The organism is Secundilactobacillus pentosiphilus (assembly GCF_002217985.1).
GTDB lineage: Bacteria > Bacillota > Bacilli > Lactobacillales > Lactobacillaceae > Secundilactobacillus > Secundilactobacillus pentosiphilus.
Genome location: NZ_BCMI01000004.1, coordinates 57,672 through 115,342 on the forward strand (window position 1 = coordinate 57,672; position 57,671 = coordinate 115,342).

The 57,671-nt window shown below is 45.3% G+C and carries 43 protein-coding genes, 1 riboswitch and 1 other annotated feature (1 of these 45 only partly in view); of the genes, 31 read left to right on the top strand and 12 right to left on the bottom strand.

Features of this window, described 5'->3' with window-relative positions; all coding sequences use genetic code 11:
- Positions 1-148: 148 nt before the first annotated feature.
- A complete protein-coding gene (locus CES81_RS02930) occupies positions 149-532 on the bottom strand; it encodes a hypothetical protein (protein ID WP_089120609.1) in 384 nt (127 codons plus the stop codon).
- Between the two features lie 125 nt (positions 533-657).
- Between CES81_RS02930 and CES81_RS02935 the strand changes: the two genes are divergently transcribed.
- The 7 genes from CES81_RS02935 to CES81_RS02965 all read left to right on the top strand — a co-directional run bounded on the left by CES81_RS02935 (position 658) and on the right by CES81_RS02965 (position 9,517).
- On the top strand, positions 658-1,341 hold the full coding sequence (locus CES81_RS02935; protein WP_089120610.1) for a VIT1/CCC1 transporter family protein: 684 nt from the start codon (positions 658-660) through the stop codon (positions 1,339-1,341).
- Positions 1,342-1,352: 11 nt separating this feature from the next.
- The gene (locus tag CES81_RS02940) at positions 1,353-2,060 is read left to right on the top strand and encodes a VIT1/CCC1 transporter family protein (RefSeq protein ID WP_089088622.1); all 708 of its coding nucleotides are present in this window, start codon (positions 1,353-1,355) and stop codon (positions 2,058-2,060) included.
- Between the two features lie 289 nt (positions 2,061-2,349).
- Positions 2,350-3,792, top strand: a complete 1,443-nt coding sequence (gene wsfD, locus CES81_RS02945) for a glycan biosynthesis hexose transferase WsfD (protein ID WP_089120611.1) — start codon at positions 2,350-2,352, stop codon at positions 3,790-3,792.
- Positions 3,782-5,401 (top strand): hypothetical protein, encoded by a 1,620-nt coding sequence (locus CES81_RS02950; protein ID WP_089120612.1) that lies wholly within the window; start codon positions 3,782-3,784, stop codon positions 5,399-5,401. The genes wsfD and CES81_RS02950 overlap by 11 nt, the downstream gene beginning before the upstream one ends.
- Positions 5,391-6,635: a glycosyltransferase family 2 protein gene (locus tag CES81_RS02955; protein ID WP_439951272.1), complete on the top strand. Its 1,245-nt coding sequence runs from the start codon at positions 5,391-5,393 to the stop codon at positions 6,633-6,635. The genes CES81_RS02950 and CES81_RS02955 overlap by 11 nt, the downstream gene beginning before the upstream one ends.
- Positions 6,583-8,673 (top strand): cellulose biosynthesis cyclic di-GMP-binding regulatory protein BcsB, encoded by a 2,091-nt coding sequence (locus CES81_RS02960; protein WP_180949702.1) that lies wholly within the window; start codon positions 6,583-6,585, stop codon positions 8,671-8,673. Before CES81_RS02955 ends, CES81_RS02960 begins: the two co-directional genes overlap by 53 nt.
- On the top strand, positions 8,663-9,517 hold the full coding sequence (locus CES81_RS02965; protein WP_089120615.1) for a diguanylate cyclase domain-containing protein: 855 nt from the start codon (positions 8,663-8,665) through the stop codon (positions 9,515-9,517). The genes CES81_RS02960 and CES81_RS02965 overlap by 11 nt, the downstream gene beginning before the upstream one ends.
- A gap of 68 nt (positions 9,518-9,585) precedes the next feature.
- On the opposite strand, the gene CES81_RS02970 is transcribed toward CES81_RS02965, so the two are convergent.
- Positions 9,586-10,992: an FAD-dependent oxidoreductase gene (locus CES81_RS02970; RefSeq protein ID WP_089120616.1), complete on the bottom strand. Its 1,407-nt coding sequence runs from the start codon at positions 10,990-10,992 to the stop codon at positions 9,586-9,588.
- Positions 10,993-11,117: 125 nt separating this feature from the next.
- Here CES81_RS02970 and CES81_RS02975 point away from each other — a divergent pair, with 125 nt between their 5' ends.
- Complete coding sequence (locus tag CES81_RS02975; protein WP_089120617.1) at positions 11,118-11,783, top strand: EAL domain-containing protein; 666 nt, start codon at positions 11,118-11,120, stop codon at positions 11,781-11,783.
- Positions 11,784-12,008: 225 nt separating this feature from the next.
- Positions 12,009-14,447 (top strand): collagen-binding domain-containing protein, encoded by a 2,439-nt coding sequence (locus CES81_RS02980; RefSeq protein WP_089120618.1) that lies wholly within the window; start codon positions 12,009-12,011, stop codon positions 14,445-14,447.
- A 143-nt stretch (positions 14,448-14,590) separates the two neighbouring features.
- Here the strand turns inward: CES81_RS02980 and CES81_RS02985 are convergent, their stop codons facing one another.
- Positions 14,591-15,949, bottom strand: a complete 1,359-nt coding sequence (locus CES81_RS02985) for an amino acid permease (RefSeq protein ID WP_089088613.1) — start codon at positions 15,947-15,949, stop codon at positions 14,591-14,593.
- A gap of 327 nt (positions 15,950-16,276) precedes the next feature.
- Here CES81_RS02985 and CES81_RS02990 point away from each other — a divergent pair, with 327 nt between their 5' ends.
- Together CES81_RS02990 and CES81_RS02995 are read left to right on the top strand one after the other, a co-directional pair.
- Positions 16,277-17,218 carry a magnesium transporter CorA family protein gene (locus tag CES81_RS02990; protein WP_180949703.1) on the top strand — a complete coding sequence of 314 codons (942 nt, stop codon included), beginning with the start codon at positions 16,277-16,279 and terminating at the stop codon, positions 17,216-17,218.
- 373 nt (positions 17,219-17,591) lie between these two features.
- Positions 17,592-18,590: a ketopantoate reductase family protein gene (locus CES81_RS02995; RefSeq protein ID WP_089120620.1), complete on the top strand. Its 999-nt coding sequence runs from the start codon at positions 17,592-17,594 to the stop codon at positions 18,588-18,590.
- On the opposite strand, the gene CES81_RS03000 is transcribed toward CES81_RS02995, so the two are convergent.
- The gene (locus CES81_RS03000) at positions 18,578-19,420 is read right to left on the bottom strand and encodes a prephenate dehydratase (RefSeq protein ID WP_089120621.1); all 843 of its coding nucleotides are present in this window, start codon (positions 19,418-19,420) and stop codon (positions 18,578-18,580) included. The two genes, CES81_RS02995 and CES81_RS03000, sit on opposite strands and share 13 nt — an antisense overlap.
- A gap of 134 nt (positions 19,421-19,554) precedes the next feature.
- Here CES81_RS03000 and CES81_RS03005 point away from each other — a divergent pair, with 134 nt between their 5' ends.
- On the top strand, positions 19,555-19,929 hold the full coding sequence (locus CES81_RS03005) for an iron-sulfur cluster biosynthesis family protein (RefSeq protein WP_089120622.1): 375 nt from the start codon (positions 19,555-19,557) through the stop codon (positions 19,927-19,929).
- Positions 19,930-20,069: 140 nt separating this feature from the next.
- Here the strand turns inward: CES81_RS03005 and CES81_RS03010 are convergent, their stop codons facing one another.
- Positions 20,070-20,813 (bottom strand): amino acid ABC transporter ATP-binding protein, encoded by a 744-nt coding sequence (locus CES81_RS03010; protein WP_089088608.1) that lies wholly within the window; start codon positions 20,811-20,813, stop codon positions 20,070-20,072.
- A complete protein-coding gene (locus CES81_RS03015) occupies positions 20,810-22,249 on the bottom strand; it encodes an amino acid ABC transporter substrate-binding protein/permease (RefSeq protein WP_089120623.1) in 1,440 nt (479 codons plus the stop codon). Before CES81_RS03015 ends, CES81_RS03010 begins: the two co-directional genes overlap by 4 nt.
- 508 nt (positions 22,250-22,757) lie before the next feature.
- Here CES81_RS03015 and CES81_RS03020 point away from each other — a divergent pair.
- Entirely contained in the window at positions 22,758-23,927 is a 1,170-nt protein-coding gene (locus tag CES81_RS03020; RefSeq protein WP_089120624.1) for a pyridoxal phosphate-dependent aminotransferase, read from the top strand.
- Positions 23,928-24,182: 255 nt separating this feature from the next.
- Here the strand turns inward: CES81_RS03020 and CES81_RS03025 are convergent, their stop codons facing one another.
- Entirely contained in the window at positions 24,183-24,998 is an 816-nt protein-coding gene (locus CES81_RS03025; protein ID WP_089120625.1) for a 2-keto-4-pentenoate hydratase, read from the bottom strand.
- A gap of 838 nt (positions 24,999-25,836) precedes the next feature.
- On the opposite strand from CES81_RS03025, the gene CES81_RS03030 reads away from it, so the two are divergent.
- The 4 genes from CES81_RS03030 to CES81_RS03045 all read left to right on the top strand — a co-directional run bounded on the left by CES81_RS03030 (position 25,837) and on the right by CES81_RS03045 (position 30,642).
- Complete coding sequence (locus CES81_RS03030; protein WP_225356334.1) at positions 25,837-27,345, top strand: C39 family peptidase; 1,509 nt, start codon at positions 25,837-25,839, stop codon at positions 27,343-27,345.
- Complete coding sequence (locus CES81_RS03035) at positions 27,338-28,288, top strand: N-acetylmuramoyl-L-alanine amidase (protein ID WP_089120626.1); 951 nt, start codon at positions 27,338-27,340, stop codon at positions 28,286-28,288. The genes CES81_RS03030 and CES81_RS03035 overlap by 8 nt, the downstream gene beginning before the upstream one ends.
- Before the next feature lie 319 nt (positions 28,289-28,607).
- Positions 28,608-30,026, top strand: coding sequence for an arginine-ornithine antiporter (arcD, locus tag CES81_RS03040; RefSeq protein WP_089120627.1), 1,419 nt, complete (start codon positions 28,608-28,610; stop codon positions 30,024-30,026).
- A 154-nt stretch (positions 30,027-30,180) separates the two neighbouring features.
- A complete protein-coding gene (locus CES81_RS03045; protein ID WP_089088602.1) occupies positions 30,181-30,642 on the top strand; it encodes a universal stress protein in 462 nt (153 codons plus the stop codon).
- 376 nt (positions 30,643-31,018) lie between these two features.
- Here the strand turns inward: CES81_RS03045 and CES81_RS03050 are convergent, their stop codons facing one another.
- Positions 31,019-31,867, bottom strand: coding sequence for a helix-turn-helix domain-containing protein (locus tag CES81_RS03050; protein WP_180949704.1), 849 nt, complete (start codon positions 31,865-31,867; stop codon positions 31,019-31,021).
- Between the two features lie 412 nt (positions 31,868-32,279).
- Between CES81_RS03050 and argC the strand changes: the two genes are divergently transcribed.
- Genes argC through argD form a run of 4 tightly spaced genes read left to right on the top strand, consistent with a single transcriptional unit; the run spans position 32,280 to position 36,460 of the window.
- Positions 32,280-33,317, top strand: coding sequence for an N-acetyl-gamma-glutamyl-phosphate reductase (argC, locus tag CES81_RS03055; RefSeq protein WP_089120628.1), 1,038 nt, complete (start codon positions 32,280-32,282; stop codon positions 33,315-33,317).
- Between the two features lie 31 nt (positions 33,318-33,348).
- A complete protein-coding gene (gene argJ, locus CES81_RS03060; RefSeq protein ID WP_089120629.1) occupies positions 33,349-34,557 on the top strand; it encodes a bifunctional glutamate N-acetyltransferase/amino-acid acetyltransferase ArgJ in 1,209 nt (402 codons plus the stop codon).
- A 15-nt stretch (positions 34,558-34,572) separates the two neighbouring features.
- A complete protein-coding gene (gene argB, locus CES81_RS03065) occupies positions 34,573-35,316 on the top strand; it encodes an acetylglutamate kinase (protein ID WP_439951271.1) in 744 nt (247 codons plus the stop codon).
- Position 35,317: 1 nt separating this feature from the next.
- A complete protein-coding gene (argD, locus tag CES81_RS03070; RefSeq protein ID WP_089120631.1) occupies positions 35,318-36,460 on the top strand; it encodes an acetylornithine transaminase in 1,143 nt (380 codons plus the stop codon).
- Positions 36,461-36,714: 254 nt separating this feature from the next.
- Here argD and CES81_RS03080 read toward each other — a convergent pair whose 3' ends face one another.
- The gene (locus CES81_RS03080) at positions 36,715-37,149 is read right to left on the bottom strand and encodes a pyridoxamine 5'-phosphate oxidase family protein (protein ID WP_089120633.1); all 435 of its coding nucleotides are present in this window, start codon (positions 37,147-37,149) and stop codon (positions 36,715-36,717) included.
- 145 nt (positions 37,150-37,294) lie between these two features.
- Here CES81_RS03080 and CES81_RS03085 point away from each other — a divergent pair, with 145 nt between their 5' ends.
- The 3 genes from CES81_RS03085 to CES81_RS03095 are packed head-to-tail and all read left to right on the top strand — an operon-like array spanning position 37,295 to position 39,178.
- Positions 37,295-37,615, top strand: a complete 321-nt coding sequence (locus CES81_RS03085; protein ID WP_089120634.1) for a PadR family transcriptional regulator — start codon at positions 37,295-37,297, stop codon at positions 37,613-37,615.
- Entirely contained in the window at positions 37,608-38,246 is a 639-nt protein-coding gene (locus CES81_RS03090; RefSeq protein WP_180949705.1) for a DUF1700 domain-containing protein, read from the top strand. The genes CES81_RS03085 and CES81_RS03090 overlap by 8 nt, the downstream gene beginning before the upstream one ends.
- A complete protein-coding gene (locus tag CES81_RS03095; RefSeq protein WP_089120636.1) occupies positions 38,243-39,178 on the top strand; it encodes a DUF4097 family beta strand repeat-containing protein in 936 nt (311 codons plus the stop codon). The genes CES81_RS03090 and CES81_RS03095 overlap by 4 nt, the downstream gene beginning before the upstream one ends.
- Before the next feature lie 47 nt (positions 39,179-39,225).
- On the opposite strand, the gene CES81_RS03100 is transcribed toward CES81_RS03095, so the two are convergent.
- Positions 39,226-39,663 (bottom strand): MerR family transcriptional regulator, encoded by a 438-nt coding sequence (locus tag CES81_RS03100; protein WP_225356335.1) that lies wholly within the window; start codon positions 39,661-39,663, stop codon positions 39,226-39,228.
- A gap of 219 nt (positions 39,664-39,882) precedes the next feature.
- Here CES81_RS03100 and CES81_RS03105 point away from each other — a divergent pair, with 219 nt between their 5' ends.
- The 3 genes from CES81_RS03105 (at position 39,883) to CES81_RS03115 (ending at position 49,314) form a co-directional block, all read left to right on the top strand.
- Positions 39,883-41,367: an MDR family MFS transporter gene (locus tag CES81_RS03105; RefSeq protein ID WP_089120637.1), complete on the top strand. Its 1,485-nt coding sequence runs from the start codon at positions 39,883-39,885 to the stop codon at positions 41,365-41,367.
- Positions 41,364-42,086, top strand: coding sequence for a DUF4811 domain-containing protein (locus CES81_RS03110; RefSeq protein WP_089120638.1), 723 nt, complete (start codon positions 41,364-41,366; stop codon positions 42,084-42,086). Before CES81_RS03105 ends, CES81_RS03110 begins: the two co-directional genes overlap by 4 nt.
- 331 nt (positions 42,087-42,417) lie before the next feature.
- On the top strand, positions 42,418-49,314 hold the full coding sequence (locus CES81_RS03115) for a KxYKxGKxW signal peptide domain-containing protein (protein WP_089120639.1): 6,897 nt from the start codon (positions 42,418-42,420) through the stop codon (positions 49,312-49,314).
- 206 nt (positions 49,315-49,520) lie between these two features.
- On the opposite strand, the gene CES81_RS03120 is transcribed toward CES81_RS03115, so the two are convergent.
- The gene (locus tag CES81_RS03120; protein ID WP_089120640.1) at positions 49,521-50,114 is read right to left on the bottom strand and encodes a TetR/AcrR family transcriptional regulator; all 594 of its coding nucleotides are present in this window, start codon (positions 50,112-50,114) and stop codon (positions 49,521-49,523) included.
- A 283-nt stretch (positions 50,115-50,397) separates the two neighbouring features.
- Between CES81_RS03120 and CES81_RS03125 the strand changes: the two genes are divergently transcribed.
- The 3 genes from CES81_RS03125 to CES81_RS03135 all read left to right on the top strand — a co-directional run bounded on the left by CES81_RS03125 (position 50,398) and on the right by CES81_RS03135 (position 54,932).
- Complete coding sequence (locus tag CES81_RS03125) at positions 50,398-51,879, top strand: hypothetical protein (protein ID WP_089120641.1); 1,482 nt, start codon at positions 50,398-50,400, stop codon at positions 51,877-51,879.
- Between the two features lie 145 nt (positions 51,880-52,024).
- A riboswitch (TPP riboswitch) is annotated at positions 52,025-52,116 on the top strand.
- An 84-nt stretch (positions 52,117-52,200) separates the two neighbouring features.
- Positions 52,201-53,580: an allantoinase AllB gene (gene allB, locus CES81_RS03130; RefSeq protein WP_089120642.1), complete on the top strand. Its 1,380-nt coding sequence runs from the start codon at positions 52,201-52,203 to the stop codon at positions 53,578-53,580.
- Positions 53,577-54,932 carry an NCS1 family transporter gene (locus tag CES81_RS03135; RefSeq protein ID WP_089120643.1) on the top strand — a complete coding sequence of 452 codons (1,356 nt, stop codon included), beginning with the start codon at positions 53,577-53,579 and terminating at the stop codon, positions 54,930-54,932. Before allB ends, CES81_RS03135 begins: the two co-directional genes overlap by 4 nt.
- 78 nt (positions 54,933-55,010) lie before the next feature.
- On the opposite strand, the gene CES81_RS03140 is transcribed toward CES81_RS03135, so the two are convergent.
- Positions 55,011-55,499 (bottom strand): pyridoxamine 5'-phosphate oxidase family protein, encoded by a 489-nt coding sequence (locus tag CES81_RS03140; RefSeq protein ID WP_089120644.1) that lies wholly within the window; start codon positions 55,497-55,499, stop codon positions 55,011-55,013.
- Between the two features lie 152 nt (positions 55,500-55,651).
- Positions 55,652-55,886 (top strand) — a binding site (T-box leader).
- 366 nt (positions 55,887-56,252) lie between these two features.
- On the opposite strand from CES81_RS03140, the gene metE reads away from it, so the two are divergent.
- Positions 56,253-57,671, top strand: the 5' portion of a protein-coding gene (gene metE, locus CES81_RS03145) for a 5-methyltetrahydropteroyltriglutamate--homocysteine S-methyltransferase (protein WP_089089373.1). Its footprint extends 852 nt past the window's final position; only the first 1,419 of its 2,271 coding nucleotides appear in the window; its start codon is at positions 56,253-56,255; the stop codon falls past the right edge of the window.

The following is a 57,671-nucleotide window of genomic DNA, read 5'->3' on the forward strand; positions in this document are numbered from 1 at the left end:
GAAAATTAAAAAATGAGGAAATCCAACAGGGCTATTTTAAGTATAAATGTGGAAAATTAGTGAAATAAGACTAAAAAGCGCCGGTTCTTTGAAGTTTTCAAAAAATCGGCGTTTTGACTTATATCTTATTTGCAATGTTAAAGGAATGTTACAAAAGTGCTGCCGCGGCGGTTTCATCAATTGAAATCCCGTTATACAGAAAGGCATTTCGGCTAAAAAGCACGTACTCCGGTGCATGAGTTTTTTTCCACGATTGTAGTTGGTTGATTGGAATCGGCAATGGGATAGTCGAGTGATCGCGGTTTAGATTAAGAACAAAAAATAACTGGTGCGAAGAGTAAGTGAGGTTTGCAGCCACTAAGTCTAAGTAGGCTTGTCCTATTATTGCGGCCAAACCAGTTAAAACGACCTGTTTCAACTCGTTCAGCTGCGCGCTAAACAAGGAAGACTGTGCTTGCGAGAGCGGACTGATCAAGATGGCGTCACGTGTTGCTATGTATAATTGGCGAAATTCGGCGACCTTTTCCACCATATCAACCTCCATTTTCTGTCAATATATCAAAAAAACCACAAAAGTATTTTACTTTTGCTTAAAGAGAGTTTAGAATGGTCGTTGTAGATAAGAATAATTCTAATGTAGAAAGAGGGTTGATACTCATGAAGAAGAAGCAAACTTTGGCACAACGGATCAACATTATGCGTGCTTCCGTGATGGGTGCTAACGACGGTATCTTATCAGTTGCCGGTATTGTTATTGGTGTTGCGGGTGCTACGACCAACAGCTTTGCTATCTTTATTTCTGGAATTTCAGGAATGCTGGCCGGTACGGTATCCATGGCAATGGGTGAATATGTTTCAGTCAATACGCAAAAGGATGCGCAGCGGCGAGCAATCATGAACCAGAAAGAAGCACTTGCCAATCATTATGATGATGAGTTCAACTTCGTGAAGCAAAAGTATGTCGGTGACGGCATTGATCCACAATTAGCTGAACAGGCCACTAACGAAATGATGGATCAGGATTCACTAGTCACAACGGTTCGTGAACGCTACGGGTTTGATGTTGGTGAATATACTAGTCCGTACGCCGCAGCGATTGCTTCAATGATTTCGTTTCCTATCGGCTCCATTCTACCACTATTGGCCATTACTTTGCTGCCCATTTCAATCAGAATTGTGGGGACTTTTGTGGCGGTGGTAATCGCTTTAGCCATTACTGGCTTCAGTGCAGCTACCCTAGGAAACGCCAGACGTGGTAACGGGGTCTTTAGAAACATTGTGTCCGGCATGCTGACAATGATCGTGACATTTGCAATTGGGACATTGATTGGTCATGTATAGGGGGACTCTAGATGAGTGAGATAGTTGTCAAACAAAAGAAGAAAAAATACACCCAAACGATGGAGGAAAAACTAAACACGTTGCGTGCGGGTGTGCTGGGTTCTAACGATGGTATTTTAACCGTTGTTGGGGTGCTGTTCAGTGTGGCTGTGGCAACGCCTAACCAGTTTACGATCTTTATCGCGGGTCTGTCTGATTTACTTGCCTGTGCGTTTTCAATGGCGTCTGGCGAATACGCTTCAGTTAGTACCCAAAAAGATACTGAGCAATCGACGGTTCGAACTGAACAGCGGTTGCTAGAAACCGATTATCAAAGTGAACTTCAAGCGGTTATTAACCACTATACCGACTTGGGAGTGACCGAAAAAACGGCGACAAAAATCGCCAATGAATTAATGGCTAAAAAGCCACTGGAAACAGTGGTCAACGTCAAATATGATTTAAAACTGAACCACTATATGAATCCGTGGTACGCGGCATTTTCATCGTTATTCTCAGCGTCCGCAGGCGGTGTTTTCCCGTTGCTGGCAATGACTTTGTCACCGGTTTCTATCCAGTGGCCAGTGACGATTCTTGCAGTCTGTGTTTCAGTTGGAATTACGGGTTTTCTCAGCGCTAAGCTAGGCAATGGTTTAGTTAAAACTGCCGTTATTCGTAACATTATTGTGGGGATCATTACCATGATTATTCACTACAGTGTTGGTTTACTATTGAAATAATTGATTTTCAATTTATATAAGAGTGCCGTATTTTCGCTATAGAAAATGCGACAGTCTTTTTTTTTACAGCAAAATAAAAGCCGATTTTTGTCGGTTTTTAACTTCTGTTTGATGTAAAAGTGTCGGTAAGGCTGCTATGACACGTGTCATTGATTCTTTATGTATTTGTCAGAAATGCAACATCTTTTCACTTTGTAATATTAGTGTTTTTTTATTGTACCGAAAATTCGCTTCGGGTAATATAAAAGCGGTCTATACTGATTGTGCGATTAATCTGGAGGTGCTGGGATTGAAAAAAATTAGTCAGGTAATGAAAATCAGGCCATCGATGATCACAGTGATTCTATGTGCCCTGATCGTAGGCTGGCTCATTTTTTTGAAACCCATTCATGGTTATTCGGATAACGGGGACTTTCAATCCTTAATGGCGACTAATGACTTGTACCGTACACACCAAATACCAGCTGGTTATGTGAGTCCTCATTTTGGTTTGATGCAGTATTATAATCCACTTTATTTGAAACAGATAACGGCTCAAACAGCGGTGATTCACATCGCAGTGGGATTAAACCGGTTATTTTATAGTCGCAGTGTTTTTGACATTCGTTTTCTGGGTGCTGTCTATTACGTCCTTTACCTGGGCGGCGTGGCAGTTTTGGCAAGGGGGCTTGTAGGTGGTGAAAGGCGGTTACGCCATTACTTGATGGCTGCAGCGGTGACCTTATTTGTAGCAGACTCGTCTTTTACGCTGTACTTTAATTCGTTTTACCCGCAAGCACTGACGTTTATTTTAATGCTGTACCTGGCTGGTTTTGCACTATTAATCATGCGCGGCAAAACTTTAAATAAATGGCTGACTGCAGGTCTTTTTCTCAGCGCAATCCTGTTACTGCTCGTCCATGAGTCGACTAGTTTGCTGATTTTGGGTATTTTGATAGTTAGTATTGGTATTTTCAGACTGCCGGACTGCCAGTGGCGTCATGGCTCAGCAGTCATCATCTGTTTATTACTTTTTACCTGCTGGGTTTCAGCAAATCATATAACACGGGAAGCTAGGGAAATGAACAAGTACCAGGCGATGACGCAGGGAAAATTGCTAGCAGCTGCGAAACCAGCAGAGATTGCGAAAACCAGTCATATTGATGGTCAGTTTTCCCTGATGAAGGGCGAGTCCTACTATCCAACAGCTTATACGGCATTAGCACCAGATTCCGACTACACCAGGAAAAATTTCACTCAGCAGTACAATTTGCCATGGCTGATACATGACTATCTCACCCATCCGCATCAGTTCGGTTTATTACTTGATAAAGCGGCTAAAAATACGATGGTCCTAAGGCCTAGATTAACTGGTACACAAGAAAAGAGAACCGGGAGCAAACCATTTCAGCAAACTCATTATTTTTCACTTTTTAGTTATCTGGCTGGTGCTTACTATCCTAAGACCTACGGCTTCAATTGCCTGTTAGCGGTGGCCGTTTTGATCATTTACGGTAGCGGACTGATGCGGGGATCGAAGAAGGAGCAGCAACTATTGAAAGCACATCTCTGGTTAGTTTCAGGATTATTATCAGTTGTGGTACTTGTACCGCCCGCCACGATCATGCTTTACGGTACCGCCAATTTTGTGATTCACATGCTGCCAGTTGCGGTTTGTTTATCGCTGACCGGTTTCATATTACTAAGCGATGTTGTACAGCATCAACTTTGGGGGAATTCTAATGCGACTTAAAAACAGCTTTCTCTGTTTATTAATAGTGGTGGTGATGGCCCTGGTTCTTGGAAAAACAACGGTTCAAGCAGAGACGGTTGATCAGCGGCCGGTGATGCTTGTTTATGATTCGAAAAACATCGCCAATCATGGGGATCTAAATCTGGATCGGTGCCAAAGGCTGCTCGCTAGCTTAGGGTTACCGGTTGAAACGATCCCATTGAGTCACTATCAAGCAAATACATTGAAGGATGGTCAGTATCAAGGCGTTATTACCATGGTCAACTGGGGGCAGTCTAGAAATCGCAATCAAGCATTTGAGCGAGACCGAACTGCCTTTAAGGGGATCAAGCTGCATATTGGTCCCGGACTGCAGGCGGACGAACGTCAGGGACTGGGCGGTACTTTTAAAACGTTAGTTCATCAGCAGTTAAGCGGCCATCAGGGACGTGCAGTACAACCTCTTTCGACAAATCAGCTGCTGCTCGTAAACGTTAAGCATGCGGCCAACGCACTTTCAGTTGGGTGGCTGACGAGTCAAAACCACCCTGGAACAACGTATTCGTTCGGCGTGAAGGTCGCTAACAACGGCTTTTTACCAGAGCTGAGTTCAGATGGTTTAGCCATCACTTTGGCGGGCCAATTAATCACCAAACTGTTTAAAGTTCCCACCCGATTGCAGTCCCCCCTGCTGACCATTACCGGGATCACGCCGTATACGAAAAGCCGTGATTTGTCTCGACTTATCAAGCAGCTTTCTTCGCGGGGAACCCCATTTGCATTAAGCATTACCAGTGTTGACCGCAATACTGATTTAAAGGCCTTTCATCGGTATACAGAGGTGTTAAGACTAGCGGAAAAGGCGGGGGGCCTTATCTTTTTAAGGCCGCCAATTGAAACGGGAACTCAGCGGTTAAACGAAAAGAAACTCAGGTCGGTTTTTCAAACGGAACTGACTAGCTTAGGGGCTGATCGAGTCATTCCAGCAGGCATCAGTGCGCCTGGCTACTGGAACCGCTCGGAGCGAAGACAAAAAGCCGTTTTGAGTCGGGCGTCGCACGTTATTTTGCTGCCGGATCAGTCCCAGAGACTTGAAGAACTACCAGTTGAACCAGAACCAGCGGTCACTAACAGTCATCGGTTTAAGGCAGGGTTAATCGGGATACCTTTAGCGTCATTAGATACGGTAGCCTACCGGTCAAAGATCAAGTTTGTGCAACCAACGGCGCTGCTGGTCAAAATGCCTGAAAGCCGGACAAAGGTTGATCAATTGGTCCAGCATTTGCAGGACAGCAAGCTGCAGTGGTTTGATCCGGTCCGCAACCATTTAAAAACCACGGTGAAAGTGGGGTCGGTATTGTACGGGTACCATTCGGGCCAGTACTTTCTTAACCACGAGCCGATCACTGACCTGGATGCGAGCAGAAAAGCGAGTTCAAGAAATGATGACCGAATCACACAGACATCATGGTTGAATCGTGTGATTCAGTGGCAGTCTCGAATGCTGTTATGGCTGCTCAGCTTTTTGGGGCTGATCCTAGCAATTTTATTACTTATTGGTTGGCGAGTTTATCAGCGTAAATTCATGCGTTCTGACGTGAAAAAGGGAGGAATAAACCATTTTAAATAGTCTGTTATTTATTGTCATTATCGCCATTTGGGGGATCTTAATCGTTAATTTAATCCTGACGATTGCCGGTTATTGCTACTATTTAAATTGGCAGCGGACACCAGCACCACGTTTATCAGCGGAAGTGCCATTCGTTTCAATTCTGGTACCGGCTCACAACGAAGGAAAAGTGTTGCAAAAAACGGTGTCGGCTTTGCTAGAGTTTGACTACCCGGCACAACGGTATGAATTGATCGTCATCAATGATTATTCCAGTGACAATTCGGCTGCAGTACTAACACGAATGCAGGCAGCGTATCAAGATCGAAACTTTCAGGTGATCAATACGGATGCTCAGACTGGCGGTAAGGGGAAATCAAACGCCTTAAACATTGGTTTGAAACGGGCCAAGGGAACCGTTATTTCGGTTTATGACGCCGACAACACCCCGGAGGCTGGTGCACTTCGCTACCTGGTTGCAACCCTAATACAGGACGCTGCTTTAGGTGCGGTCATTGGCAAGTTTCGGACACGGAACCGAACTGCGACCATGCTGACCCGGTTTATTAACATCGAGACGTTAGCGTATCAGTGGATGGTACAAGCTGGCCGTCAGCAGCTGCTGAAACTTTGTACGATCCCCGGGACAAATTACGTCATTCGCCGGAGTGTCTTGGATCAAATAGGCGGCTGGGATGTAAACGCCTTAGCCGAGGATACCGAGATTAGTTTCCAAGTTTATCGTCTAGGCAAACGCATTGCCTTTCAACCGTGGGCGGTGACTTGGGAGCAGGAACCGCAGACCTTAGACGTTTGGTTTCATCAACGTGCCCGGTGGGTGAAGGGCAATATTTACGTTATCTTGAAAAACGTTAATTTACTCTTTCATACTGATGCTAAGGTGATCTGGTTTGATTTGCTGTACTTGGTGAGTACTTATTTTCTGCTCATGTTCTCACTGGTCTTCTCCGATATTGTTTTTGTCTTATCTGTGGCGGACGCCGTGCATATTACGCTTCAAGAAGATAGCGGTGCCATCTGGCTGGCAGCCATTTTGATGTTTATCCTGAGCACGTTTATGGCCGTTACGACGGAAAAGGGAGAAATGACGCTTGCTAATCTGGGAATCGTTAGTTTGATGTACTTTATTTATAGTCAAATGTGGCTGGCAGTTGCAATCTATGGAATGGTGGGGTATACACGTGAACAAATTTTTCATCAACAAGCCCAGTGGTATAAAACAAAACGCTATTAGCGTCAGTTTAACTTTTCTGGCCGTTATATTTCTGCTTTTTAGCAGCGGAGAAAAAACGGCTGCTAAACAATACACGCAGCCCTTTCAAAATAACACGGTGTCGTTAGCCGGTCAGGCAGTGCAAACGAATATGTATTTTGTAAAAATGGGTTATTGGCATGTTAAGCGGGCCACGCTAAATTTGAATTTCCAAGTTTCACAGTTAACTGACCGGCAGAGTTCGGACATTACCGTAACGGTGAACGGTGTGACCTTCTATTCCTTCCGTCCGGCTAAAACTAGAGGCTTGCAGTCAAAACAGATTCGAATTCCCACTCGTTTGATCAAGTCGCAAAATAATCTGCAGGTGCAAGGACAGTTATTGAATCGCAAAACAGGGGCCACTCAAACACCCGCAAATTGGCTGACTGTGAACCAAACGAGTAACGTTAACTTTGATTACCGTATTGAAGCGCCGTCAAACCAGATCAACGCTTTTTATGCGCATATGACCGGCGCGGATACCATTGCCGAAAACCAGTCGGTGGTTGAAACACCGTTACGCGCGACGGATGCGGAATTGACAGCAAGTCTGCGGGCATTGACCGGAATGACACGGTTTGTCACGGCTGAAGACCGCGAGTTGCCGATCAAGCCCCTTAACCAGGGTCGGCACGCGGCTTTTAGGATGATGATTGCCCAATTTGATCATTTACCGCCAGACATACAAGCCAAGCTGCCAAGGCAAAAATTAACTGATCATGCCGTGATTCATGTGATCAGGAGGAAACATCAGTCCATCCTGGTGGTTACTTCTCAATCCAATAAGTTACTAAAAAAAGCGGCACAGTTTGTAGCGAACCAAGAATTGATGAGGGAAACGGATCGTCCAATAAAATGGATCAGTGTACAAACCGACACGTTTACTTCGACATTGCAGTTTCAGGGTCGTCAACCGCTGATGGAAAAAGACGAACACGTTCAGGGTCCTGGTCACCACGTCAAGACGTTCTTTGTTCAGTTACCTAATGACCACATGAATGCGGCAGGTTCAACGGTTGATTTGCGGATGCGGTACGCCAAAAACTTGAATTTTAAGCGCTCGCTGGTGACCATCAAAATTAACCATCAGGCCATTGGCAGTCAGCGTCTTAGCAGCCGTCGCGCGGATGATGATACCCTACGAGTTAAGCTACCGGCTAAGCTGCCGTTGGATAGTACGTTTACCGTTCAGGCCGACTTTGATTTGGTGCTGTCGGGAAGGGGAAGTCAGTCTTCTGATCAGAGTACTTGGGCGTCCGTACTGTCGGATTCTTACGCAATGATTCGATCAAGGCAGTCCGGAGATCTCTTGTTTGATAATTATCCGGGTGTTTTTATGAAGGATCAAGCTGTGCAGCAGTTAGCACTGGTGCGACCTAATCATCTGACGGAAAACGATTTCGCCACGATGACCAACCTGTTTGGACTGATTGGCAACTACGCCAAACAAAATACTGGCGAATTTAACGTTTATCATGATCAGCCCAGCACTGCCGTTTTAGCGCAAAGTAACGTGATGGTTTTCGGAACGCCGGCTAACACACCGTTAGTTAAAGCGTTGAATCGTGACTTGTATTTTAAATATAACCCGGATTTTACCGGGTTTAAGAGTAATGAAAAGTTAAGTTTAGAAGATCAGTATGCTAAGCGAATCGGTACGGCGCAACTGTTACGCTCGCCGTTCAACCGTTACCGCAGCCTTTTAGTTGTGACGGGAGCACACGATGATAGTGTGTACCGAGCATCAACGCAGCTGAACCGGCAAGTGAAATTGGAACAGTATTCTCACGCTGATGCCATCGTTGTGGATGAAAATAATCAGCATTATAGTTACCGTTTCAAAAAGCAAAAACTGTTGAAGAAGGCATCGCTAAAAAGTAAATTTCAGCAGTACGGCCAGTTCTGGACATATATGGGATTGGCTGTAGTCGCCATTGCCTTTTTCGGATTTGTGGCAATTTCCATTTTGTGGCATAACGGTTTACTCAAGCGGAGGGGTGATGACGATGAAAAGTAAAGATCGTGGCTGGTTAAGTTTACTTGCAGACATCGGTCTGGTGATGTTTCTCACCTTCGTCAGTTTTCTAGCGCTATTGGTGGGATTATCATCAAACTTGACGTGGAATATGATTTATTTGGCGGTTACCGTAGTGGTGATGACCGTCACGTACTTTTACGGTCTCATTCCCGGTATGCTGAGTAATCTTCTGTTTGTTTTTGGGCAAATGATTTTGGCACTATACATCAACGTTTATTTGAAGCAGAACGTCCCACTGAAAATGGCTTTTTGGCTCATATTACCAGGGCTGCTTAGCGGGGCACTGGCAATGATGATGAGTCAGCAGCAGCGGTTACAGTCAGATAATCACAAACTGCGGCGACAATTGATTGAGCAAGGCGTAGTTGATATTGAAACTAACTTGCGAAGTTTGGTCGCTTTTACAACGGATGCGCAAGTTTACATTGAAAACCATCGGCGGTTTGGGCTGCCTGTGACGATGGTGACGTTTAAAGTTCGCTATTATCGAGAAATACGGCGGCTGCTCAGTGACGCGCAGAACCAAAGTTTGCTGCGGACCATCTCTAACGTTTTAGCAGTGGTGGCAGCTGATAATCAGCTCGCTTATTTCTGGGGTTCTAAAGACCCAACTTGGGGAATGATAGGCCATTTGGATCAAAAACAGGCACAGCGGCTTGTTGAACAACTTCAACAGCATTTTACCAAGGCAATCGATAGTCATCAGGAGCTGCATCGGTTTGATATTTCCCTTACTGCGGGGATTGCTTGTTGGGATGCCACCATGAATAGTCCTTATGATTTAATGCGGCAGGGTATGCGAGAGCTTGAGTACGATGTCTAAACGGGCAGATAACGCAAAAAATCACGCTCAGAAATTAGCTGTCCTGAACGTGATTTTAAATCGGTAACTTATGCTTTTTGATCTGGATTTTCGTAGCCCGGAGCCGTAAAAAGCGGTTTAGTCCTGCCCGCTGCGGCCTCCTGGTCAACTGCCAGCTGTGCAACTTGGTTGAGATAGTTAAACGGATAATCAAAGTTGGGCTGAAACAGCATATCGACAAATGCCAAATCGTCAATCGTGTTATTATTTTGGATGGCGAGTGATACGGCATTGGCTGACTGCGTAATGTCGTGTTTACTCAGTAACTGGGCGCCTAAGACACGCCGGTTTTTCTTATCATAAACGAGTACGATGGTGAGTTTGTCGGTGGACGGCATATAGTCCGGTCGCCAAGTACCCTCGAAGGTAACGCTGGCGGCATCGATACCACGCTTTAGCGCGTGTGTCAGGGTGAGGCCGGTAGTTGCTAGTGCGTAGTCGTAAAGTTTTAGTGCAGAAGTTGCCTGTGTCCCGTTGTACGGGTGGGTATGATCAAAAATATTATGCGCTACCAGCATCCCTTGCCGAATAGCAACACTTGCTAAAGGCGTGTAAGCGGGTGTGCCGGTCGGGTTGAAGCGGACCATGCAGCAATCGCCCGCCGCGTAAATATCAGGATTGGAAGTTTGCAGAAAACGGTTTGTCAAAAATGAGCCGTGCCGTTCAGTGTCAACTTGACCTGATAAAAGCGACGTGTTAGGTGTGAAACCGGTACTGACAATTGCCATATCAGCTTTAAAATCGCCATGAGTTGTTTCTAGTGTAATTTGATCGCTGTCATCGTTTCCCGTGAACGCACTGACTTCCGTTTCTAGGTGTACGTCGACGTTGTGCTTTTGTAACTGCTGCACGGCCCAACTGGACATGTCATTATCAACGTAGTTATTTAAGACCTGTGAACGTGCTTGGAAAATACTAACGTGATGTCCGGTACCAGAAAGGGCTTCGGCAAATTCAACACCAGCATAACCGGCACCAACGATAGCAACGTTATGGTGTTCTTTGGAAGCTTTGTAAATTGCCTGAGCTTGCTGGTAGTTTTTACACAGCAGTACTTTGGTGTTATCGATACCATAGAGGGGTGGTACCATAACGGATGAACCGGTCGTCATAATTAATTTGTCGTAAGCATCGTTAAAAACTTCTCCAGTCTCCATATTGGCTACTTGAATGGTGTGCGTTGCAGCATCGACTTTAAGGACGTCGTGTTTGTCACGCACCGTAGCCCCCATATCCCTTAACTCTTGAGGCGAGGAATAGAACATATCTTCCAGCCGTTTCACCTTACCCTCTAGATAGAGTGAAATCCCACAAGATAAAAAGGAGAAGTTGTCAGTTCGCTCGTAAATTGTTAAGTCGGTGTCTGGGTGGTTTTTTAAGATTTCAGTTGCTGCAATTGTACCAGCGTGTGTGCAACCAATAATAATGACTTTCATGCTTACAAACCCTCATTTCGTGAACAAATTAATGAATACCGTCAGAATTTCAATGAATCAGTAAAAAAGTATTTTATAAATGATATAATCAGATTTGAAAAATAATTTTAAGGGAGGACGCTATCGTGTACAGGTACTTTATCCAACCACAATTGAATAAATTTACTAACTCGCTGGTTGGATACGAAATGTTAATTCGCAAGTACGGCGATAAAAAATGGCACCTCCCGCAAAACTTTGATGCAATACCAGTGGATGAACAAATCAGCTTGTTGAAAAAGACTGCACACCGGATTGGCTTAAAGGTTGGTTCCATTTCGTTTAACTTAAACCGAAGACAATTTATTGATCCGCATATGGCGGAAGCATTGATTGACGTTCAGCGCGAAATTTTCCCAGTTAAATTGATTATAGAGGTTACTGAGGAAGAAAGCGACCAACTTGTCTCCGAAGATAAGTTCCTGACGAGCACCAAACACTATGCTGAAAATGGTGTCCAAATTAGTTTGGATGACGTTGGCAGTGGTCATAACACTTATGAAAACGTCAAGTCATTGCTGCCATACGCGGATGAAATCAAGTTTGCCATGCAGAACTTTCGCAATGATAATAAGGAGTTTAAAATTGTTGAACAACTCCAATTCTGGAAAGAAATAGCAAACCGCTACCATATTAGATTAGTCGTTGAGGGAACCGAAACAGCCGAAGAGGACCAGTTGTTGGATGATCTTAATTTACCTTACCGACAAGGTTACTTTTATGGTAAACCCCATCTTGTCAAATTGGAATAGGTTACTGATTTAAATCGGTAGCAACGTTGATAAAACAGTCATTAGTGGCATTATGCTAATGACTGTTTTACGTATAAATTAAAATGATTTATTAATTTATTAATAAATTGGTAAAAACTAGTTGATTTATCAACCAAATGAATCCAGAAGTGGTATAATTACAATGTACATATTAATTGATACGCCGTAGCGCTATCAAATATAGTAAAGGAGGCCTGAAGTCATATGAAAATATCTAAGCCCATTAGTCGTATGAACCAAGGCAAAGTGTGTCCATTTGAGTATAAAAGTGAGAAATACTGGCTGTATGTAGGCCTGACCACTGTAACAATGATGACGGGATTCGTTGTTAACACGACACTTGCTAGTGCTCAAACAACATCAGCTGAACACGTTTCAACAGTGCGAACAGCCCCCAAAAGTATCACGGAGAACCCCTCAACAAGTGATGCAACTAAGGTACAGAACAGTAAAAGTGTTGCATCAGACAGTTCAAGTTCTGCGACTACGACGTCTGCTTCTCAGGATAACGCTGGTGTTAGTCAAACGAATAATCTCCAAGGGTCTTCTTCGAGTAATACGACCAGCACGATGCCTGAAAATAAAGCTGGGGCGACTGATGTTGAGGTCGAACAAGACGTGGCAACTGCTGATTCTGAAAGGGCAGCGAGTGACGCTAAAACGAGTCAACCTACTCAAACTAACACTTCCAATGAAATTAATCATGATGACTATTTAAAAAATCTGGGAGTTGATGTTGATAAACTCAATTCAAACAGCGTTTTGAAAATCGCTTCTTTATTTCACATTTTCGCTAAGCAGGCGAGTTTAAACGCTGATACCAATGGTAATTTAGCCGTTGAGATTTTGAAAAACGCTAATGATTTCGGTACTCGTGGTACTTCGGACAATTTAACTGAAGGTGATATTGATTATATTCAACAATTAGAGTCGAATTTGATCAGTAATGCCTTTAGAAATCCCACATTTAATCATGTTGTGCTTGGAAAAGGTGTTCAGGTATCCACGGATGCGAACAATAAAGTTACGATTAATGGTGTCCGAATCGATAATTTAAAGCCGGAAGAAGTTTCCCAAGATGCTAATGGAGAAACGTACATTGATTTTGATCAAGTCTTTGCAGATCTCATTAAAGAATCAACTGATTTTTCCAGTCAAACAGATTCTGACGGTGTTAAAAAAGATTTTTCAGACCAAAATCAGCGGTATGTTGATGTCACCAACGCAACTTCATCTGATGGCATCGTTTATGTCAACGTGCCGGTAAGCAATCTGAGTGCACCGCAGGCGATCACGATTAAGGGCCTAGATAAAGATAGCCCAACAATTGTGATCAATGTCACTGATATTCCTGCAGAAGGTGTCCAAAATATTTCGACCCAGGTTCGGTTAGCTTATGGTACTGATCAGAAAATCGTAAGTAATGGTGAATCACACAATGAGCCCAATCACGTTTTGTGGAACCTGGGCACAGGAAATCAAACGTTTAATTTTAATAGCGGTCAATTTCTGGGCAGCATTCTTGCACCTAACGCCACTATTAATGCAGGTGTTAATATCGATGGCAACATTGTGGCCAATACAGTTAATATCAGCGGCGGGGAATCTCACCGATGGGACCTTCAACCACGAACGGTAACGGACAATCCACAAGGCGAAGTGCCGGATGGTATCCGGGCCTACTTCAAATCAGAAGTACCGACGGACAACGTTCCGCACACGTACGTCCAAGGCGAAGTGCCGGATGGCATTCGAGCCTATTTCAAATCAGAAGTCCCAACGGGCGATGTTCCGCATACGTATGTGCAAGGCGAAGTGCCGGATGGCATTCGAGCCTATTTCAAATCAGAAGTCCCAACGGGCGATGTTCCGCATACGTATGTGCAAGGTGAAGTGCCAGATGGTATCCAAGTTTACTTCAAAGCGGGTTCACCAACCGACAGCGTTCCGCACACGTACGTCCAGGGTGAGGTACCGGATGGTATTCGAGCTTACTTCAAAGCGGGTTCACCAACCGACAGCGTTCCGCACACGTACGTACAAGGCGAAGTACCGGATGGCATTCGAGCTTACTTCAAAGCGGGTTCACCAACCGACAGCGTTCCGCACACGTACGTCCAAGGCGAAGTACCAGATGGTATCCGAGCTTACTTCAAATCAGAAGTCCCAACGGAAGACGTACCGCATACCACAATTCCAGCTGTACCGACTCAGCCAACGACACCATCAACGCCGCAGCCTGCACAGCCGACGACGCCATCAACACCCCAACCTGCACAGCCGTTACAGCCAACAACGCCTTTACAACCGGAATCAGGCAAGGTAGTGACTACCGGTACTGATGAGAATCGAGCTTCGCGGATAGTAAAAGCACACGCACAACCTAGAATTGAGAATTTAGTTTCAGAGGATGGCGAAGCTGTGCCACGGGCTGTCGTTGAACCAGAGAAGAATGCTTCAAGCGATAGTCATCTGGTTTCAAAGGGGACTGCTATTAGACAATCAAAGCCGTCTAATACTCAGGCTTACACGCCGCAATTAAGCGAAGTTTCGGAAAAGCCGGTTTCAATCATAGGTTATGCTTTACTGGTTTTGGGCAGCTTAGTGAAGTGGTTGACCTTTAGGAAAAAACGAGAAAATTAAGGAAAATCGATCAGTACTTTGATTCCCCCAAACAACGACTACTGGTTGTTTTTATCAAAGTATTCGGTTCCTCTCCGAACCCATAAAAATAACCGCTAAGATTAAAATTCAATCTTAGCGGTTATTTTTGGTTTAATGTGAGATTAAATGGGTTTAACTTTTCCATGGAACTTAACGAAGTACAAAATCGTCATGATGGCTAAGAAAATAACACCGATCAGAATAGAAATCCGGGTTTCAGGGTTAAAGAACATGAACACTAGTGTGACAAATAAGAAAGCCAGTGTTAAGTAGTTTGACCATGGCGACAGCGGCATTTTGAACGGATGGTTAACCATGGAGTCTTGATGCTGTTTTCTGAATTCAATTTGACTGATCAGAATAACGATCCAAGGAATCATCCCGGGCAAAACACTAGAACTGTAAACCATCACGAAAATGTTGCTGGCATCTTTAAAGAAGTATGGCGAAACGAAGTCTAAAACAACTCCCAAGAAGATACCCAATGAAATTGCGATTACGGAATAGAAAGGAACCCCATGCTTGTTTAACTTCAAAAAGCTCTTTGGCAGCTGGCCGTTATTAGCTAGGGTGTATGACATCCGACTGGCACTATAGATCCCAGAGTTAGAACCTGATAATGCGGCGGTGATCACAACGAAGTTAATGATTGAAGCCGCTGAAGTAATCCCGACTTTTGCGAACGTTTCAACGAAGGGTGACCCCACGTTATTCAGTTCGTTCCAAGGATAAATACTTAAAATAACAAAAATAGCACCAATATAGAAAATCAGAATTCTAAAGACGGTGGACCGGATAGCCTTCACCAAGGTATGCTGCGGGTTTTCAGCTTCACCAGCCGTGACCCCGATCAGTTCAATCCCTTGATATGAAGCTAAAACAATCGATAGCGCAAAGACAAAGCCCTTAAAGCCGCCAGTAAAGAAACCGTGAGTCCAAATATTTGAAATGCCAATTGGATGGAAGTGGTTGCCAATACCAAAAACAATCAAACCAAGACCAACGATGATCATCAAGACGATAGTGACAACCTTGATTAAAGCAAACCAAAATTCAAGTTCGCCAAACATCTTGACGGAGACTAAGTTAGCTAAACACAGGAAAGTAATGGCGACGATCCCGGGAATCCAAGCGGGTAATCCGGGCCACCAAAATTTAAAGTAACCGCCAATAGCAATCATTTCACTCATACCAACAATTACGAATTGGAAAATATTGCTCCAAGCAGTTAAGTAGCCAGCTAGGGGACTGATATATTCGGTTGCAAACTTTGAGAACGAACCAGTATCTGGATCAACGTAAAGCATTTCCCCTAAAGCCCGCATGATCAGATATAGGAACATCCCGGCAATAGCGTAAGCAATCAATACAGACGGCCCGGTCCACTTGATAGTCGATGTGGCACCCATGAACAGCCCGACGCCAATGGTTCCGCCGAGCGCAATCATTTGCATCTGACGCGCACTCAATTTTCGTTTCATAATCTCTTATCCCTTTCACATAAAATGAGACACTCCGAGAGGTCAAGTCAACTATGACAACATCAAGTAATCTCTGTATTTAATGTCATCATATCGTGGATGATGTGAGCATGTTTCATCAATGTTTATTAGTTTTATATGAGAATAATGTTACACGAAACTCCGAATAAGTGCAAATAAAATCTCGTAATATGAATATATTTACGTTCAATCAGCGTTAGTTACGGCAACTTAGTTCAGGCATGCACATATATATTCAGTCATATCAAAAGAATGAAAAGTTGTAGAATGGTAAGGAAGACTAATAAGGAGGACCAACAGCACGCTATGATTGCACAACATCAGCTATGGCAGGGACTGAACTGGCTTTCGGTCGATCAGCCAGACAGCCGCGACTTTAATCAGTTGCGAGACACCTATCAAATTAAGAAAAAATATATTGGCTATATGAGAGATATTCGTGAACGAGCCCGTTTTGATTACGATACCGAAACCGGCTGCAGTTTATTGATTTTCCGATCTGTGAATCAGGGCGAAGAGGGACTTGATAGTACTGAGTATTTAGAGACAGTGCCGTTTTGCATCATTATCAAGGGAACGAATTTGATTACGGTGACCCACCCCAGAAACACCTACATCACGAATCTGCTAAAAGACGTGATCAAAGTCACCCAGTCCCTGTCTCAGCCGGCTGATAGTCTGATGACGTTGGTCTTCAAACTCATTTTTCGATTGAACGAAGATTATCTGGATCGAATCGATGAGATGAACAAGGCGCGTGAGTCATTGGAGAGCGTCCAGAAACGGCCGAATAATAAACAGATTAAACAGCTGTCTAATTTGGATAAACGGCTGGTTTATTTAAAAACTGCGGCGAATAATAACGTGATTGCCATTCGTCAGGTACAGGTCCTGTCGGATGCCGATGATGACCCGCTGACCTTATCGACCACTGAACTGCAGCATCTCAAAGACTTGCGCGTCGAAGTGGAACAGAGCCGTGAAATGGCCAATATTGCGGCTGAAATCGTGGAGCAGGTCGTGAGTTCCTATAGTAATATCCTGGATAATAGTATTAACAACACCATGAGACTGTTAACGGTCTGGTCGCTAGCCTTGGCGATCCCGCCAATTGTTTCCGGCTTCTGGGGGATGAACATGCCTTTACCGCTAGCGAAGGCACCTTGGGGATGGCTGCTTTCCATCGTGATTTCCGTCGTACCGATCGGGTTGTTGCTGTGGTATCTGAAAAAGCATCACGATATTTAGGCAAATTAAGCTTGACGAATGAGAAAATGGGGTATATATTAAAAGCACATTAATAAATGATGAGAAAAAGCAAATGCGATGATAAGGAGAGTAGCCATTAGTGACGGCTAAGTGAGCCCCGTAAAGTGCGAAGGGGTGTTTGAGCTAACGGTGAAAGTAGCCTTTGAGCAATGGATGCGATAGTTGAGTGTTCATGGTGTATCCGCCTTACTGGATCAGCGTATCGTCCCGGGACCGTACGTGAGAGGTGTTGACCTGCAAAGGTGACACGAATTAAGGTGGTACAGCGCATAAGCGCCCTTGATCGAGTGATGAACTTGATCAAGGGCGCTTTTTTCTTATTAAATTAAATCAAAATTGGAGTGTGATTTTAATGGAATTTGCAATGATCGGTGCAGGAGCAATGGGGTTACGTTATGGGATTTTGCTGCAGGAGGCCGGTAACGACGTCACGTTTATCGATACCTGGCAGCCGCACATTGATAAGATCCGTGAACAGGGCGGCGTATACGTTTCCCGTGATCATCAGGACCGCCACCTGGTTCCCATTAAACTAGAAACGCCTGAGACGTATCAGGGTGATCCGGATATGCTGATTTTCTTCACCAAGCAAATGCAGCTCGCCGATTTTCTAAAGCGCTGTGAACACTTCTTTAACGACCGTCAATACGCCTTTACCTGCATGAACGGCATGGGGCACATTGAAAAGCTGCAGCAGTACTTTGCGGATGACAAGATCATTGCCGGGACTGCCCTGATTGCCACCGTTTTAAACGGCCCTGGCGACGTTGATTTCATGGGTAAGCGTGGCGCCGGCAAGATGAACATGGCTAACTTGACGGAGAAACCCGACGAGATGACTCATAGGCTATTTGATGAGCTTCAAAAAGCGCAGATGAACCCAACCTTGACCACTAACTTTAAAGGCACCCTGATGACAAAGGTCATTTTTAACTCAGTGATCAATACGCTGTGCACGATGTTTGAAATCCCGATGGGAGAACTGGGCAACTTTGAAAAAGCATACGACCTCGGTCGCCAGCTCATCGATGAAGCTTACGATATTTGCGAACGTGCCGGTATTACGCTGGTTTCTACCCGTGAAGAAGAAATGCATGCCTTAGACATTAATACGCGGATCGATATGCCGCTGCATTACCCCTCCATGTATCAGGATATGATCCACGACCGGCCGACTGAGGTTGATTATATTAATGGTTATATTGCTGACCTCGGCCGTGAGTATCACTATGAAGCTAAAACCCACATTTTCCTCACTAATCTCGTTCACTTAGCGGAATACCACCGGGCAAACGAAAAGCAGGCTAGAGAAGCTGAGGCAGCACACGCTAAGACGGCTCAGAGCGCGTAAATCCCAAGCGGATGAATCGTATAACTGTCAGCCATCCGCGAAAGGGTCTCAAACAAAATGGCTCTCTGCTTAAGCGTGCCGGAAATTTCGATATAAAAGGAGTAGATGCCAATCTTTTGACGGGTAGGCATCGACATGATCGTTACCAGGTTTAAATGCGTTTTAGCAAAGTAGGATAGGATCTGGTAAAGAACGCCGACTTCCTCAGTTGGCGGTGTGATAAAAAGTGCGGATTTAAATGAAACAGTTTCATCTTCAACCGGTTGTGCAGGTACCTTCAACGCAGCCGGTTGTTTTTTGAAGATGATGAACCGTGTATTGTTATCGGTTTGATCCGCAACGTTTGGCAGCTTAAACGGAAAATCTGCCACGTCGAGTTGAGACTGCGGCATGATCGCGGCATCACCAGCCTGACCATCCCGCAGTTTTTCAACGGAAATCATGTTACTGGACGTGGTTATGATCTCTGCGTTGGGGAGTTGCGCCAATAAGTTTTGGCACTGCCCTTCAGTTTTGAATTGAACGAAGATTCGCTTAATGTCATCTAAACGACTAACTTTACCAGCTAAGCCAAAGTTAACGGGGACGGTGACTTCACCGATTTCCGTAATGTCCGCAACTTGCAGTCGTTGCAGCGTTGCCAAAACAAAACCGTCCAACTGGTTTTCTATAGGCAGCAAGCCAATACCATCAGGCGTGACGGCTTCGTAAACCTGATCAAAGGTGTTGCGGTAATCGATGTCGATATTGTCAATTGGGTGTAAGGTAAGGTATTTTCGGGCAGCGGCGTCAGCAAACGTGCCGGCAGGACCGAGTACAGAAAACGTCATTTTGAAACCTCCAAGGTCTTTTGATATGAGTATAGCTTAAACTGAGCGTGAAATGAATAAAGGTTGTGTGCAATTTAATTGCGATTTGACCTCAATCGTGGCAGAATGGTAGCAACGTAAAAGGGGGAAATGATATGACCACTCTTCAAATGAGTCAAGAGGTTCAAACACGATTGCAAAACCACCTGACGAATGGTAACGAACAGCTGATTTTAGACTTTGACGATGGTGTCGGGGCCTATTCGAAAGTCGGTGTCTGCTCACTGGACGTTAGCTTCCGTTTTCTAGTAGTTGACCAACAAGCCGTTGACGCGATTTATGATGAAACGCTGGCTAGTCCGTTAGGTCCTGTCTTGATTAAAGGGTACGCGGATAATTTTGTCAACGAAGCCCCTGAACTTAATCTGAATAAGTTTGGGCTGATCACTTTAAAAACAGCTGCCGGTGTCGTTGATACTAACGTGGAGATTTTAGATCATCCAGAAACGGTTGCTGCAGCCAGAGAATAAAAGCCTGATCAAGAATCAGTAAAAGGAGTCTATTCTGATTAGGAAAATTAGGCAACTTCTTGACTAATTAATAAACGCCACCTCAATATTGAGGTGGCGTTTATTAATATTAAATTTTGGGATTCAATGAGTGGGTTAAGTTAGACGTTTAGTACTTTATCCAAGAAGCTTTGCAGCCGCGGGTCCTTCGGGTGGTTGAAGATTTCATCTGGGGTACCCTGTTCTTGAATATTGCCGTCTTCAACGAAGACAACACGGTCGGCCACTTCTTTAGCGAAGCCCATTTCGTGGGTGACAACGATCATGGTCATCCCCTGTTTTGCCAGTTGTTTCATAACTGCTAGGACATCGCCGACCATTTCGGGATCAAGTGCTGACGTTGGTTCGTCAAACAGCATGACATCCGGGTTCATGGCTAGGGCACGGGCGATGGCGACACGTTGCTGCTGCCCGCCTGAAAGCGATTGAACGGTGGCGTTATATTTAGATTCCAGACCAACCTGTGCCAGTAATTTCTTAGCTTGTGCAGCAGCTTTTTCTTTGGATGCCTTCTTTAATTCAACGGGAGCCAGCATGATGTTTTCACTGACGGATAAGTTACTGAAGAGGTTGAAGTGTTGGAAGACCATGCCAATGTTTTCACGGATCTTATTGATATTAGCTTTCGGATCTGCAATGTCCATGTCGTCAATGACAATGGAACCGCTGGTGGGCGCTTCTAACCGGTTTAGGTTGCGCAGAAAAGTACTTTTCCCAGAACCAGATGGTCCGATAACGACCACCACTTCGTTATCGTGAACTTCCAGGTTGATACCCTTTAGAACCTGGTTATCGCCGAAAGTCTTAATTAAATTGTGTACTTTTACTTTGATTTTTTCGTTCATAACCGCACTCTCCTTTGAACCCAGTTAGATAGCCACGTTAACAGGGTAATGACGATCAGGTAAATAATGGCGACGATCGTCCAAACTTTGAACCCTTCCAAGTTGCGGGCGATGATAATCTTCCCGGTTTGGGTCAGCTCAATGATCCCGATAATCGATAGGATCGAGGTATCTTTTAAGGTAATGATGAATTGGTTGATAAATGATGGAATCATGATTCGGATTCCCTGAGGAAGGATGACACGCCGCATGGCTTTGCCAAATGGCAGGCCCAAGCTGCGGGCCGCTTCCATCTGGCCATCATCGACCGCGTTGATACCGCCTTTAACAAAGGCGGCAATGTAGGCACCTTCGTTAAACATCAGGGTAATGATCCCGGCGATAAAGGCGGGGATCTTCTGGCCAGTCAGGCTCGGAATCCCAGTGTAAATGAATAGGGCGAGCACTAGCAGCGGTAAGCCACGGAAAATGTAAATTAAAGTCGTGGATAGGCCGTTGAAAAACTTGTTCGGCACGACGCCTAGCAGCCCAACAATGACCCCAAACAGGGTGGCGAAGAAAATGGCGACAACGGTCAGCCAAACTGTTTGCTTGAATCCGCTTATCAAAGCCCCCTTGTTTTGTTTGATCAGTCCCATAAAGGTTCGGTCAGAAGTGGTATCAGAACTGCCCTTTGCACCGAGATAGCGTCTGGTGATTCGGGCATATTCACCGTTAGCCTTTAAGTCGGCGAGTCCGTTATTGAACATCCGCAGGAGCTTCTTATTGTGGCCCTTTTTAACACCAAAACCATAGGGACCGTTCAAAGTTGGCTTTGTGTAGATTTTAAGTTTGGTTCCTTGCCGAACGGCGTATTTCATTACTGGAGAATCTTCAAAACAGGCAGCCGAGTTGCCGGTTAAGACATCCTGATACATATCGTTGGATTCATCAAACGTGACAATTCTGAAGCCGTACTTTTTATGAATACTTTGTGCGTATTGAGCGCCTGAAGTACCGGTTTTAACGGCAACCCGCTTACCACGCAACTGACTGAGCTTAGTGATCTTGCCGTTGGGCTTGGCTGCCATCACCACACCTGACATGAAGTAGGGCTTTGAAAAGTCGAAAGTCGCTTCACGTTCCTTGGTGATCGACATGCCGGCAATGACACCATCTGATTGGCCAGATTGAACGCTTTGCACGGCGGAGTTAAAGCTGGTTGGCTTCATATTGACTTTAAACCCCTGATCTTTTGCAATGGCATGCATTAAATCAATATCGATCCCAACATATTTGTTTTTATTGTTGGCAAACTCAAATGGCGGGAAAGTAGAATCAGTCGCTATTTGATAAGTTGCCTCCGCTTTTGCCGGTGCGGCACCTAAACCTAGTGTCACAAGCAGTGCGAACAAAGCGGCCAAACCACTTATAATCCTGATAAAGTGACGTTTCATGTTATTCCTCCTCGGTATATGTAATAAAGCCTAACATCAGTTAATGAGAATATAATAACAGTAAAATAATAGAATGTTAAGGCTATTTCAGAAAATAAATTGAAAAATCTGAAAAATAATTCATTTTTTGGAATGTTGCCGGCCAGTTAACTATTAACATAGAGCACCACATTAGCGTCTTCGTTGATAAAGCAACGTTAAAGTTCTTATGCATTATCCTTATAAATATACGTATAAAATTGATTTGGTTAGTTGAGCATTAAAATTATTATGAGGAATACTTCTCATTTTTATAATTATTATCTAATGTTAAGCCGACAAAATCTCGAAGAGCTCGCTATAATAAGTTATTATTTCTCACATGAAAGGCTAAATTACCTGGGTTAACTGTATTTGCAACCGTATCTTAATTGTGTTTTAATTAAATTCTAATGGGGCTTTGGTGCCCTTTAAGGTGTTGATCCATAACACGGATAATACATAGGTTATTTTTGAGGAGGAATTTGGTTTGAAGTTTGAAGAATCTAAAGTGTTGCAGCATTTACCAAAGCAGTTTTTCGCTAGTTTAGTAGCTAAAGTTAACGCTAAAGCAGCGTCTGGTGCAGACGTGATCAATTTAGGTCAGGGTAATCCCGACCAGCCAACGCCTGATTTTATTGTGAAGGCCATGCAGCAAGCAACCGCTGATCCAACCGACCATAAGTACTCACAGTTTCGCGGCATGCCGCGGTTAAAGCAGGCAGCCGCTGATTTCTACAAACGTGAATACGGCGTGACACTTGATCCGGAAAAGGAAGTGGCGATTCTTGGCGGGTCTAAGATTGGTCTGGTGGAGCTGCCGTTTGCGTTATTAAACCCTGGCGATACCATGTTGCTGCCGGATCCGGGTTATCCGGATTACCTTTCAGGTGTCGCTTTAGCGCAAGTTAAACTGGAGCTTATGTCACTGTCATCAGCTAACCAGTATTTACCCGACTATCAGCAGTTAGACCCGAAAGTGGTTGAACGGGCCAAGTTAATGTACCTTAACTACCCGCATAATCCGACTGGCGCGGTGGCAACACCAAAATTCTATGAGGAGACGGTTCAGTTTGCTAAAGAACATCACATTGGCGTGGTTCAGGACTTTGCTTACGGTGCCATTGGGTTTAATGGCAAACGCCCGGTCAGCTTCATGCAAACGCCTGGTGCAAAGGACGTTGGCATCGAAACTTACACCTTGTCAAAATCGTATAACATGGCCGGCTGGCGGATCGGCTTTGCCGTGGGTAATGCCGATATGATTGAAGCAATCAACTTGATTCAAGATCACCTCTTCGTGTCAGTTTTTCCCGCGATTCAGGATGCCGCGGTTGCGGCACTGAACAGTGACCAGTCATCCGTTAAATCACTGGTGGCACTGTATCAAAAGCGACGCGATGATTTTTACGCTGCTGCTCGTAAGATCGGTTGGGAACCGTATCCTTCAGGCGGGGCGTTCTACGCCTGGATGCCCGTTCCCAAGGGGTATACCAGTGAGCAATTTGCCGACGTTTTGTTAGATAAGGCGGCGGTCGCCGTTGCACCTGGTAATGGTTTTGGCAAGAGCGGCGAGGGTTACGTCAGGGTTGGCCTGCTGATTGATGAACCCAGGTTCACGGAAGCTTGTGAGCGGATTGGGAAGTTGGGGCTGTTTTGAGAGAGTGTAAGACGAGGCGTTTTGCCCCAGAATATAAGGGAAAGAAGCGGTGTTCCAGGTGGTTTTCCTGGAACACCGCTTCTTTCCCTTATATGGCAGGGGCGTGCCGAGTCGCACAGGTTTAGGCTAGCTGAAATTAACACAAAAAAATACGGTGTCTCCTGGCCGTTAGTTTAACCAGGAAGACACCGTATTAAGTGAATCTAAATTAGTTGCTAGGATTCTTCTAATATAGTAGTAGCTTTTTTCAAAATTTTAACGTTCGACGTGTAGCAGTACGGCTCCCATACCCTTGTCAAACGTGGCTTTCCAGTCACCTTCAGTCAGGGATTCAGGGAGTAGGAAGGTACCGCTTGAAACCCGCTGGCCTGCCTTTAGCGGCATACCTTGTTCGTCTAGTTTTTGGACTAGCCACTGCAGCGAGTTAAGCGGGTTGCCAAGGACTTCAGAAGCTTGGCCATCCTTTAGCTTTTTGCCGTCGTGGAAGAGTTCGCAGGAGACATTAGCGAGATCCTCCGGCTTCTCAAATAGCCGGTCCGCATCGTTTTCTTCACCGTAGACCACGTAACCGCCAACGGCTGCATCGGCCATGACCATGTATTTGGAGAGGCTTGGGAACCAGTCGCTGAACCGTGAGTCAGGGACTTCAACGGCCGGTGCCACGGTGGTTTTATGGAAAAGGTCTTCTAGTGAATCGTTGGCTGAAAGGTCTTCTTTAGCGGTGAACATCATTTCAACTTCGGCTAGTGGATCCATGACGTCACTAGCCTTAACGTTGTGCGGTGATTTAACAAAGTGGCTCTTAACTTGAGCACCGTATAGCGGGCAGTCGGATTCGAACATATCCTGGGTCTGTTTGCTGGTCAGGGATACTTTGTAGCCGCCAACGGCTTCGTTCTTATCCGCTGTTAGCTGACGCTGAACGCGGTAAGCTGCGTCTTCACTGTCTGCTAGACCGGTATAATCAGCTTCTTTAAGTGGTTTGCGTGTCTTGTATGCGGTGTAAAGATCCTGTGCTAACTTAGCTTCTTTTTCTGATAATGTTTGTTTGCTTAATACTTGTTCACTCATGGGCGAGACCTCCAAAATTATGTTTAATATGTGATCGATTGAAACTATGTGCTGAAACAATATGTGTTGATAATATGTGTGCTGACACGATATGTGATGGACCTATGTGAAACTGATAGAGTACGTTATGTGTTAAGAAAGCTAGTAAAACGTATGTGTGACCCGCCCAGGATCGGTGGGTTCAATGAGAAATTGCACTTCATTTGCGCTTGAAAATCTGATAATATGTGTAATCTGAATGTCGCTATCATCTGAGCTCTTAATGCCAACTTCCAATTGTCCTCACCACCTTTAATTTTGTATTTTAAATTCAGGGAACGAAAAAGCGTCCTTGACCGCAATCTGCTTGCGATTAAGGACGCTTTCACGTGGTACCACCTTAGTTTATAATCTCATTACTGAAATTACCTCTCACGTACGGCATAAATGCGATACGCTTGGCACGATAATGGGTGCACCCCAATGTGTTCTACTACGGTCTAGCCGGTTCGGCACACAGCTCAGAGATGATCATCGCGTCCACCCGTCATTGCCTTTCACCTGCCGGCAACTCTCTATATCCGAAGTGGAGTTGATGTTTCTCGTCAACGCTTTTCATCTGAATTTAATGATTGACATTAATCTACACCCTGTATTGGGGATTGTCAACACTAAAATGTGAAAAACATTAAAATAATTTCTAGAAGTACACGATTCTCTAATGTGTTAAAAGCAAACCTGATGAAAAGATTCACTAAAGTGATGGATGAACACATCTGGAACAGTATGGTATACTTTGGACACATTCAGAATAATTACTGTAAATAAATTAATTGACGATTAAAGCGGGGGTAAAACTGTGAAACTATCAAAATTTCTATTTGGCACTACAATTGGGTTAGCTGCCGGTTTACTAGCCCTGTACTATAAACGAGATAATACCGTTCAAGCGCCGGCCAAAAGACCGAATACGAGGGTTTTTGAGGATTTTTCTGCAATCGATTTAAGTGAGTTTACCGATCATTTAACCTTAGCAGCAGCTGATAAAACAGCTTTAGTACTGGAACAAAATGATAATGAATATGTGGGTGAAGGCAGCTTGACCACGCCGGTTTTTGACTTGCCGCAGTTTAAAAACTTAGTCGCTTCGTGGAACGCGTTAACACCCAAAAAGACTAGCGTTCAAGTAGAAGCGCGGATAAATCAGGATGGCCGCTGGTCTGCTTGGCATAGTTGGGGGCGCTGGTCAACTAAAGCCTTGAGCGCCAGTGTGAAACAGGATAAAGAAGATCCCCTTGCCGGTATTGATACGGATACGCTAACGGTTAAAGCTGGTGCGGGAACCCAGGCACAGCTGCGGGTCCATCTGTATACTGGAGACCCACAGCAGACACCAGTGCTTAAACTAGTTGCGGCTAGTGTGAAGCCGATTCACCATGATTTGATGGTGGACAAGCACGCCGTTTCGGTTGATCGCGTTATTGCGACCCCAGCGTACTCTCAGGAGATCCGTGATCCTAAACTGGCACCGGGGATTTGCAGCCCGACTACCGTCTCCATGGCAGTTAACCGGCAAAATGCCGATATTCTACCCGAAGAATTGGCATTGCATAATTTTGATAAAACTTACAATGGTTTTGGTAACTGGTCGTTTAGTATGGCTGCGGCCGGCAGCATGGGCTACCGTGCTTATATTGCCTATACCAGTCTGGATGGTCTTCGGCGGCAAATCTTAGCCGGTTATCCAGTGGGCGTGAGTGTTCAATATACCAACGATCCGGATAATGGTGAGCTGCCCTACGTTGAAAATGCAATGGGGGACACGACTGGTCATTTGTTACTCGTGACCGGTTTTACCAACTTGAACGGGGTCGACTATGTCGCGGTCAATGATTCTTACGCGGACAATAATGAAGATGCTAAACGGCTCTACCGGCTTGATCAGTTCAGCGAAGCATGGCATTCTCGAATGGCTTATATGATTGGCGGTAACTATCACGGTTATGAGCGGCTGATGCAGCCTAGCCGGGAGACGGTATCACTGATCGCAAATGATGAGCGAACCGCTTTTACGGTGCAGTTGGCAGATGAAACCATCGCGATGACGCCTGACATGATCAAGCAGACCGATACTTTTGACCAACGGACAGCGACGATTGCCTATACCTTGGACGACGGCGGTCAGTTTGAAACTACTGCTCAAAAGCATTTTGACTATGCTGATGTCGACGAAGAGGGTCGAATCAAGCTTGACTTGGCTGAAATTAAGCAAGTGCATCCTGATGCAACCACGCTGACGGTTTACGTGATCAGAATGGTGGCACCCACGCTTGTGGGTACCATTTCGTTGACAGATCATAATGACTGATTTTAAGGCTGCAATGGCAGGTAATTATACAGTTGCCGACCGGCCAAATGATGTTAGAATTCGTTATATCATTATCCATGCCACTGAGTTAAGCTATCATGATACCATTGCGCGGTTTCAAACGCCGAACCAAGTCAGTGCTCACGTTGTTATTCGCCAGCGTGATGGGTATCGGACGGCAATGGTGGCACCTCAAAACGTTGCCTGGCATGCCGGCAACTGGGACATGAACTGCCGGTCACTGGGTATTGAGCAGGAAGCTTATGTTGAGCAACCGGCTAGCTTTACCCAACCGATGCTGTACACACTAGCCGCCCAGATTCTAGAGTGGTCAACTCAGTATCATATTCCGCTAGATCGGGCTCATTTGCTGGGTCACGACAATGTGGCTGCCCCGACTCAAGCCGCTGAACCGGCGATGCATCGGGATCCTGGCTGGTATTTTGACTGGGAGGCTTTGTTTCGGCAGCTGGGGGTTGTTTCCAAGCCTAAGCTGCCGGTAAACATTGGCCACGCGGTGGAAATTACCAGGCCTTACGCGGATCTATTTCAGCGACCGACGTTTCAGAGCGGTTTGATTGGCAAACAGTCAGAGCCGCTCTCGCATCGTGTTAGCTACGGTCAGGCGTTTGTTTGTGCAGCTAAGGATGGAGACTGGATCGCCATTAATTTTAGCGGGCAGCTCGGCTGGCTCAAGGAAGACCAAGTAACCGGTGTTCAACGGCCAAGCTTAAAGGTAGCACATCAAATCGGCTTATACGGATCAACCCAACCCGGTGCACCTGCGATTGACATTTTACAACCGGGAGAACAATACGTGATCTCGGATGAACTGGCTGGCCTGCAGACTAGTGATGTATCAGGCGAGTTAACCGTCCAAAAGACCGGTGATTTATTTTGGCAGATCTGGTATGGACATCGAATTGGGTATGTGAAAAAGTGATGAATGATTAACAAACGTGCTGAAAATGACGATATGTCGTTTCTCAGCACGTTTTTGTTTGGCAGCAAGGTAAGCTGAGCGATCGAATTTGACATACAGTATATATGCAGTTTAAAATTACGAAAAGATCGAATAAAGGCTGATAGCAGGCCATTTAAACCGATTTGAGATATTTTCATAAATATAAAAATAGTAACACCGAAAAATTTTCATAGTTTCCCCATAGTTTGTTAACTTTACTCAGGTAAACTAAGATTATAAAAAAAGAGCGAATGTATATGATATACAATCAAGCGCTCCAAGAAATGAGGGAAATCCTATGGCATCGCAGTCTCACAAAATCAATGGTGTTTCACTTACTGCTTTAGTGATAACGACCGCGATTGGTTCCGGCATTTTTGCCTTGAGCAGTGATCTGGCAATTGCTGCTGCTCCGGGGGCTGCACTAATTTCCTGGGCGATCGTTGGTTTCGGTATTTTAATGTTAGCGGCCTGTTTAAATAATTTACTGAATAAGCGTTCTGATTTAGAGGGTATTTTTGCTTATGGCAAAGCGGGGTTCGGTCCCTTTGTCGGTTTCATCAGCGGCTGGGGCTACTGGATGTCGGCTTGGTTAGGCAACGTGGCTTTTGCCACCGTCTTTATGAGTACGCTAGGGTATTTTTTTCCAATTTTTCAGCGGGGGAACAGTCCGCTGTCAATTTTGGTAGCAAGCGTCATTGCCTGGTTACTGACACTGTTAGTTAACCACGGGGTGGAAAGTGCCACGTTAATGAATACCATCATTACCGTCTGTAAATTGATCCCCATCTTTACGTTTATTGTCGTGGCCATTGTGTTATTTAACGGGCATATTTTTACCACTCAATTTTGGGGTAACTTTAGGGGTATCCTGACGCTGGGTGCCATTGCACCGCAGATCAAAAGTAGTTTAATGATCATGATGTTCGTGTTTGTTGGGATCGAAGGGGCCACAATAATGGCTTCGCGGGCTAAAAGCCGTAAAATCGCGGGGCGTGCCACGCTGATCGGTGTTAGCTGCCTGCTTTTCATTTATGCGCTGGCATCGATCTTACCTTACGGGTACCTGTCTCGTGCTGAGCTGGTCCAGATGAAACAGCCCGCGATGGTCTTTATTTTTGAGAAAATGGTGGGTCAGTGGGGCGGCAGCTTTATTAGTATTGGTATTTTGGTCTCCATCTTAGGCGCCTGGCTGTCTTGGACCATGTTGCCGGCGGAAACGCTCGGGATGATGGCTGAACAGGGATTGATCCCTAAAGGTTTTGCTAAAAAGAACAAGCACGGTGCGCCGACCCTTGCCTTGATTACGACCGCTAGTATGGTGCAAGTCTTCATGATCGTTCTGGTTTTTGCGGAGAGGGCTTATGAATTTGCGTACAGTCTGTGTACGGCTTCAATTGTGGTTTGCTACGCCATTGTTGCGGCTTACCAAATCAAATACTCATGGCAAAATCGCGGCCAGAAGGGGAACCGGCTGCAGCTGCTGATCGGTGTGGCGGCCCTGATGTTCCAACTAGTAGTGATTACCTTGTCGGGTCTGCAGTACTTGTTTATCTGTTTGGTGGTTTACGTACCGGGTATTATTCTGTACGCCTTAACGTTGAAGCAAAATACCGGCCAGTATTTGAACCGGCTAGAGTGGTCAGCTTCAGTGTTAATTGTGAGTGGTGCGGTGATCACCGTGGCATTGATGATCATGGGTCGAATCAATCTGTAAGTTTAGTTCACCTGTTAACGCTAGTTAGTCCAAAATCTATAAATAATAGATAAATAGTTTGGCTATCCTAAATTTAGGCTTGTCTTCCGGCCCACGAATGTTATAGTTATTCTTGGGAAAAGGAATCAAATGTGTAATTAATTAGGAGGATTTTATGCTTACAGAAGACGATTTTGACGCAGAAGTAATGACTTACAAACGGTTGCTGTTAGCCGTGGATGATGACGATGATGAGTCGTCACGTAAGGCGTTCAACTATGCTTGCACGTTGGCTCGGACATTCGAAATACCGCTGGGTATTGTATCGGTGATGGAAACTGGTGACATGAATATTTTCCAAACGCTATCACCGGATGTGATCAAATCGCGCAGAGATGATATCTATCATGACTTGAATACTTATGTCAGCAAGGCTAAGGCGTTTGGCGTAAAAGAAGTTAAACCACTGATTGGTGAGGGTAAACCGGAACGGGTCATTTTGGAAGAAATCATTCCGGATTTCAAACCCGACCTAGTATTATTGGGTTCGCATAAGCGCCGGGGCAATTTGAGAATTGGCCACGTTGCGGGTGAAATCATGAGAGAAGCTAAGGTGTCGGTGATTATTGTAAAGTAAAGAGTGCGGAACAACGCGGTTAAAGACCGGAGTATAAGGACGCCCCACCATAAATCCCGGGTTTGGATTTATGGTGGGGCGTCCTTATACATAGGTCTTTGCGTTGAGGAGCACGTTTCGGCTAGGTAAAAGCAAAGAGGCGTCAATCCCGGGTTTGGATTTATGGGGCGCCCTTATACATAGGTCTTTGCGTTGAGGAGCACGTTTCGGCTAGGTAAAAGCAAAGAGGCATCCCGGGTTTGAATTTATGGTGGGACACTCTTATACATAGGTCTTTGCGTTGAGGAGCACGTTTCAGCTAGGTAAAAGCAACGTGCGAAAATCTCATACGAACAAAACAGCCGCGCTCCCAATAAGGGAACGCGGCTGTTTACATTCATTTAAGTTCAGTATTTTCAATTTGTTCCAATAGTTTCTGATTGTTATTCATCCGGGCAAAAGCTTTAGCATCGTTGATCATTTCCATGATAGCATCACTACTTTTACCTTCTGCAATGGCGTTTTGAGCACGGCGGAAGCAGATGCGGGCTGAATAATAAGTGACGTGATTGTTGGCACAGATCTCATAACCGTACTGTAAAAGTGAGTCACTGGTTTTATAGTCTTTAACCTGGGCAAAGTACTCCGCGGTGTAGAAGACCATATTGAGAGCCCGCCAGATTGCCTTGTTGTCGGTTAATGGTAAGGTGTGTAAACCGTCAAAGACTTTCTGGAAGAAAAATTCACTCTTTTGATTTTCGTTGTTATGACCGTAGGCAATTCCGCTGCCAGTGTAAGCCAGCTGCGTAAAAATGGTGCTGTGGGTGTCATCTAGGTCATTAAGAATTAAGTTAAAGTAGTACAAGGTATCAGCAATCGGTTTTTCCAGTAACGCTGACAAATAACCTTTAACAAAGTAATACTGCATTTGACCGTGAACGGAAAGGTTATCAAAATCAACCTGATCGAGGTCATTGTTGGCACTGTCGTACTCGCTGGTGATCAGTTTGTATTCAGCACGATCCAAGAGCTGATTAGCTTTTGATTGAGCGGGTGGATTAACCGGAAAGACATCGTCAAGAGTCAAATTTAAACGGGCACAAAGCTGCGTCAAAATGCGAATCGCAGGTGCCTTGCCAGAATTTTCAAATTTACTTAGCGTCGCTTGCGTACAGATACCATCACAGAGTTCTGCCTGTGACAATCCCATCGCCTTACGGGCTTTGATAAAACGTTCAATATTCATGATCGATCATCCCGTATCTAGTATTTGAATATATTATACCAGATATTTTATATAGCGCTAATGCCTGACTGCGACATAATCTAATTGGTTAGTGATACGCCACCATTTAAAGTGTTTAATTAACTGAAATAGCGAAGATAAAATCGAAGCTGGTCATTAATTAAAATTAAAAGAGATGTTATCAGCAAACGTTACGAATAATTTAATGAAAGAGGGCCAGTGCAAGAGCACTGACCCTTATTTTGGGTTGGAACTATTCAAAACTCAATGCATATAAGGCCTTAAAATGCTATTAATATACATAAATAAGCTTATTTTTGATAAATTCAGTAAAAAATATTGCATTTTTTGAATGATGAGCCTATAGTAGAACGCATACGAAACAAGATTAAAAATTTGTGAGGTGAAACCAATGGACGTTGCGATAGTAGGCGTTACCGGCTACAGCGGGACAGTACTTTATACGTTACTCGCTAAGCACCCGGCAATCGACCAAATTAATTTATATGGACATCAAGATGAAGGGAAAGATGGTGAGGTCCGCTATCTCGATCAATTGATTCCAGGTTTTCACGGACAGCACATCAAGATTCAAAAATTTGATCCGCAGCAAATTATGGCAAATAACACAGCAGTCTTTTTTGCAACTTCCGCTGGGGTTTCTAGTCAATTAGCTGGTGACTTTATTGATGCTGATTTTCCGGTTATCGATTTATCGGGGGATTATCGATTACCAGATCCAGCAGAGTACGAGAAGTGGTACCACAAGCCGGCAGCACCAGCTGAGCACTTGCAAAAAGCAACGTACAGCCTAGCTGATTTCTATCAGCCGGGAACGTCTTACATTGCTAACCCGGGCTGCTACGCGACGGCGACGCTGCTCGGATTAGCACCCATGGTTCAAGACGACTTGATTGATCCCGATACCATCGTGGTTGACGCGAAGTCCGGGACTTCAGGTGCGGGTAAAAAGTTGACCGGAATCACCCACTTCACGGAAGCCAGTGATAACCTCCAACTTTATGGGCTAAACACCCACAAACATATCCCAGAGATCGTGGCGCAGCTGAAAAAGTGGAACAATGTAGTCAATGCCATTCAATTCAGTACCACTTTATTACCGCTGACGACGGGTTTAATGGCCAGTATTTATGCCAAAGTTAAGCCAGGTGTTGACCAAGCGCAATTAATGGCTGCCTTCAATCAGGATTATGCCGATTCTACTTTCGTCAACGTATTGGACGGAACGACACCAGATTTGAAAGAAGTTGTTGGCACTAACAACTGCGACATTGGCGTTGTGTACAACCCCGTCACTCAAACTGTGATGGTGATCAGTGTCATCGATAATTTGATGAAGGGTGCAGCCGGTCAGGCCGTCCAAAACTTTAACCACTTGATGGGTCAGGCTGAAACGACTGGGTTACCGACATTACCAGCATTTGTATAACTGAATTGCTAAATGAGAAGGAAGAATTTGTATGATAAAAATGAATGATGTTAAATTAACAAATTTTCAGTGGCCTACGGGCTATTACAATGACGGCATCGAAGTGGGTATTGGAACGACTGATAAGTTAGATTTTGGCTACTTGGTTTCAGAAGTGCCAGCGAGCGCAGCGGGGACGTATACCACCAATAAATTTCAGGCGGCGCCAACGAAGCTGACCAAAAACACGATCAATCAAGATCACGTGCTTCAGGCAGTGGTCTTAAACAGTGCCTGTGCCAATTCGTGTACGGGTAAGCAGGGTGAAAAAAACGCGCTGACTGAACAGCAGCTGATGAGTCAAAAACTAGGGATTGATACAAACTTAGTCGGTGTTGCTTCTACGGGATTGATTGGCTCGCAGCTGCCAATGGATAAGGTGACTGACGGGATCAACCAATTAAGTCCCCACCAAGATGACAACGTGACCAAGGCGGTCCTGACGACGGATAAGAAGTCCAAACAGGCTTGTGTTCAGATCGAAATGGGCGGCAAAAAGGTAACAATCACTGGGTTTGCTAAAGGCTCGGGCATGATTCACCCTAAGATGGCCACCATGTTAGGGTTTATCACAACGGATGCTGGAATTGACGGCGAACTGCTGCAGGAAACGCTCAGTCACAACGTTGATACTACCTTTAACCAAATTACCGTTGACGGCGATACTTCAACCAATGACATGGTCGTGGTGATGGCTAACGGGATGGCCGGTGCACCCAAGCTAACCAGTACCGATGATGCTGACTTTGGCATTTTCCAAGCTGGCTTGCACCTGGTCCTTCAGGAACTGGCTAAGCAGATCGCAGCTGATGGTGAAGGCGCAACTAAGCTGGTTGAATGCAACGTCAACGGCGCGTTCAACGACCTTGAAGGCCAAGAAGTTGCCAAGGCAATCGTTGGGTCAAACCTAGTTAAGGCGGCCATCTTCGGGCAGGATCCTAACTGGGGCCGGATCATTTCAACGATTGGGATGACTAACGCCCACGTTGATATTGATCACGTTGATATTGAAGTCAACGGCATCAAGATGGTTCAAGATAGTTTAGGGTTATCCTTTGATGAGAAGGCCGCAAGTGATAGTATGGGGTCAAGTAAAATTGAGATTGACGTCAACTTGCACGTTGGATCGGCTTCAGGTCAAGCCTGGGGCTGTGATCTGACCTATAACTACGTCAAAATTAATGCCAGCTATCATACTTAAAAAGGAGCGTAAATCGTGAATCTTATCATTGTAAAAATCGGCGGCAACGCCATTTCAAAACTGAACAGCGAGTTCTTCGAACAGTTGCGTCAATGGCATCAAGCCGGTAAAAAAGTGTTATTGATTCACGGTGGCGGTCCGCAGATTTCTCAGCTGTCAGCCAAGATGCATATTCCAACGCATAAGAAAAACGGTATTCGAGTGACGGATGAACAAACCTTAGCCCTTACCAAAATGGTGCTGCTGGGAAATACCCAGCCGGCGTTATTAATGCGGTTGGCACATGAGGGTTTGGTTGCAATTGGGCTGAACGCGTCTGATCAGCAGATGCTGATTGGCACGTACGTGGATCGTGCAACGTACGGTGCCGTTGGTTGTATTACCGGTGTGAATGAACTGGCCTTATCGAAGCTCTTAAACGGTCAGATCGGTGTTTTGGCACCACTGGCACTGACACCGGATGGCGACTGGCTGAACGTTAATGCCGATACTGCGGCAGCGGACGTTGCGCGGGTGCTGAAAGCCAGCCAGCTATATTTGCTGACGGACGTTCCTGGCGTTCTAAAGGATGGCAAAGTGATCTCTGCGATGATCCCGCAGGATTTGCCGCACTTAATAGAAGAAAAGGTCATTACGGATGGGATGCAGCCAAAGCTGTCGGCGGCAGTGAGAGCGGTCCACGCTGGTGTTCAAGCGGTACGCATCACTGACCAGTTGACCCATCCAGGAACAACTTTAAAAATGGAGGCAAACGATTGAAATGAGTATGACACACGTATTTCCAACTTATGACCGGTTTGATTTTGAACCGATTTCTGGCAATGGTGTCGTTGTGACAGACGATCAAGGTCAGGACTACTTAGACTTTACCTCGGGTATCGGGGTTTGCAATTTTGGCTACCAAAACGCTAAGATTCAAAATGCCGTGAGTGTTCAGATGACCAAAATATGGCACATTTCCAACTTGTATCAAAACCACCTGCAGGAAGCAGTTGCTGAACTGTTAGTTGGCGACGAGGATAAATTAGTTTTCTTTGCCAATTCCGGAACTGAGGCTAACGAAGCGGCTCTGAAGCTGGCACGTAAAGCCACAGGCAAATCAAAGGTCTTGTCGTTTAACCACTCATTTCACGGCCGGACGTACGGTTCGATGTCTTTGACTGGCAATGACCATATTAAAGAAGGGTTTGCACCGTTAGTTCCAGACATTAGTTTTGCGGACTACAACGACGAAGCAGCTTTAGATGCCATTACGGATGACCTTGCGGCTGTTATCCTTGAAGTGATTCAGGGTGAAGGCGGCGTGATCGTGGGTGACCAAGACTGGCTGCACGCGGTTCAGGATAAGTGTCAGGCGACGCATACGCTGCTCATCGTGGATGAAGTTCAAACGGGGATCGGCCGGACGGGCTATAAATTTGCTTATCAGGGTGTCGGCTTGGATCCTGACATCGTAACGTCGGCCAAGGCTTTAGCGAATGGACTTCCGGTTGGTGCTATGATTGGGAAAGCCAACTTAGGACCGGCTTTTGGCCCAGGTTCTCACGGGTCGACCTTTGCTGGTAATCCATTAACGATGGCAGCTGCCCAAGCTGTCTTGACACAATTGACGCCAGCGTTTCTAGACGATGTTCAGGAGAAGGCTGCAGCGGTCTGGGAGCAGTTAGATCACTTTGAAGATTTAAAAGTGGTTAAGTCAGTTAGTGGTCGCGGCCTAATGATCGGGATTCACTTAACGGATGATCTGCCCGTCAACAACGTGATCAAGACGCTGCACCAGAAGGGATTGTTGACTCTTCCCGCGGTTGGTAATACGTTGCGGCTGTTACCACCACTAGTAATGAGTAAATCGGATTTATTAAGTGGTATTCAGACCATTTATCAGACGTTAGATGAAAATTAGAGCAAAAAAATGCGAGGGTGCGACACAACTCGGTAGATTCCAGAATATAATGCCAAAATGCACCATCCCAATGGTTTTTATTGGGATGGTGCATTTTGGCATTATATGGCCGGAATCTGAGTTGTGGAGCAGGCTAAGGCTATATTCCAGTATTGAACCAGCATACATTTTAAGCTGTGCTTTAGTTAAGAAATTAACTGGAATTCTTATCGATATAGACTTAAGTCACAGCCCCGTATTTTTTTTACTAGAATTTAGTTAAAGGTCAGCTTGTCGGTACCGTGACCAAAAACTTCTGCTTCTTTAAAGGTGACAGCGTAAACGTTCATGTTGTCGCGAGCCTGTTGATCAAACATTTTGAAGCTGGCGTATTTCTTATCCATTGCCTCAAAGAGTTCACTGCGACGGTCGTTGACCATCTTCGTATCAGCACCAGTGACACGGACGGTGCTGGCATCTTGTGGTGACATTGGGGTAGTTGTAAAAGAAATCTTGCCGTTGGCAGCTAGTTCCTTAACTTTGTCCGTATTCTTAGATGTTGCAAAGTACACGGTGTTTTCTGATTCATTTGGAAAATAAAGAAAGTTCACGGTCCGCACGTTTGGGGTGTGACCAGCTAGTGATTCGGTTGCTACAGCCAGGTTAGTCGCGTTCTCCAGAACGTTAGTATAGGTTTCTTTTGTGGTCATGATAATTCCTCCTAGAAGTTTGCTGTTTCTATTATAGCGCTTTCGTTAAAATCAATCAGTTTTAAATTGACAAGCTTGCGGGATTCCTGTACACTATCTTTGAAATCATATTATATGTCATATAATATTGTGGGAGGTAAACGATGTGGCCATTCAAGTGAGTTCCGAACTATTAGATGGCAGCGTGCTGGCGATCTTAGCACAGCAGGATTATTACGGTTATGCACTAACGCAGCGGGTTCAGCAAGCCATCAAAGTTTCCGAGTCGACGATGTATCCGGTTTTGCGTCGGCTGAAGAAAAACGGCTGGTTAACAACTTATGATGAACCATATCAGGGGCGTAATCGTCGTTACTATCAGATTACAGCAGACGGCAAAGAACGGTTGGCAACCATTCAAGGCGAGTGGAAAAACTTCAAGTTAGGCATTGATTCAATGTTAGGGGATGAAATCAATCATGGATAAATACATCGAGGAGTTTAAAGGTTATCTGAATCAGTTGAGTGATGCTGAGCTGGAGGAAGTTGTGAGCTTCTATTCTGAATACTTAGCGGACGGTGGCTTTGAGAGTTATGAGGCTAGCGTTGAAGAATTAGGTTCACCGCGTCAGCTGGCGCGTAAAGTATTAGCTGATTATTCAATTCGGCTATTGGATGCACCGGAAAAGGAAGGGCAGACCATGCGTAGCCGGGCAGCGCAATCGAAAACGCAGGTCAAAACGATTTGGCTGATTGTCTTAGCCATCCTATCCACACCACTGACGATCCCGTTAGCAATTGGCGTTTTGGCAACCTTGTTTGGCTTATTAGTGGGGGCCGCAGCGATTGTTTTTGCTCTCGTAGTCACGATTCTCTCCCTTGCGGTTGCTGGTATCTTTGTGTTTGGTGTTGGTGTTGGCATTATGGCGCAGTCGATGTCGACTGGCTTGGTATACGTTGGCGCTGGGTTGTGCGTGATCGGACTTTTCGTTGCCCTTATTCCAGCGTTTAAGTGGCTGATTAGTGGTGCCATTCACGTGACGTTATCGGCCAGTCGCTGGTTATACGGTAAACTAAAGTCTAAGAATCAAGCGGAAAAGGAGCGTGACCACAAATGAAAAAGACGTTTATTACGGGGATCATTATCTTGATCATTGGCGGTATCATGCTGGCTATTGGTATTGGACAGGGGGGGATCAAGTCTATCTACTGGGACAATGGCCTTAAAACCGACCAAAGCACTTCGTATTCACGGAAAATCAAAAACGTTGATACCATTAATATTGAGGGTTCCAACTACGGTCCAATTGCCATCCACCGGGGCAACGTTGCTAAAGTCGCGGTGCATGCACAAAAGAGTAATCAAATTAAAACGCATCTTTCTGGTCATGCACTCACCATTTCCGGCCACTCCAGGACCCACTTCATGTTTGGTGATTTTAGTATTGATAACGGTTCGCAAACAATCGACGTTACGGTGCCAAAGAAAACCCAAATCAAAACCATTGATAATCGTGGCGAAATGAGTTTGCACGTCACTGATTTAACCGTTAAAAACTTGAGCAGTAACGGTTATGGTAATTTGAATCTTGAAAATACGACGGTCACCAAGGAGATGAACATGCCGCATCAGAATTATGGTGATATTACAATGAATGGTGTCACTTTCGACCGCGGATTAAATATTGATTCATCGGGTGACATCACGATTCGCAATAGTCATTTTGATAAGGCTGATAGCCGCCTCCATTCAGATGATGGTGAGGTTTATCTCAGCAATAATCACTGGCAGAACCTCAGTGTCACGAGTTCCGACGGTGATTTATATCTGGAGGATCAGTCGGTGAAGGATACGTTGACGGCGAATACCGCTGACGGTGATATTACCGCTCGGATTATTCCTCGAGCTGGCATCGTCATTCACGCGAATAGTTCTGATGGTGATACCAGCATTTATGGTAAGAACCGGCATCGTTACGGTAAAGTTAAAACTAATGGGCAGTCGTTTGAGCTTAATTCTTCGGCTGGCGATGTAACAGTCACTCGTTAAACAAAAAAGGATTTTCCAGTCATCTGGAAAATCCTTTTTTGAAAACCTTAATCCTGTTCAACAATCTTAACATCCGTCCGGTCTTCCTTAACGACCAGGTAGAGGATCTCGGTCTGCTGGTCATCCACAAAGCCTAAATTAATGGCGGGGTAGCCGTCGATCTTGCTGATCCCTTGAAAACGATCGACCATTGACCGCTTCAAGAGTTCCATCGTTTCTCGGTGTGCTGCCGCCTTTTTCTCGGCGGCGCCTAGGGTGAATCCTTGTTGAATGTAATTGTTGATCATGAAAACTCGAATTAACGTCTCATATGAATATTTTCGGTTTTGACCATTCACTTTCTCACTGCTAATATAGCCCTTTTGTTCCCAGTATCTTAGTTGGCTCTGCGATACACCAGTTGCCGCAGAGACGTCGCCGATACCCAAATGCCAGTTAACTTTCTTCGAGAAAGTCGCAAACGCATCGTGTTCCTCAGTGTTCAAATTTATTCCTCTTCTCATCAAATACTTATTGTAACGGTTTTCTTTCCTATAAGAATAGGATTCGAGTTGTTATATTTAATAACGTGCCTATCCGATTTCATAATGACTAGTATATATAATCAAATAAATTTGTCAAGATAGTTGACAAATACCTTTCAAGTTATTATAGTAGTGGACAGTCGTTTAAAAAGCAAGTTATAGAAAAGAAGGTTTTAATTAGTGGGTAACGCAGTAGATACAAAGGGGAAATCCTATAACAGAGGGTTATTGATCATTATCTTACTGGTCGGTACATTCTGTACGGTCCTCAACCAAACTATTTTATCAACAGCATTTCCAACCTTAATGAACGCGTTCAACGTTTCAACGTCAACCGTTCAGTGGTTAACTACCGGCTTTATGCTGGTCAACGGGATCATGATCCCAATCAGTGCTTGGCTAAGTACACGTTTTAATACCAAGTGGCTGTACATTGTCGCAATGACGGTTTTCTTTGCTGGAACCTTCGTTGCTTATACAGCACCAACCTCTAACTTTGGTATCCTGTTAGCGGGTCGTATCCTTCAAGGCCTTGGTGTTGGTGTCACTATGCCGCTTTTGCAAACCATTATGTTGTCAGTTTTCCCACCGGAACGTCGTGGGACTGCCATGGGGCTTGCCGGAATCGTTATCGGTGTGGCACCTGCCATTGGTCCTACCCTTTCAGGATGGGTCATTGATAACTTCTCTTGGCGTGATTTATTCGGTATGACGCTGCCAATTCTTGCGCTAGTCATTATTGCCAGCTTTTTCTGGATGCATCCCGTTTTGGAGACCAAAAAGGAAGGCATCGATGTCCTTTCAGTTATCCTGTCAACGATTGGGTTCGGTAGTGTTCTCTACGGCTTCTCAACGGTCGGTGATGATGGCTGGGGCAGCACTAAAGTCATCAGTTTCTTGATCGTCGGTGCGATTGTCGTTGGTTTGTTCATCTGGCGTCAACTCAAGATGGACGATCCTTTCTTGGAAATGCGGGTTTACCGTTCCAAACCGTTCACGATTTCAGCTATTTTGAGTTCAATCTCAATGATGGCCATGGTGGGTGTTGAAATGGTGATTCCAATGTACCTGCAAATCGTTAAAGGGATGTCAGCATTCCATTCCGGATTAACCCTGTTATTTGGTGCGGTGATGATGGCCTTCATGAGTCCAATTACTGGACGAGCCGTTGACCGTTATGGTGCCAAGCGTTTGTCTATCATGGGAATGGTGCTCTTAACGTTGGGTTCAATTCCATTCATCTTCATTACTAAAAACACACCAACAGCTTACATCGTGATTCTTTATGCCGTGCGGATGTTCGGTATTTCGATGGCCATGATGCCTGCTACTACTGTTGGGATGAACGCTTTACCCGTTAACTTGATTGGCCATGGGACTGCCGTGAACAACACGCAGCGTCAAATTGCCAGTTCAGTGGGTACCGCCATTCTGATCAGTATTTTGAGTAACGTGACTAAGGATGGAATGCCAGCAAAGCACTTATTGAAGACTGATCCATTGTCATACAAGGACCACGCCATCAACGCTACTTTGAGTGGCTATCACGCTGCCTTCATCGTGGCTGCCATCTTCTGTGCCATGGCTGTGATCACCGCACTCTTCATGAAGAACCGTGGAGAAGCAAGTGATTACACTGCAAAAAACGGGGGTGAAAGCAAATGATCTTAATTTTACTAGGCGTATTTGCCGTATTAGCGTTTGTTTTCTTCATCTATATTGAAAACAACGCTGTCAGTATCACGTTAACGATTCTGTCCCTACTGGGATTAGTCGTCTCAAGTGTCTATGCCGTTAAAAACTGGCAACATCATTATGGCTTGGAACAGTACACAACAAGTACGACTAAGACAATCTATTCCGTTAGTCCTAACAAGCAAATGTCGATGATCCTTTACCAGCCAATTGGCTCGAAGAACAATCATCAAGTTTATATTTACAAGAATAGTGAAGCTGCTAAGAAGCCGGTGCATACGCAGGCTAATAGCGATACTAAAAACAAGTTGAGCAGAGTCAATGGCACAACGCAAATGACCACTACTGTCACCCGTTGGCGTTACAAGAATAACGCTGCCAAATTCTGGTTTGCTTTCACTGGTGAAAATCACAAGTTCGTTAAACGGACCAACAAGATTGAAGTCAACAAGAACTGGCTTGTCTTGTCAGTTGCCCAATCTAAGGCGCTTCAAAAACAAATGAAGAACAAGGCCTATCAAGCACAGTTGAAGCAGCAGGGTAAGGCCTTCGTGATGAAGGGCATGCAAGCTGCGATGATGAAGAACCCAACTATGTCTAAAGCTGACCAGGCAAAACTGCAGAAGCAATTGACAGCTGAGTTCCAAGCACAAGCAATGAAGAAATTAATTGCTCAGGTTCAAAAGTAATCAAAGCCTGATATATAAACTGTTTAAACGCTAATTAAACCAAAGGGACCACTCTTCCAGTGAGGAGGGTGGTCCTTTTAGTTGTCATATTTTTTGGGAACTATACCCTTTAAAAATGAATTTTCGTATGTAACCATAAACTCCTACAATAGTGGCATTCTTGCGAAATTGTTCTTATTTTTTTAAACGCCAATTGAAAAATCCTGTAATAATTCTAATTTTTGAGGCTTTTTTAGCCGGTCAGATTTGCTAATGTAAGGGTGTGCAAAGCACAACGTTGTACTTGCTTAATTTCTTTAAAGTTTTTGGAATTTATGGAGGAGGAATTATTATGGGAAGAGGTTCAAAGAATCTATCAAAGGGGAACCGGAAGTTAGCACTCATGCATGAATCTGAGTCGCTGCACTACCGGATGTATAAAGCAGGTCGAACCTGGCTTTTTGCAGGAATCGCGACCTTCTCATTAGGTGCTGTATTACTTGGCTCACAAGTGACAGCATCAGCTGCGGAGGATCCAACACAGACGACTGCACCAGCAACAACACCAGAGGCTGGTACGGGTGCAGGTCAAGCAACAGATACTAATGCAGGCGCTGCGGCACAGCAACAGCCGGCAGCAACGCAAGAGCAACCAGCTGCTGATACTAATGCAGCAAATCAAAGTAATAATATCAATGCTGCGACAGCAACAACTGATCAGCCAGGCGATATTTCAAAACCCACAACAACTACGAAACAGGTCGATCCAAAGGTTCAAGGGACTACCACTGGACAGGTAGAAGCGCCTCAAGGTACAACCCCAACTACTGATACAAATAAAGCACTTATTGACACGACTTTATTTGGCAATGGTAATACAGCTACAGGTGAGAATAGCGCAACTGCAAAACTCGGTGACACGACGAGTGCAGGTACGAAGATTGACAGTGCCAATGCCGGTCAAGATCGTGGCGCAAATAAATACTCGACAGTCGGTGGCTCTGATGCTGCACCCGATTTACAAGGTGGCGCATCAAGTTGGGCAAACATTGATGGTACTCAAAAATCAACGGTTGTAGGGGATGGAACTGCTAAGTTAAATGACGGTCTTGATATGTCATTTAACAGTGCCTACCCTAGTCAAGGCGATACCGGTCAGTTCCAAACTGATGAAACTACAACTACTACAGATCAATTAAATGACCAAAATGCCATTAGTTCAGATCCAACCAATGCAGCGACTCGATATGGTGTGTTTTATGCACAAGGTCAAAACAAAGGTCTTAGTGTTTCTGCGATTGGTAATAGCACAAACGGTGCATCGATTGGTATTCCAGCTAACCTAGCAGGCACAGTTAAAGTTGGTACTTGGATGGTGGTAGAACAAACTCCTGTTGGGATCCTTATCGAAAATGTTGATCCTGATCATCCAGAAGACATTACCAAAGGTACGCATGAACAATTCCGAATTGTCGATGCCAATTTAGGTAAATCTGATGATTATAAGCCAGGGACTATGATACCTAACTCGAAGCTTGGGGGGTATGCAGTGGTTACCACTACTTTGAATGGTGATGCTATTGCACCTATTGTCGAAGCTGTAACGCAAGCAATTAGTACACTAAGTACGGCTGCTGGTGATGTTGGTAGCGCGCTGATTTCTGGTGTAGATCAAGTAGTAACTGGTGTGTCAGGTGCTATTGGCGGAATCGCCGGAAACATTTTAGGTGGTTTGACAGGTGATGATTTAAACATTCAGGGATTCACTGATGCATACCACGCAGAGGCCAACCAAATTCAAAATGAGATTAAACAACTGAATCTTTATGGCGAAACATTAATGGAACATGGGATTGAAATGACGACACTTGAGGAAGTAAAAACTTCCACAGTAAGCTATACGGATCCCGTGACTGGAAAAACAGTTCAAACGCCTGTATATTCCGTTAATACTAATAGTGGTGTTGCAACGGCGATAGCAAATATGATCAACTCTTATATTAACGGTTGGTCTGATGGAATTAAGAAAGCTGTTCTTGGCATGCTTGCTGGGAATCAAGTATTCCACTATAACAAGGGCGTCGATGCTGATAGCACAGCACAATATGATGGTAAAACACCTATTCAAGTTCTAGAAGATGGAAATGATAGCGGGCTAGTAGCGACAGTCATTAATGCACTTAGTGGTGCAGCCAAAATGGCTGGCGACGCAATTTCTGGAGGCGTTGACAAAGCTTCAGCAGCTGCAACAAAGATTATTGGTGATGCTGTTAAAGTTGGTATTGATGGCCAGATTGGTGGTAGTGTTTCTGCTGCCTTCCCACTCACTTGGAAAGATCCAGTTCTCCAAGACAAAGATGGTAAGAATATTCTTCCAGGACAATTTGTTGGTGAAACATTCCAGACTAACGCAGTTGCTTATAACACAAGCACCGACAGCAGTACAACTGTGGCCTATCAGAATGTTGACAAATCACAATTGAGTTCACAATTAGATGCAATTGCTAACGGAACTGTTAAAAATGTTGATCCAGCAGCAGTTACAAAAGCTAAGAACTTCCTTGCGAACCCTAACGCATCACAATATGATGTTGACCAAGCTTTCAAGGCTTTAGGTGGTACCATAGAGACTACTGCTCAAACTGGAATTGGTAATGCAATTCTTAAAGACCATCAAGGGACTGAAGCAGGTCAAACATTTGATGAAATTCTTAAGGATAACTTGTCAGACTTGCTGAAGGTTGATTATAATTCTGCCGCAACTGAAGCCGACAAAGCTGCTTTTGCTGCAGCGACATCTGCGCTTAAGGATACTGACTATGTGATTGCACCTTCTGCAGATGGTGCAACTTCAACAACCTACACATTAAAAGACACCGTCGTTACTTCAATTAACGAAGCATTGGCAAAGAGCGGCAATTTGAAATTTGTTGCTCCTAAACCAGGAACTCTAACACTGTTCGATGCGAAGAATCCTGGTGGTGGAGACAATCCTGGCAACCCTGAACAAACTGGCGATTCAACCTATACCGTTGACGCCATTGATGAAGCTGGTAAAGTATTACCAGGTTCAATCCACACTGATCAAAAGGGTAATGCTGGTGATCCAATCGATGCCACTGTACTTGGTGCCACTTATAAAGATGCAAATGGTAAGACATGGTACAAGCCAGCTGCTGATTCATTAGCCAGCTACTATATTAAAGATGGTGCGACAATTCATGTTCTGTACACTGACAAAGATCCAGAAAACACCGATGGGAACGGTGGCAACGGCGGCGACAACGGTGGAAACGTAGACAACCCAACTGGCAAAGTTTCAATTGTTTACGTTGGTGATGGCCTCTGGAAAGTTGACGATGGTAATGGTCACTCATTCACCTTCGACCCAAGCAAGTTCGGCAATGGCAGTGGTCAACCAATCGTTATCAACATTGGTGGTAACACTAATACCAATACCAACAACAATGGTGGCAGTGGTTCTAACGGTACTGGCACAACTGGAAACGGTTCAACTGGTACTGATGGAACTGGTGCTAATGGTGGTACTAGCTTGATCATCTTGCCAGGTCAAAATGGTGACCAAGGCATTAAAGCTAACAAGAACCCAGATGGCTCAATCACCTTCGTCTTCCCTAACGGAGACACTCAAACTGTTCAACCAGGTGACAATGGTGACCACACCAACCCTGCAGGTGGTAACTTCAAGGTAAACTCTGATGGTACGATTACCTTCACTGATCCTTCAGGCAACAGTTTCACGGTTGATCCTAACAACAAGGGCACTGGTTCAACTCAACCAGGTTCAGTTGTTACGAACATTACTTTACCAGGTAAAGATGGTGAAGATGGTCAAAACACGCCTGACCAAACCTTCTTCGTTGAAAAGACACCAGAAGGCAATGTCATTCTTCACTTACCAGGTGGCGGCACTGCAACGCTTGCACCAGGTGAAACTATTAACTTACCTGGCGGCGGATCTGCAGTATTGAATCCAGATGGTACGATTACCTTCACTGATCCGAACGGTGGCACTTATACCATTAACCCTGATAATGGTAACAAGACGCCAAACGGTCAAATCAACATCAACCCAGGTAATGGTTCGAGCCTGCCATCTATCAATGGTGACGGTAACATTATCATCATCAACCCAGGCGATGGCACAGTTAACTACGGTACAGGTGGCAACGGTGAGGGTACTAACAACCCTAATGGCGGTTCTACCAGCACGACAACCACGACCATCAACATCCCAGGCGGCGACGGTATCAAAGCTACTAAGAACCCAGATGGCTCAATCACATTTGTCTTCCCTAATGGCGATACTCAAACTGTCCAACCAGGCGGATCAACCACACCAAATAAGGATGGTTCATTCACTGTAAATCCTGATGGTACGATTACCTTCACTGATCCAAACGGTAATAGTTATACCCTCGATCCAAACAAGGGTGGTCAAGCTACTCAACCGATCGTCATTAACATCCCAACTCCTGGCGGTGGTGCTTCAGCTACCAAGAACTCTGATGGCTCATTTACCTTCAACTTCCCTGGCGGCGGTTCAGAAACGGTCCAACCAGGCGGTTCAACTAAGCCTGCAAGCGATGGCAGCTACTTCACTGTAAATCCTGATGGTACAATTACCTTCAACGATGGCAAGGGTGGCACATTCGTCCTTGATCCAAACAGCGGCAAGGGTGCTACAACCGAACCAGGCAGCAAAGAAACCGTTGTTATCATTCCTGGTAAAGACGGACAGAACTACGTTGTCGATGTTGAAAAGACACCTGAAGGCAACACGATTATTCATTTGCCAAACGGTTCAACTATCCCTGTTAAACCAGGCGATACCGGTACATTACCAGATGGTACTAAGTACGTTGTCAACGATAACGGTACTGTCACCTTTACGACTCCAGGTGGCGATACTCAGACGATTGATCCTAACAAGGGTACTGGTAATGTCACTATCACCACTAATACTACCAACAATGGTGGCGGTACTGGTAACACTAACAACACGTCTAACGGTGGCGTTGACACTGATGGTGACGGTCTTCCAGATAGTACGGAAACTGTTTTAGGCATTAACCCAGAGAACAAGGATACTGATGGCGACGGCGATACAGATCTGCAAGAACTGCTGAACAGCACCGACCCTAAGGATCCTAACTCAAACCTGAACTCATTAGAGAACGGTGGTAAGGGTGGCAACACTGGTAACGGTGGTTCGACCACGACAACCACGATTACAACCATCTCGAATGTTCCAGGCCAAGGCGGCGATGTCAAAGTTATTAAGAACCCAGATGGCTCAATCACATTTGTCTTCCCTAACGGCGGCACTCAAACCGTTCAACCTGGTGGTTCAACCACGCCTGATGCTAACGGTGGCTCATTCACTGTCAACCCAGACGGTACGATTACCTTTAACGATGGTAAAGGTGGTCAGTACACCATTGATCCAAACAAGGGCGGTGCAGCTACTCAACCAATCGTGATCAACATCCCAACTCCAGATGGCGGTGCTTCAGCTACCAAGAACCCTGATGGCTCATTTACCTTCAACTTCCCTGGTGGCGGTTCAGAAACTGTCCAACCTGGTGGCTCAACTAAGCCTGCAAGCGACGGCAGCTTCTTCACTGTAAATCCTGATGGTACGATTACCTTTAACGATGGCAAGGGTGGCACATTCATCCTCGATCCAAACAGCGGCAAAGGTAACACGACTGAACCAGGCAGCAAGGAAACCGTTGTTATTCTTCCTGGTAAAGACGGACAGAACTACGTTGTCGATGTTGAAAAGACACCAGAAGGCAACACAATCATCCACTTACCAAACGGTTCAACTATTCCAGTTAAACCAGGAGATACCGGTACATTACCAGATGGTACTAAGTACGTTGTTAATGATAATGGTTCTGTAACGTTCACCACTCCAAATGGTGGTACTCAAACGATCGATCCTAACAAGGGTACAAGCAACATCACTAGCACAACCACCAACACCACTAACAACAATGGTGGCGGCGAAGGTACTGACAGCAACAATACCAACAGCAATAACACCAACAGTGGTAATATTACTTACAACTACTACGGTGAAGGCGCAAATGGTCCTGCAAGTGCTCAAATCACATTGCCTGCTGGCAAAGATGGTAAGTCTTACACGATCACTTACACCAAGAACCCTGATGGTACGTTCAGTATCACAATGCCAGGTGGCGACGCTACTAACGTTAAACCAGGTGACAAGGGCTCATTACCAAACGGTGGCTCTTACGTTGTTCTCCCTGATGGGTCATTGAGCATCACTAACCCAGATGGTTCTACAACAGTTGTCAACCCAGGTAACGGCAATGGTAATGGTGCTCCACTTAACGGTGGTGCTGGTAACGTTACTGTTAACGTCACTGTTAACGGCGGTGCTGGCGGAGCTACAGTTAACACCCCAGCTGGCAACTACACTGTCAGTGTCAACGGTGATGGCACTTACACCATTACTGCACCAAACGGCGAAACGGTTCCTAACCTTAAACCAGGTGCTACTGGTACCTTACCTGGCAACGGTGGTAGCTACGAAGTCGGCAACGGCCAAATCACTATCACTGAACCAGGTGGCGCAAAGCTGACCTTCAACGTTAATACCAATGGTGGTAATACTAACCCTGGCGGCGACACCAACACTAACCCAGGCGGAACTACTGATCCAAATGGCAATGGTGGCACTGGTACTACTGGTCCAGAAGGTAACGGTGGTACTGGTACCACAACACCAGGTGGCAACGGCAGCACGCCTACCGGGCCTACCACCACTACACCAACAGGTGACGCAGGTACTGCCGTAACAACTCCAAGTAACGGTAATACCGGCAACACTGGCAATGGCGGCACTGGTATCAGCACCACTACTGGTGAAGGTACGGCTACGGGTGCTAACGGCACTGGCGCTGATCAAGGCGGCATTGTAACTGGCGGAGACGCTGGAACAGCTACCGGAACTCAGGCTGGCACTGCTAACCAAGGCGGTGCAATTGCTCAAGACACTTCTGCAGGTACTGCAACAACTGCTGCAGGTGCAGCAGCTTCTGGTGAAGTCAACGGTAACAAGCAAGCAGCTGACAAGAGTGCACTACCTCAAACTGATGAAAAACCAGCTGAAGGCATTGCAGCACTTGGTTTATTAGGCGGACTTGTTTCACTGCTTGGCTTAGCCGGAGCAAAGAGACGTCGTAAAGATATTTAGAATCAAAAGTAGTTATCCCCGTTTAAATTTCTCCCTCATTATTTAAACGTCGAAGCCCCGCATGCGAACGTCGCGCATGCGGGGCTTTCGTATACCTTAAGTTAGGCCGTTTAACGCAAATAACGCCTCTTTCGGCAGTGTTTGCCGGAAGAGGCGTTATTTGCAATTCTGGAATCTACCGAATTCTGTCGATAGCGCCCAGTGCGTCAAGCTGAATGCTTAAGCGACACAGCAACTTCTTTCATTGCAGCAATACTTTTACTGATAACGATCACAAGGTCGTCAGTCGGGAAGGGCGTTTGACTGGTTAGCCAGTCGGTAACTGTGCCGATTAAACCACAGGATGCGAAGCCAACGGCTGCCCGATACTTTGTGTTAGAGGTGTCGATGTTTTCGGCGTCTAACACGTAGTACACGAAAAGTGCGTTCATTCGCTTGAGCGTCTTAACGTCCCTGCCAAAATTAGTTAGTGCTTCAAATAGCTGCTGATTTTCAACGATGGATGTGACGATTTGCGCTGCTAGTGGCGTAAAATTGTTGCCTCCATCACGCGGATAGTAGGTTTGAAATATCCCCGTAAGCTGATTAACGGTATCAGCCACCACTGAATCATAGAGATCGTAGACGTCCTTATAATGGATGTAAAAAGTACCTCGACCAATATCGCTAGCCCTAGCAAGCTCCGCGACAGTAATCTTATCAATTGGTTTATCATGCAATAGTCTAATAAGCATCTTTTTCAATTGACGCTGGGTCTTTACTGTTCGACGATCTGGTTGATCACTCTGCTTAGAAACCACTTTGTTGCCCCCTCTAAGTCGAGCTATCACCCGATTACCCCCTCTACAATTACTGGACAATATAAGCTGCATTGTCGATTAATGAACCTATCACATAAAACTGGGTATTGTACAGTAACTATACCTTTATTATATTAGAGTTAATAATAAAAACAACTAAAATACATGATTTATGAAAGCGTTTTTATTATTGTGCGACACAATCGGTAAAGTGTTTTGAAGTTTGGTATAGGTAACTGGGGGAGTTATCTATTTTTGGGGATAAGCATGGGGGAAACTTATTATGAAGTATTTAGCTTTTTTGGAGAAGGACGAACGGATTAAGCTTTCTGTCTTGGCCTTACTAGCTGAAACTGGGCAGCACGTTGTTCAGGTGAAGCAAATACTAGACCAATTATCAATTACACGGTATAAATTCAATCAGTTGATTGCCGAGTTGATCGAGGATTTACAGCAAATTAAGCAATGTCAGTATCAGCTGACGGTAAAAAGCGGTGCTGTGATTTCTGAACACATTGATTATTCAATTTATCAGCAAATGCAACTCTTTTACTTAAGACAGTCACCGCGCTTTCAAATTTTTGAGTACGAATACCTCAATCAGCAAACGGAGTCCCGGCAGAAGTTTTTACGCGACCATTTCATGAGCCAGTCGAAATACTATACGCTCAGGGGTCAAGTTGAAAACCTGCTTGATAATAAAGCGTTGATGCAAAAGCGGTCAGAGGGGGGCAACTTGCATCCTGAGCTGGTTGAGCGGGCCAAAATTACCAACGTTTACTGTCACTTTTTTAACGGGATTGACGATCCGTTTCCCGAATTAAAGGAACAAACATCGCGCTTCTGTACTTTTTTGTGCATGACCTTAGGAATCTCACTGACACCCAGTGAGCGGTTCAAATTAAGGATTTTTTTCCAGGTTCAAGTTAAACGGCTGACTGGCCGCCACTACATGAACATACGTAACATTGCGACTTTGAAACGTGACGTTCGGTTACCGTTTTTGAAAAATTATTATCTTAAAAACGTGTGGCACAGCGATCAAGCTGATATTGATTCTGAAATGAGCTACCTGCTGTTATTCCTAAAAAGTCAGCGCATTATGGATTCGGTACCGGTTAAACTATGTAAACAGATTCAGCAGCAGTTTAATCGTGGCAGTCAACGGTTTGAACAGGTTTTAGCCGAAACCAATGTTGTGGAACAGAAAAAGTTTTCAGCTGCCGTGAAGCATCAAACTGCTGAGCGGCTGTCAGAGTTAACAATCTGGTTGATGGTTTTTGACTATTTTGAGTTAACGGAGACCAATTCTACGGATCAGCCCCATATGTCAATGAACTTTCCAGCACTTACGGTACTGGGAAAACAGTTAGTTGATGCAGCTGTAAAGACGTTTGACCTGCAACTTCCGTCAGAGGTGCAATCGAGATTGCTGAAGTGCTACGTCAAAATTTTGATTGATGGGATTCCTAGTGATCTGGTAAGGGATAACGTGACAATTTGCGTAGACTTTGTTCAAAGCATCGTGCCGATGGACTACTTTGCCCAATTATTGACGACTAACCTGGGCGCCGGCATCGTTTTAACCAACCAGCTAAGCAGTGATGTGGATATTTTCCTCTCAGATATTTTTATCTCGAGCATCCATGATATCCCGCAGGTAACGTGGCTTGACCCGTTAAAAACATCGAACTGGGAACAGCTGCGGCAGACGATTGCGGAGGTCAAACAAGCTAAATTGGAGAAATTTATGGCAGCGAGTTAGACGAGTAATTTAGGAACGTCCTCACCTTCAAGGGTAGTGGGGACGCTTTTTTAAAAGTGTTGCAAAACCGGACAAGTCGTGAAAACGCTTGACTTATTTCAGTAAACTAGCTTTAATTAGTGTTAGAGATTTCGAATTTAATAAACATTGTGGTCTGGGGTGCTAGTGATAGCTGAGAAATACCCAAATAACCTGATGCAGTTAATACTGCCGTAGGGAGCGCCATGTTAGTCGTAGAAGACTACCAGTCCATTTGAATGAATTCAAGTGGGCTTTTTTGATTGCTTAGCGACCAGTCACAGTGTTGGCTTGGAGGATAACATGCAGACATCAATAATTAAGAATGGTTTGATCGTCACGCCAACGGGTGTGGTGAAGGCGGACTTAGCAATTAAAGCGGGCAAAATTGCAGCGATTGGTGACTTATCAGGCAGTGCTGAAGAGGTGATTGATGCCAAGGGACAGCTAGTCTTGCCGGGCATGGTGGATGCCCACGTTCATATCAATGAACCGGGACGCGGCAACTGGGAAGATTACCATACCGGCAGTCAGGCGTTAGCTGCCGGCGGGACCACCAGTATGGTTGTGATGCCGTTAAACGCGCTGCCGGCGCGGACGACTGCCGCTGAATTTAATCGTCACCGCGCAATTGCCGAGGGTCGGTCATACATTGATTTTGCACTGTACGGCGGTCTAGTACCCGGCAACCAGCCAGCAATTGCACCAATGGCGCAGGCTGGTGCGGCGGGCTTCAAAGCCTTCATGGCGACTACTGGCAGTGATGAACCAGGCGATTTTCATAACGTGGACGACTACGATTTGTACCGCGGGATGCAAGCCATCGCTAAAACCGGCCTGCGCTTGTCGCTTCACGCCGAGAACGCGGTGCTGACTGACCGGCTGGCGGAAGATGAAATTGCGCATCAGCATACGGATGTTCAGGCTTATATTGATTCAAGACCGCCGATGGTTGAAGTAGAAGCGGTTAGAAGAGCCCTTTATCTGGCAAAGCAGACGGGCTGCAAACTGCATTTCGTCCACCTTTCAACTGGTGAAGCCGTTCGGGAAGTTCATCGGGCCCAGTTAGCGGGACAGGATGTGACCTGTGAAACCTGCTTGCATTATTTAACGTTGAATACGGTAGATTTTAAGCAAATCGGCCCGTTGGCAAAATGTTCGCCGGTGTTGCGGACGCCTGAAGTTCAGGCTGATTTATGGCGGGAAGTGCAGGCGGGTCACGTTAACGCGGTGACTTCTGACCATTCACCAGCACCCGCGGAAATGAAGGCCAACCCCAGCAACAATATATTTGAGGTGTGGGGCGGTATCAGCGGCGCACAGAATAATCTCGATATCTTTTACGACGTTGCCGTTAAGTCGGGTCGATTGAACTTACAGCAGTTTGTGCAGTTGACGGCAGCGGGGCCCGCTCAGTTATTTGGCTTGAAAAATAAGGGGCAGCTCCGCGTTGGTGCGGATGCAGATATCGCTCTTTTGGATCCTGACCAAAGCTATACGTTACAAGCGTCAGATCTGTTTTATAAAAATCCCATTTCAGCTTATGTCGGTCGGAAGATCAACTGCCGGGTGACGCGAACAATTTTACGGGGCAAGACGATCTTCGAATTAGGACGAGGATTTGACGAGCAGCCCACCGGTCGGTTTCTTCGCAATCAGCAAGTGACGGAGGCCGACAAATGACACCACCAGCAGCAGTTCAGCCCACCAGTCAGACGATTGCTGAAGATTTAAAACCGATGGCCGCTGATCAGCGCAGTATGGGTGTTTTAGCTTATATGGCGATGTGGTTAGGCGACGGCTTTAACATTGGCAACATCACTTTAGGATCGTCAATCGTAGTTGCCGGCGTGGTAACCATTAATCTGCTTCAGACTGTGGTGGCCGCCGGCATTGCAATCGTGATCATTAGCCTGATTTTTACCCTAAACGACCGCTTCGGTTACCGCACTGGCGCGCCATATGTGATTCAGCTGCGGTTATCTTTCGGCGTAAAGGGCGCCAAGCTGGCCGGCCTCTTACGCGGCCTGCCGGCAATCGTGTGGTTCGGTTTTCAATCGTGGACTGGTGCCCTGGCGCTAAATCAGATCGGGATGAGCTTGTTTGGTATGCCGGGATCGCATACCTTCGCTTGTTTTTTAATCCTGCAGACCATTCAAGTTGTGATGGCGTTGTGGGGCTTTCGGTCGATCAAACTCGTGACTGGGTGTATTGCCGCGGTGGTGATGATGGCAATGCTGGGTATTTTTATCCTTTTAGTGACTCAGCATCAAACCGTGATCCAGCAACGTTTGATTCAACCGTCTGGTACGTGGGGACTGCCGTTTTACGGGTTTATCGTTGCCTTTTTAGGTAATTACACGGCAATCTTTGAATCAGCGGCTGACTACTCCCGTGAACTGAAACCCGGTCTTGACGGGCATCGACGCGGGCTGCTCTATCTCATACCGATTGGGCTGGCATATGGGCTGACCATTGTAACGGGTGCAATGCTGGCAGTCGTTACCGGGATCGCCAGTCCAGTCACGGCGATGGCGCATTTGCTTAATAACAGCGGCATGACGGTCATGATTTCCGCTTTTATCGTGTTGGGAACGATTACCACTAATACGGTCGCTAACATCATGCCGCCGACCTACATGCTGACCGCACTGCTGAAAATGCCCCAGCAATTGGCGACTACCATCGTTGGTATTTTAGCGGTGCTGACCTGTCCCTGGCTTTTAGTTCAGGATAGTTCGGCTCAGGGATTAGCAGTATTCATTCATCTATACTCGATCTTTCTGGGACCAATGACGGCTATTATTCTGATTGAGTACTACCTGCATCGCCATCAGCACGTGAACATCACGGAGCTGTACGATGACCAGCACCAGCCGCAATTCACTTGGCGGGCGCCGCTAGCACTCCTGATTGGCGCGGGTTTTGCAGCCCTAATCGTTAATCTGTCATGGTTTGTGGGCTTCTTGACTGGCGGGCTAGTGTATTGGCAGCTGGGTACGGGCAACCGTGGTGAAACGGCTGCAAAACGATAAAAAAAGCAGGTTGCCACTGATCAAATGGCAACCTGCTTTTATTAGGCTATTTGGAAACGATAGTTAATTTACTGCGAACTATTCCGCACTGTGCTGCTTGCCAGTATATTGAGCAACGTCGATTCGGATGACGCCGACGTATGCCAATGAATCTTGACCAATTTCACCGGGTATTTCCTGACCATTTTCGTGTTTCAAAACTAAGCGTAAAGCATGTTCTTTTTCCTTCAAATCAGAAACTAAAGTGGCTTTGCCAGTGCCTAAAACGCTACGGTAGAAATAACTAAAGTTGCTTAATGGTTCGCCTGCTTTTGGTTTGTCGAGGCCGCAGTCGTTAACTATGCTAAAGGACACTTCAGGATTAGCAGCGATGAGGCCACGCTTCTTCCCCTTAGGGGCGCCGTGGATGTAAAGCTTCAGCTGATTGTCAGTAAATTCGTAACCGTAGTTGGTTGGGACCACATAAGGAGCTGGAAAATCTAAAACACCTAGATTGATAACATGGGCTTTTTCGATAATATCCCGTATCGTAGCATCGTCGGTTATTTCACGATCAGTTCTTCTCATAATTAGCCTTCATTCATTATTATTAAATATTATTATAGGCTGACGACTGTATGAAGTCTAGGCTAAAAAGCAGTGGGTTGTATCCGCTAATTTAGAAAAAGGTTAGTGGTTGACATTTTTCTCTAATGAGTTTATCATCAAAGTCACAATATGAAAAATAGATTAGAAGATGAGTAGTACTTCTGACTTTGAAAAGAGAGCCGCGGTTGGTGAGAAGCGGTAAAGGATGAGTGTGAAGATGGTCTTCGATTAAGCAGGGTATTCGAGCGGAAGTAAGAATATCATGGGTGTGCCCATTACAGCACGGCGGTATCGAAAGGTACCCAGTGAGGAAGCCGGTGTGAGTCGGCTTCAAATTAAGGTGGTAACACGGAATTCGTCCTTATCTTCGCGAGAGCGGGGGTGGGGGCGTTTTTTTGAAGGTGCGGAGCCTAGCGGTTAGAGACTGGAGCCTAAGGGGCTTTTAACGTAAACCCTGGGTTTGGGTTTATGTTGAAAGTCCCTTAGGTGCAAGTCTCTGCTAGGCGTAGCCCGATTACGCTACATAACCCAAAACCACTTAACCAGAACCATCCATATCCAGAAGGGAGAGACGCCAACAGTGACCAGAATCAACGATTTACATTGCAAAAGAGTTTCACCTGTAAGCGGGGTACTTGGTGACGGTATTGATGGTCAGGTCATGTGGCTGTCAATCAGCGACTAATCCGGTTCAGGTTTAATGATGATCAAACAAAAAGGAGACTTTAAATTATGACAACAACAATTATTGGCTATCCACGTATCGGCAGTCACCGTGAATTAAAGTTTGCCGTTCAAAAGTATTTTAAAAACAAAATTAGTGCGCGAGAATTAGCACAAACAGCAGCTGAATTGCGCAAGCAAAACTGGGACACTATCAGCGGCGCCGGAATTGACCAGTTAGTATCAAACGATTTTTCATACTACGACACAACGTTAGATACGGCCAACCTCTTAAACATCGTGCCCAAACGGTACAAGGAACTGAACCTCTCACCCTTAGACGAGTACTTTGCCCAGGCGCGTGGTTATCAAGGTGACAAGGGTGACGTCACCGCACTGAGCATGAAAAAGTGGTTTAACACGAACTACCACTATTTAGTACCCGAATTTGAAGACGATACAGCCATTAAGCTGGTTGGCTCCAAGATCTTTGATGAATACCAAGAAGCTAAGGATCAAGGTTACCAAACCCGTCCCGTCATTCTTGGACCATACAGTTTATTACGTTTGAGTGCTTTTGAAGGTCAAAAACAGGCTACCGACTATACCGCAGCACTGGTTAATGCTTACGAAGCTATCTTTGAAAAGTTAGCTGACTTAGGTGCTGACTGGATTCAATTAGACGAACCGCAATTGGTCAAAGATCAAAGCGAAGCCGACCTGGAACTCTTCACGGATCTCTATAAGCCATTATTAAGCAATAAGCATGGTTTGAAGATCTTATTACAGACCTACTTTGGCGACGTGCGTGACAGTTACGACCTGTTAACGTCACTTGATTTTGATGGCTTGGGCTTAGACTTCCATGAAGGCGACGAAACGCTGAACTTGATCCAATCAAAGGGCTTCCCTGCTGACAAGCTTTTGTTCGCTGGAATTATCAATGGCAAGAACATCTGGAAAGCTAACTACGATCAAAAACTGGACATCCTGCACAAGCTGCCTAAAGACAACGTTGTTTTAAGCACTTCTTGTTCACTGCTGCATGTCCCATACACCCTGGAAAATGAACCTGACTTGGATGAAAAGTACAAGAAGTACCTGTCATTTGCTAAGGAAAAATTAACTGAACTGACCGACCTTGACCACGTTTTAGCGGGTTCGGGTGATGCAGCATTGAAGGCCAATGAAGCCTTATTTGCTAAGCCGCGTTACGAAGAAAACCAAGCAATTATCGATAAAGTTGCTTCATTAAAAGACAGTGACTTCCACCGTCAACCATCATTTGAAGAACGGGCTGCCATTCAAAAGAAGGAGTTCAACTTACCTGAATTGCCAACTACGACGATTGGGTCGTTTCCACAAACCCGTGAGGTTCGTCGTAACCGTGCTAAATACAAGCGCGGTGAGATCACCAAGGAGCAGTACGACCAGTTCAACCGCGATAAGATCAAGGAATGCGTTGAATTCCAAGAAAAGATCGGTTTG

Excerpts from the sequence above, each read along its gene's own strand:
- CES81_RS03110 (WP_089120638.1), top strand. The coding sequence starts at position 41,364 with ATGATCTTAATTTTACTAGGCGTATTTGCCGTATTAGCGTTTGTTTTC.
- argD (WP_089120631.1), top strand. The coding sequence starts at position 35,318 with ATGAGTATGACACACGTATTTCCAACTTATGACCGGTTTGATTTTGAA.
- CES81_RS02940 (WP_089088622.1), top strand. The coding sequence starts at position 1,353 with ATGAGTGAGATAGTTGTCAAACAAAAGAAGAAAAAATACACCCAAACG.
- CES81_RS03025 (WP_089120625.1), bottom strand. The coding sequence starts at position 24,998 with ATGAGTGAACAAGTATTAAGCAAACAAACATTATCAGAAAAAGAAGCT.
- CES81_RS02965 (WP_089120615.1), top strand. The coding sequence starts at position 8,663 with ATGAAAAGTAAAGATCGTGGCTGGTTAAGTTTACTTGCAGACATCGGT.
- arcD (WP_089120627.1), top strand. The coding sequence starts at position 28,608 with ATGGCATCGCAGTCTCACAAAATCAATGGTGTTTCACTTACTGCTTTA.
- CES81_RS02970 (WP_089120616.1), bottom strand. The coding sequence starts at position 10,992 with ATGAAAGTCATTATTATTGGTTGCACACACGCTGGTACAATTGCAGCA.
- CES81_RS03010 (WP_089088608.1), bottom strand. The coding sequence starts at position 20,813 with ATGAACGAAAAAATCAAAGTAAAAGTACACAATTTAATTAAGACTTTC.
- CES81_RS02930 (WP_089120609.1), bottom strand. The coding sequence starts at position 532 with ATGGTGGAAAAGGTCGCCGAATTTCGCCAATTATACATAGCAACACGT.
- argC (WP_089120628.1), top strand. The coding sequence starts at position 32,280 with ATGGACGTTGCGATAGTAGGCGTTACCGGCTACAGCGGGACAGTACTT.
- allB (WP_089120642.1), top strand. The coding sequence starts at position 52,201 with ATGCAGACATCAATAATTAAGAATGGTTTGATCGTCACGCCAACGGGT.
- CES81_RS03050 (WP_180949704.1), bottom strand. The coding sequence starts at position 31,867 with ATGAATATTGAACGTTTTATCAAAGCCCGTAAGGCGATGGGATTGTCA.
- CES81_RS02995 (WP_089120620.1), top strand. The coding sequence starts at position 17,592 with ATGGAATTTGCAATGATCGGTGCAGGAGCAATGGGGTTACGTTATGGG.
- CES81_RS03135 (WP_089120643.1), top strand. The coding sequence starts at position 53,577 with ATGACACCACCAGCAGCAGTTCAGCCCACCAGTCAGACGATTGCTGAA.
- CES81_RS03015 (WP_089120623.1), bottom strand. The coding sequence starts at position 22,249 with ATGAAACGTCACTTTATCAGGATTATAAGTGGTTTGGCCGCTTTGTTC.
- CES81_RS03035 (WP_089120626.1), top strand. The coding sequence starts at position 27,338 with ATGACTGATTTTAAGGCTGCAATGGCAGGTAATTATACAGTTGCCGAC.
- CES81_RS02935 (WP_089120610.1), top strand. The coding sequence starts at position 658 with ATGAAGAAGAAGCAAACTTTGGCACAACGGATCAACATTATGCGTGCT.
- CES81_RS03080 (WP_089120633.1), bottom strand. The coding sequence starts at position 37,149 with ATGACCACAAAAGAAACCTATACTAACGTTCTGGAGAACGCGACTAAC.
- CES81_RS03125 (WP_089120641.1), top strand. The coding sequence starts at position 50,398 with ATGAAGTATTTAGCTTTTTTGGAGAAGGACGAACGGATTAAGCTTTCT.
- CES81_RS03005 (WP_089120622.1), top strand. The coding sequence starts at position 19,555 with ATGACCACTCTTCAAATGAGTCAAGAGGTTCAAACACGATTGCAAAAC.
- CES81_RS03000 (WP_089120621.1), bottom strand. The coding sequence starts at position 19,420 with ATGACGTTTTCTGTACTCGGTCCTGCCGGCACGTTTGCTGACGCCGCT.
- CES81_RS02990 (WP_180949703.1), top strand. The coding sequence starts at position 16,277 with ATGATTGCACAACATCAGCTATGGCAGGGACTGAACTGGCTTTCGGTC.
- CES81_RS03090 (WP_180949705.1), top strand. The coding sequence starts at position 37,608 with ATGGATAAATACATCGAGGAGTTTAAAGGTTATCTGAATCAGTTGAGT.
- CES81_RS03140 (WP_089120644.1), bottom strand. The coding sequence starts at position 55,499 with ATGAGAAGAACTGATCGTGAAATAACCGACGATGCTACGATACGGGAT.
- CES81_RS03115 (WP_089120639.1), top strand. The coding sequence starts at position 42,418 with ATGGGAAGAGGTTCAAAGAATCTATCAAAGGGGAACCGGAAGTTAGCA.
- CES81_RS03045 (WP_089088602.1), top strand. The coding sequence starts at position 30,181 with ATGCTTACAGAAGACGATTTTGACGCAGAAGTAATGACTTACAAACGG.
- CES81_RS02985 (WP_089088613.1), bottom strand. The coding sequence starts at position 15,949 with ATGAAACGAAAATTGAGTGCGCGTCAGATGCAAATGATTGCGCTCGGC.
- CES81_RS02980 (WP_089120618.1), top strand. The coding sequence starts at position 12,009 with ATGAAAATATCTAAGCCCATTAGTCGTATGAACCAAGGCAAAGTGTGT.
- argJ (WP_089120629.1), top strand. The coding sequence starts at position 33,349 with ATGATAAAAATGAATGATGTTAAATTAACAAATTTTCAGTGGCCTACG.
- CES81_RS03095 (WP_089120636.1), top strand. The coding sequence starts at position 38,243 with ATGAAAAAGACGTTTATTACGGGGATCATTATCTTGATCATTGGCGGT.
- CES81_RS02950 (WP_089120612.1), top strand. The coding sequence starts at position 3,782 with ATGCGACTTAAAAACAGCTTTCTCTGTTTATTAATAGTGGTGGTGATG.